Below are 52,690 nucleotides of genomic sequence, written 5' to 3'. Positions count from 1 at the left end.
GGTGGCGGGTGCGTTCGCGGCGAGCCACGGCCCATTCCCTCGTATCGGTGCGGCGCTGTGCGGCTTCAACCCTGCGTCTCGCCTGCGCCAGTTTTGCTTCCGCCTCCCGCGTTGCCGCCAGTGCTTCGGCCAGCCTTTCGGCCGCGTCCTTGAAAGAAGGCGGACCCCTTCGCGCGCCACGCCTCCTTTTCGTCGGCGCTGGCAGATTCGACGGCGGCGAGCAGCACCCCGGCCAGCACATCGAGATCGAGCGCATCGGCCCCGGTGGATGTGACCAGCTCGCCTAGCTGCTGGACCTTCTTCGCCTTGAGGGCGCGGGCCTTGTCGCCCAGCGCCTTCAACTCGGCGTCATAGTCGCGGACCTTACGCATATTCTCTCCCTCGCGCCCATGATCGGGAGTGGCAGCGTAGCACGGTCGCGGTGACAGGACAGCAGCTCCGGATAAAAAATGCGGCAAAGTCAATCATGCGAACGGCAGAGAGTGTGAGTGCGCGCTTATACGTCGTTGCCGACGTGCGCTAAGAAAGGCAGTATAGCGGCCGTCATGGCGATCTACCATTTCTCGGCCAAGGTCATCAGTCGCGCCAACGGATCGAGCGCCGTTGCCAGCGCGGCCTATCGTGCGGCGGAACGGCTGCACGACGACCGGCTAGGACGCGACCATGATTTCTCGAACAAGGCCGGCGTCGTCCATTCGGAAATCATGTTACCCGAAGGTACACCGGAGCGTTTAAACGATCGCGCGACCCTATGGAACGAGGTCGAGGCGGGCGAGAAACGCAAGGACGCGCAGCTCGCCCGCGAAGTCGAGTTCTCGATTCCGCGCGAGCTGGACCAGAAAGAGGGCATCCGGCTCGCCCGCGATTTTGTCGAAAAGCAGTTTGTCGAGCGCGGCATGGTCGCGGACATGAACGTGCATTGGGACTTGGGAAAGGACGGGCAATCCAAGCCACACGCGCATGTCATGCTGTCGATGCGCGAGGTAGGGCTGGAGGGCTTCGGCCAGAAGGTGCGCGAGTGGAACAGCACGGCGCTGTTGCAGGAGTGGCGCGAGGCGTGGGCCGATCATGTGAACGAGCGCCTCGCCGAACTGGATATAGACGCGCGCATAGATCATCGCAGCTATGAGGCGCAGGGGATCGAGCTTGAGCCGCAGCACAAGATCGGGCCGGCGGCGTCGCGTATGCCCGAACAGGGGCTTGAGGCCGAGCGGGTCGAGGACCATGCCCGGATCGCGCGGGAGAATGGCGAGAAGATCATCGCCAATCCGCAAATCGCGCTCGACGCGATCACGCGCCAACAGGCGACGTTCACGCGGCGCGACCTGGCGCAGTTCGCGTTCCGGCATAGCGACGGCAAGGACCAGTTCGATCAGGTGATGAGCGCGGTGCGGACCTCGCCCGAGCTGGTAGCGCTGGGGAAGGACGGACGCGGCGAGGACCGGTTCACGTCGCGCGAGATGATCGACACCGAGCAGCGGTTGGAGCGCGCCGGCTACGGCCTAGCGGATCGGGCCGGGCATGGTCTCCCGGCGGCGTCTAAAATGGGGGGGCGAGACACCGCCGAGAGGGTTGGCCTTGCGCTGGGAAGCCAGCAGAAGGACGCGCTCGCGCATATCACCGGCAAGAACGACTTGGCAATTGTCGTCGGCTATGCCGGCACCGGCAAATCGACCATGCTGGGCGTTGCGCGCGACGAATGGGAGCGGGCGGGCTATCAGGTGCGCGGTGCGGCCTTGTCGGGGATCGCGGCCGAGGGGCTTGAGGGCGGTTCCGGTATCGCCTCGCGCACGATCGCCAGCATGGAATATCAGTGGGAGCAGGGCCGCGAGCTGCTAGGTCCGCGCGACGTGCTGGTGATTGACGAGGCCGGCATGATCGGCACGCGCCAGATGGAGCGGGTGCTGTCCGAGGCCGAACGGGCAGGGGCCAAGGTGATCCTTGTCGGCGACGCCGAGCAGTTGCAGGCGATCGAGGCTGGCGCTGCGTTCCGATCGCTGGCCGAGCGCTACGGCGCGGCCGAGATCAGCGATGTTCGCCGGCAGCATGAGGACTGGCAGAAAGACGCCACGCGGGCGCTCGCAACAGGCCGCACCGGCGAGGCGATCCATGCCTATGCCGAGCATGGCATGGTCCACGCGGCCGAGACGCGCGAGGCTGCGCGGGAAAGCCTTGTGGAGGGCTGGGATCGCGCTCGCATCGCCGATCCCGACAAGACGCGGATCATCCTCACCCATACCAATGCCGAGGTGCGCGACCTGAACCTGGCTGCGCGCGATCGGCTGCGCGACGCCGGCGAGCTGGGCCAGGACGTGCGCGTGTCGGCCGAGCGGGGCGCGCGGGAGTTCGCGACCGGCGACCGCATCATGTTCCTCAAGAACGATCGCGGCCTTGGGGTGAAGAACGGCACGCTGGGCAAGGTCGAGCGCGTGTCGCCCGACAGCATGGCGGTGAAGTTGGACGATGGCCGTCAAGTCGCGTTCGACCTGAAAGATTATGCCCATGTCGATCATGGCTATGCGGCGACCATCCACAAATCGCAGGGCGTGACGGTCGATCGGGCGCATGTGCTGGCGACCCCCGGCATGGACCGCCATTCGGCCTATGTGGCGCTGTCCCGGCATCGCGACGGGGTGCAGCTCCATTACGGCCGCGATGACTTCGCCGACGATCGCCGGCTTGTCCGCACGCTGTCGCGCGAGCGGGCGAAGGATATGGCGTCCGACTATCCGATGTATCGGGATCGCGATGCCGAGGCGCAATCCTTCGCCGATCGGCGCGGGCTGTCGGGTGAGATCCGCGTTGCGGATGCACCCGAGCGGAAGGGCGTGGAGATCCTCGCGCCCCGCGCGGGAACTTCACGCCAGATGGGCGAGGATTCCCGCACGCCCGATATTGGCGGCGACCGCGGTGCCGGCGAGGCGAAGGCCGCGGCCGAGCGTCAGTCGCGGCGCGGTATGTTCGACGGCTTGAAGCTGTCGGCCGCGCCGGTGAAGGCGGCCGAGCCAGCACAGGGTGCGAAGGAAAAGCCGGCTCCCAAGCGGGGCATGTTTGACGGGCTGAAACTGCCCCAGCGCACGCCGACGCCGGAGCCGGCGAAGGAATTGCCCGCGCGGGCCGAGCAGGGCCAGGATCGCGATTTCCGGCGCGCGGTCGAGCGGGCCTCGCGTTCGGCGGAGGCGGTGTTGCAGGCGCGGGCGTCGGGCGGGCCGGTGCTGGAACATCAGAAGGTCGCGCTCGAGCGCGCGGTTCAGGCGCTCGACACGCTCCGGCCGCGAGCTTCGGACGATATGGCCGAGGCGATGAAGCGCGATTCCGGCTTGCTGCGCGAGGCGGCGGCGGGGCGCAGCGGCCCGATGATCGAGGCGATACGCCAAGAGGCGCGCGTGCGGGCCGATCCGAACTTGCGCGCCGATCGGTTCGTGGAACGCTGGCAACAGCTCTCCCAGGATCGCGACCGGCTTTATCGCGCCGGCGACATGGCGGGCCGCAAGACGCTCGGGCAGGAGATGGCGGGCATGGCGAAAAGCCTTGAGCGCGATCCCCAGGTGGAATCGATCCTGCGCGGTCGCACCCGCGAGCTGGGGCTTGAGATCGGAATGAGTCCGGGCCGCGAGCTTGGGCGCGAGCTGTCGCGGGGGTTGGGGATCAGTCACGATCGCGGATTGAGCCGATAGGGAGAGGATGATGGACGAGGATGAATATCGCGAACCCGATGCTGGTGACGATCCGGCGCTGGCGTTCGCGCGGGTCGAGGATCGGTTGGCGTCGGTGCATGGCGAGGTCGGGTTGCTGCGCGCCGCGATCGCGGGGCTGGCTGCTACGCGCGAGTCCATCGAGATACCCGATTACGAGCCGACGCTGGCCCGCACCGAAAAGGTGCTGGGGGTGCTGGTGCAGCAGATCGACCCCATCGCCAAAAGTCCTCTCCTGTCGATGACGCCTCACAACATGGCGGGCGAGATCGTATCGGCGGCGCTCCATGCCCGTCGCGAGGATCAACGGCTGATCGCCGAAGCCCGGACAGGACTGGACCAGGCCGCGCGCGAGGTCGGCAACCGGCTCGCATCCGCACGGCGCGGCGATGTGCAAAACCGCTGGCTGATCGGGACCGGGCTGGGGGGCGCGGCGCTGGGGATGCTGCTCTATGCGGCGCTCGCCGGCCCGGTCGCGCGGATGATGCCGGCGAGTTGGCACTGGCCCGAGCGGCGGGCGATGCACGCGCTTGGCGAACCGACGATGTGGGATGCGGGGCAACGGTTGATGCAGACCGCCGCGCCCGAGAGCTGGGCGTTGATCGTCGCGGCCTCGCCGCTCGTCGATGGCAACCGCGAGGCGGTGCAGAAATGCCGCGAGCAGGCTGACAAGGCGAAAAAGCCGGTGCGCTGCACGATCGAGGTCAGGCCCGATGGCGGAAGGTGATACCGGCATGAACTCTGCGAGAGAAAGACTGTGGCGTCGCCTCAAGATTATCGCACGAGAGCAACGCCTATACGTAACCGGCGGGTGCGCCGGTTATAATCGAGCAGATTTTCACCATAGCCGTAGAAGGACTGGGCGAAGAGATAGAGATCGGGACCACCGCCGAGGAGACGGGGCAACGGATAGGACAGGTCGGCATTGACAGCCCCTTTGCCCGAACCGAAGTTGAAACGGGTGGAGGTGGAGAGGCGCAGTCCATTATCCTCTCCGACCTCCATGAACAATCCGGCATGTCCGCGATAATGGACGATATCCGGATTGTCGGATTTGTTACCGACATACAGGGAAAGCCTGGGGGCGAATGTTAGCCTGTAATCGCCGGCGATCGGAAGGGTTGCCATTGGAGCGATGTAGATGCTGTTGATGCTGCGCGACTGGGGACCGTCCCGCCCGTTGGACTCATGACGAATACCCGCCTGCACGGTCATGGCGATGTCGCCGGTAAGGCCAACTGTCGGTGTGATGTAGATAAGTTCGGGCTGGAAATCGATGTTGCGGAACGGGGAGGATTTGCTTTCAAGGTCCCAGAACATTCTCTGGGTGTAGGCGAGGTACAGCCCGTCTCGCCAATTGGAAGACGTCTGGCTGTTCGCCGAGGCTCCGAACAGGCGATATTTGAAGCTCAGTTGAATGCGAGCTTCGCTGTCGGTGCCTGGCCCGTAAACGGCATAGATGGGTTCATACAGGTCGAGATTGTCCACAAAGGCGTTGCCGGCTTTTCTGTCGGTAGGTGGCGGTGGAAGAATCGGTGCATTCGGATTCGAGCGATTTTCGGCCTCATGCGTAGCGGTCTTCACAATGGGCGCAAGCACCACCTCCTGAGTTGACCAGGCAGGAATGGAGACCATGGCTCTGACGAGGGGTTCATTTGCGGGCAGGCGATAATGGGCCTGCCCAAATCCATGCGCGTCGATGGCAAGATGCGGCTCTGTATCGTTAGCGCGCGCCAACAGGAGCGTGCGTTCACGATTCTCCTGCCGGACTTTCGCTTCGATCCTGTCCGGCAGGGCGAGGATTTCTTGTCTGTCAGTCCGGTTCAGAAAGCGCAGTGCAACGACCTGTTCGCCACTGGCATCGGTTTCTACCTGGCCGGTCAGTAGAACTTCCATGTCGGGCGGTGAAGCCCACACGGTGCCGGGAAGAACAAGCCAGAATGCACCGAGGATCAGGCAGCTTCGTTGGTGAAGGCGGCCCATGTCAGGCCAGGCGCTCGCGCCGGCGCACCGAGGTGTCGAGGGTATCGGCAAGCCACAGCAGGCTACCGCGAACCGGTCCATAAATTCGCGCCTGATGCCGCCGATAGAGCAGCGCATGCCCAAGCTGCGCCATGCGCCCGTGCAGGAACCCACCCCGGAACAACCCGAAGCGGCCAAGCGTCCCATAAGCGTCATAACCGCCGAGCGACACCAATGACCCGAAGTCATGGTAGCGAAATGGCGGCACGGGCTTTCCTTCCAATATTGTAGGCAAAGTGCGGCCAAGATAAACGCTCTGCTGATAGGCTGCTTGGGCCGTGGTCGGCAATGGACTCTCGCGGTCCGGAAGCATGACACTCGCACAGTCGCCCAGCGCGAAGATATCGGGGTCATTGGGTGTCGCCAAATTCGGGTTTACGATGACCTGCCCGAGCCTGCTGTGGTCCAGGCGGCTCTGTTGCAAAAATCGTGAAGCTTGAGCATGCTTGGCGGAGATTGGACGGACGGAACGATGACGGATTTCAAGTGGCGCCATTTCCAGGGTGATGTGATCCTGTGGGCGGTGCGCTGGTATTGTCGCTATCCGATCAGCTATCGCGACCTTGAGGAAATGCTGGCGGAACGCGGCATTTCGGTCGACCATACGACGATCTATCGCTGGGTCCAGTGCTACGCCCCGGAGATGGAGAAGCGGCTGCGCTGGTTCTGGCGGCGTGGCTTTGATCCGAGCTGGCGCCTGGATGAAACCTACGTCAAGGTGCGGGGCAAGTGGACCTACCTGTACCGGGCAGTCGACAAGCGGGGCGACACGATCGATTTCTACCTGTCGCCGACCCGCAGCGCCAAGGCAGCGAAGCGGTTCCTGGGCAAGGCCCTGCGAGGCCTGAAGCACTGGGAAAAGCCTGCCACGCTCAATACCGACAAAGCGCCGAGCTATGGTGCAGCGATCACCGAATTGAAGCGCGAAGGAAAGCTGGACCGGGAGACGGCCCACCGGCAGGTGAAGTATCTCAATAACGTGATCGAGGCCGATCACGGAAAGCTCAAGATACTGATCAAGCCGGTGCGCGGTTTCAAATCGATCCCCACGGCCTATGCCACGATCAAGGGATTCGAAGTCATGCGAGCCCTGCGCAAAGGACAGGCTCGCCCCTGGTGCCTGCAGCCCGGCATCAGGGGCGAGGTGCGCCTTGTGGAGAGAGCTTTTGGCATTGGGCCCTCGGCGCTGACGGAGGCCATGGGCATGCTCAACCACCATTTCGCAGCAGCCGCCTGATCGGCGCAGAGCGACAGCCTACCTCTGACTGCCGCCAATCTTTGCAACAGAGCCCAACAACTTCAACCTGACCGCCTATTACGAGAAGGGGCCGGCCGGCGTCCGGCTGTCCTATGCATGGCGCGGCGGCTTCCTGCTGTCGCCCTCGTCCGCGCAGGCGATGGGCACCCGCTCGCTCGCCTATGGAACGCTGGACGGCAGCGCGAGCCTGAAGATCACCGACAATGCATCGCTTACCCTCGAAGGGGTTAACCTGCTCAATGCGGCGCAATTGACGCAGTTCACCAGCGGATTGCCGTCAGCCTATGTCGATGCCGGACGACGCATCCTTTTTGGGGCGCGCTTCTCGTTCTAACTCGGACCTATGAGCCTCGCAACCCTGACACGCTACGAGGCTCATCGTCGTGTGCCAGAAGCCCATCAGACCAGCTCTCCTCCTGAGGGCAAGCTTCCGGCATACGACTTAGGATCTTGGTTTTTATTTCAAAACTACATCGTTTCTTGAGAGACTAATCTACTCGCGTTGGGTCGATCACGTGTCCATGCGGGCCAAACCTTTTGCCACAGGCTCCGTAAATCGTTGATCAGCGTAGGTCTGAAAGACGCTCTTCCATATCGCTGAAGATTAATAACCGCAGCTGGCGGGGTGCCAAATGGCGGATTTAGGAGCGGACCAAGACTGCAGGGACGGCCGAACTGGGCGCGTCACCGACCGGCAGCTGTCAAACTTGCGAGGGACCGGTTTCGGCGCAAGCCGTCATTCCGGCGCCCGTGCTGGAATGACTTAAACTGGTCGGCAAAAGCCTCAAAGCCTTTCGTCCACATCCTCGGCGGCTAGCGTTCTTCAAATGGCCAATTTGGCCATAGGAGAAAGACCATGGAGATGCCTGAAACCGAACTCACCGCCGCCAAGCGTCCGGTCTGGAATGCCGGAAGGACCGTAGGTGCAAAGCGGGCTCTGAAGCCAAAGCAGATCTGGGAGATCCGCTTCTACCTTAATCAGCGCCGCCGCCTGCGAGATCGGGCGCTGTTCGATCTGGCGATCGATAGCAAGCTTCGCGGCTGCGACCTGGTGCAGATGAAGATCGGCGACATTGTCAGCGGCGGACAGATCCGGACGCGAGCAATCGTGATGCAGCAGAAAACGGGAAGACCCGTTCAGTTCGAGTTACTGCCGGACGCTCGGGCGAGCCTGTTGGCCTGGCTGGATCGGCGCGGGGGCACGGTAGATGATTATGTCTTTCCCAGCAGGGTTGATCATAATGGGCATCTCAGCACTCGCCAGTATGCGCGGCTTGTCGACGAATGGGTAACAGGTGTTGGTCTCATGCGAAATGAATATGGCACGCATTCACTTCGCCGAACGAAGGCATCGATAATCTATAGGGCCACCGGCAACCTTCGCGCCGTTCAGATCCTGCTCGGCCATAGCAAGATCGAAAATACGGTACGCTACCTCGGAATCGACGTGGAGGATGCTCTTGCCCTCGCCGAAAATACGGAGATCTGAACCCGATGGCGCCCGTTTCCGGTAGAGAGCCGGACACGGGCGCCTGGGACATATCCGCCATCCCCGCATACTTCGACGAACGGCAGGTTCATCCGAAAGCTGTCATTCCACACCGAGTTTGGCGACCGAGGGGGCTCGGTACTCGCATTGTCGTCTAGTCGGCCGTTTCACAACCAATGGATTTCCTGAAAAGGCTGACCATTGAGCCAGAGCTGATAAATCGGTCATTATCGAACCGGCGCACGAGGTCGTACTCAAGGCAATGACGGTTGTCGTGTTTTAAGCCCATGGCATGCACGCGGCGGTGACCGCAATCGGTACCGAGCTCCGCGTTAACCGGCAGGCGCACGGGATGCTTACGCAGGAGCGTCTCGGCTCGGGCCCAGTATTGACCGGCTTTTGTCAGTACCCTTGTGTGCATGCTGCGCGAGCCAAGCAGGTGCAACTCAACCATCCGTTCTTCATATGGAAGACGGGCCTGCGAGGATGGCTACACCATAAACAAGGTCTTTTCAGACATAGCTTTGAGCAAATTATACAGGACGCGTCCCTGTGCTTCCTTCAGGCGCCAGATGAAATCCGATCGGCGACCTGTACCCTTTTCAAAGTGAGGTTTGTAACTATGGGAACTTTTGTGTTCGAAGCACTTGATCGCCCCGGGATGGAAGCACGACGCCTGCAAGCGCGCGACCTTCATCGTGCTTATATCCGAAACACTCCGACGGGTATGCGGTGCGTTCTGGGTGGCCCGCTACGAGAAAGGGCTGACGGTCCGATGCACGGAACGCTATTGGTCTTCGAAGCCGACAACGCCGATGATGTGCGTACCTTCATGGCCAACGATCCGTATCAGCTGGCCGACCTGTTCGAGATGGTCACTGTTTGGGAATGGTCATTGGGTCTGGGGCATATCGTCGTCGGATAAAGTTCCCACGAAGGCAGGTACATGATGCCTGCCTTCGTGGTGAGATTGATGTTTCGTGGGCGCGTCAAACGGATGGGAGCGGGATGAAATCTGTCTCGTCGGGAACCCGTGCGAAGCGATCGTGTCGCCAGTCTTCTTTCGCCTGTTCAATACGGTCCGGTCGGGAGGAAACCAGGTTCCAGTAGACATGACGCTCCTCCGGGAAGGGCTCTCCGCCGATCAGCATGACTCCGGTCTGCCCCGAAGCCCGAATGATGACCTCGGCATGCGGCTTCAAGACCACGAGTTGCCCTGCCCCGAACGATCCGGTCTGCCCCACCACTTCAATTGCCCCGCTTACGACGTAGAATGCCCGCTCGATGTGCTCATCGTTGGCCTTGTAACGGGCGCCGTGCTGTAGCTGTATTTCGGCATAGACAAGGTCTGAGAACGTCTTCACCGGGGACTGAAGACCTTCAGACTGACCCGCTATCAGCGTGAAGCGGACGCCGCCCTCGTCCTCGATCGGGATTTCCTGCGCCTTGAAATGATCGAAAGACGGGGCGGTTTCCTCGTCTGCGGTCGGCAGCGCTATCCAGACCTGCAAACCGGACAACACGCTGTCGCTCTTACGGGTGTCGAGATCGGTGCGCTCTGAGTGAACGATGCCGCGCCCTGCCGTCATCCAGTTGATTTCGCCGGGGCGGATCGTTTGGTGAATGCCAAGGCTGTCGCGATGAACTATCTCACCTTCGAGCAGGTACGTGAGCGTGGAGAGACCGATGTGTGGGTGCGGTCGGACATCCAGACCTTGTCCGCCGCGAAACGCCACAGGCCCCATCTCGTCGAAAAAAATAAACGGCCCGACCATCTGGCGTTGCGGTGAGGGAAGCGCTCGGCGGACGAAGAAGCCATCTCCCAAATCGCGAGAATTCGGCACGACAACCGTGTCGACGCCTTCGGACGGGTGAGTGAGAGTGGACATAACGCATCTTCCTGAGATCTGATTGTACACGCCTCGGATCGACCGATCCCTCGAGCTGTGCGGGTCTTTTTTATCGCCACGCCAGCATCCTGTTTAGAAGGATAAATCCATAGCGTTCATTCGACAAAATCGAAAAGAGGCAGAACGATCGTCCGGATCCACGATAGCCCACATCGAGCGAAGTGCGAGCCGGACATTTCGACTTTCTCGAACAAAAGCTTCCAACTTATGCGGGTGCCTGAACAAGCCAATCACTGCCAAAACGGCATTACCAACTCATCACAGCTTGCAGGAGCGTAGATATGGCGAAGGTTCTTGTTCTCTACTACTCGACGTACGGACACATCGAGACGATGGCGCAGGCCGTTGCCGAAGGTGCGCGATCCGCAGGAGCAGAAGTCGACATCAAGCGCGTTCCTGAAACTGTGCCAGACGGTGTTGCCCGCGACAATCACTTTAAGCTCGACCAGACTGCGCCCATCGCAAGTGTTGCCGATCTCGAGAACTACGATGCCATCATCATCGGCACCGGCACCCGTTTCGGGCGCCTTTCCTCGCAGATGGCGGCATTCCTTGACCAGGCCGGCGGTCTGTGGGCACGCGGCGCACTGAATGGAAAGGTCGGCGCAGCGTTCACCTCGACCGCGACGCAGCATGGCGGCCAGGAAACAACTCTTTTCTCGCTGATCACCAACCTGCTGCACTTCGGCATGGTTGTCGTCGGGCTACCTTACAGCCACCAGGGCCAAATGTCGCTTGACGAGATCGTCGGCGGCGCTCCGTATGGCGCCACCACCATCGCCGGGGGCGACGGCAGCCGGCAACCCAGCAAAATCGAGCTGGATGGTGCACGCCACCAGGGCGAGATCGTCGCAAAGACTGCCGCGAAACTCTTCGCGTAATACGAAAAGCGCCGGTCAAGGGGGCCGGCGCACTTTTCCAACATCGGAGAATACAAAATGAACCGCGTCCTTACGATCGCGGCGAGCGTTGCTGCGTTCGCGATTTCCCTTCCGGCCGTCGGGCAGGCCAACCAGGACGCTACTGCGGTCCAAGCAGGTGACTATACCGTCGAGAGCACGCACACGCAGGTGCAGTTCTCGGTGAACCATTTCGGCATCAATGACTTCTACGGCACTTTCCCGGGCGCCAGCGGCAGCCTGTCGATCAACCCGAAGAATCTGGCGGCGGCCAGGCTGGACGTCACCGTCCCGGTCTCGTCGGTGTCCACTACCAACAAGACGCTCGATGAAGAGCTGGTAAGCGCCGACTGGTTCGATGCTGCCAAGTTCCCGACGATGCATTTCGTCTCGACCAAGGTCGTCAAGACCGGTCCAAAGACAGCAACCATTTCCGGCAACCTGACGCTGCATGGCGTGACCAAGCCGGTTACTCTCAACGCGAGCTTCAACGCCGCGGCGGTCAATCCTCTGAGCAAAGCCTATACACTCGGCTTCAAGGCCTCCGGCAGAATCAAGCGCACGGATTTCGGTGTCAGCAAGTACGCACCGCTCGTGAGCGATGAAACGACGATTACGATTACTTCGGCCTTTGAAAAGAAGGCAAATTAATTCTCTAGGTCGGCACTCTTCGCGCCCCCTCTCAGCTGAGCGTGTCGGCCCGTGTGATGCCCGTCTCTCCGGAGCGGGCATCACACTTTTTCAGGACATTATCATGCGTCAACGCACCCGCTATTCTGCGGTAGCGATGCTTCTGCATTGGAGCATTGCCGCCCTCATCATTGCGAACCTGTTCCTGGGTTGGCGCATGGGCTTCCTGAAGGGCCTTGCGCAGTTCGACATGTTCCAGCTCCACAAGTCCGTGGGTATTACCGTGCTGGTTCTCAGCATCGTTCGTCTGGTTTGGCGGATGCTCAATCCGGTCCCGCCGCTGCCGGCGGGAATGAAGGGCTGGGAAGTGGCAGCCGCCCATGTGACGCACTGGGCGTTTTACGGTTTGATGATCGGTCTGCCCCTGACGGGATGGGCTGTCGTGTCTGTCAGCCCTTGGAATATTCCAACACTGCTTTGGCACACGATCCCGTGGCCACACATCGGCCTTCTCCATGACCTTCCGATCAACGCCAAGCAGGCTGTCGAGAAGGTCGGCGGGAGCATTCACATGTATTTCGCCTTTGGCGGCACTGCCCTGATTGTGATGCACATCGGCGCCGCGTTGAAGCACCAGTTCATCTCCCGCGACGGCGTTTTGGGACGGATGGTCCCGGGCCTGCGGTCCACCCCCCATACTTCATCCGAGGCATAAGATCATGCGCGCCATCTTTCTCTATCCCATCGCCGCAACCGCACTGGCGGCATCGCTTCTCAACGCTCCCGCTGTGGCAGCCCCTGCGCCGACTTGGACGGTCAACAAGGCCCAATCGCGATTGGGCTTCCAGGCCAGCATGAACGGCCAGGCCATCAGCGGGGCATTCCGGCGCTTTGATGCGCGTATCGCGTTCGATCCCGCCAACCTTTCTGGCTCCAGCGTAGTTGCAGTGATCGATACAGGTTCGGCTGCCACCGGCGATGCCACGCGCGACGAATCGCTGCCAACGCCTGACTGGTTCAATACCAAGGTCTTTCCCCGCGCTACCTTCACCTCCAAGTCGTTCAAGAGCCTGGGCGGCAATCGCTATCAGGCAGCGGGCACGCTCAATATCCGCGGTGTTAATCGTCCGGTCGTCCTGCCATTCCAGCTGAACATCAATAGAGGGGAGGCCAGGATGCAGGGATCGCTCGTGATCGACCGCCGCTGGTTCGGGGTTGGACGGGGACAGTTCGCCTCCACTGACGCAGTGGCTGCCAATGTTCGCGTAAATGTGACTATTCAGGCCGCTCGCGCGAAATAGACGGTACGGCTCACCGAGCTACCGTTCCCCGACCACTGTGCGGCCTGACGGTGTGGCTCCAGCAAAGCTCGGTGAGTTTGATACATGCAGATATCCCCAACCTTTCAGTGGCCCTGCCGCTGGAAGGTTGGGGATATCTGCAGGTTGAAATACGGATGCACATTGCACCGCTATCTCGACACTCAGCATTCCATCGACGGCGCCTGGCAGGACGCTCCGACGGCCGCACGCTTCTCGTTGAGAACCCGGCGACCGGCGCCTAGATCTGGGCCCGGCTCATGCCGGCACGACCGATCTTGCCTGCGCACATGATGCAGCGCAGGTCCGGAGCCCGGTGCGACTATACGACGGCAGCGAGCGCAGGACATTGTCCGCCTGCTAACTCAGTAGCAGGGCAGGCCGCTGACCGAGGCCAAGCGTAAAGCGCTGGCCCTTCCCGAAATCATTGAATGCTAAAGAGGGCTAGGTCACTAAAGGGTATCCGTCATCCCAGACCCACGTGGCGGAAACGTGCCGGTCAAGCGTCTTAAGAGGGGGCGTTGCGCCCGGCGATCTTGGGGAAGTGCCAGGGCATGAGGGAATCGAGGTCCTTGTTGCTATGACCGTTGGCAAGCTTGGTGAGGGTGGCGGTGAGCCAGGCGAGCGGATCGACGTCCGAGAGTTTGCACGTTTCGAGAAGGCTGGCGAGCACCGCCCAATTGTCTGCCCCGGCATCGCTGCCGGCGAACAACGAGTTGCGGCGCGACAGGGCAATCGGGCGGATGCTTCTTTCGACCGTGTTGGTATCGAGCTCGACGCGGCCGTCGAGCAGGCAATAGGTGAGCTGCTGCCAGTGGTTGAGCATATAGTTGATCGCTTCGGCCATCTTGCCCTTGGCGCTGAACCGGCCGAGGTTCTTCGAGAGATAGTCGCGCAGGTTATCGAACAGCGGCTTCAGTATCAGCTGCCGCCCTTCGAACCGCGCCTCGGGCGAGGTGTCCCTGAGCGTCGCCTCGATCTTGTAGATCGCCGAGAAGCGACGGAGCACCTCGTCGGCAACGGGCTCCTTTTCGCGGAAATCGTAGAACTTGCGCCGCGCGTGAAGCAGGCAGAATGCGAGGGTGACGCCATTGCGGCGCTTGATCTCATTGTAGCCGGCATAGCCGTCCACCTGGAGCACCCCGGCGAAGTCGCCGAGATGGTCGATCGGATGCATGCCGCCGCGGCCGGCGGCGTACATGTAGACGACGGCGGGCGGCGCGAGTCCGCCCCATGGCCGATCGTCGCGGGCATAGGCCCACAGCTGGCCGCTCTTGGTCTTGCCGGTCCCGGGCGCCAGCACGGGCATGCGCGTCTCGTCGGCGAACAGCTTCACCGAACTTCGCAGCTCGGCGAGCAGATGCTGCCTGAGCGGAGTCAGCCACCATCCGACGCGCCCGACCCAGTCGGCGAGCGTTGCCCGGTCGAGATCGATCCCCTGGCGGGCGTAGATCTGGGCTTGCCGGTAAAGCGGAAGGTGATCGGCGTAGCGCGCGACGATGACCTGGGCGACGAGCGCGTCGGTGGGCAGGCCCTGATCGACGATGAAGCTTGGCGCCGGCGCCTGGGTGACGCCGCCCTCGTCGCAGCCGCGGCAGCCATAGCGCGGACGGCGGGTGACCAGCACGCGGAAGATGGTGGGCACGACGTCGAGGCGCTCGGTGACGTCCTCGCCGATGACATGAAGATCGTTGCCGCAGCAGGCACACTGCTTGTCTTCGATGTCGACGACCTGCTCGATACGCTCGAGATGGGCGGGCAGCGCTCCACGGTTGTTGCGGCGGCGGCGCTTTGTCTCGCCGGTCGCGTCAGCCTGGTCGATCAGCGCTTCGAGCCCGGCCTCGGCGCGCGACAAGGCAGCTTCGAGCTCTTCGAGCACGAGCTGGTACTGGTCGGGATCGAGCCGCTCGGCGCTCTGGCCGAAACGGTGGCGCTTGAACTGGTCGAGAATGTCGTTGAGGCGCTTGACCTCATCGCGGGCGGCCGCGAGCGCGTCCTCCATCTCGGCGGCCTTCGCCTCGGCGATGACGGCGGCGTGTTCGGCCGCTTTCGCGGTGGCGAGCGCGATGATCTCGCGCGCCTCAGCTTGGGCCGCAGCGCGGGCGAGCGCCTCGTTCTCGGCGTTGATGCGAACGATCTGCTGGTCGCGTTCGGCCGCCTCGGCGGTCAGCTTCGCGATGGTCGCGAGCAGCGCAACTGGGTCTTTGCAGGAGGCCGTCAGCGGGTCCATGGCAGGCATCGAATCACATGCGTAACGACGCGTCCAGCGCAGTTGACTCGGCCTGTCGCGACTATCTCACGCATCAGCGAAACCCTCGATTTTAGGCGGATTTACGCGCCTTGGCGCGCGGTGCCGACGCCAGTCCATGCCCGAGGTGAGTGCTGCCATCTGCGCCGCCGTGATCGAAAAACTGCCATCGACCGCCGGCGGCCAGGCGAATCCTTCGGCGGCCTCGGCGCGCTTGGTCATCAGCCAGATGCCGGTGCCGTCGAACCACAGAATCTTCAGCCTGTCCTTCCTCTTGGAACGAAAAATATAGGCGACTCCGCGCCACGGATCCTGGCTCAACTCGTGCTGGACCTTGGCCACCAGCGTGTCGATGCCGCAGCGGAAATCGATCGGCTTGGTGTAGATCAGCACCTTGGCGTCGCTGCCCGGCCCGATCATCGCGCCCTCAGCAGCGCTGCGATTACCGAGGCGACCAGCGTCGAACTTGCGCCGTGGGCGACCATCACTGGCACGCCGCGCACTTCCATTGCGACCTGCACCACCGCGTCCGGCAGCAGCCGCGCGTTCGCGGCCTCCGGTTCGAGCAGCACCGCCGGCACCGATGTCGGCTCGATGACCGCCGGCAGGAACATCGCCCTGTCCTCGCGCGCCGCGTCCTCCGCCATCTCGCGCAACTCGCGGCGCCAGGCATATATCTGGGCCGGAAGGACATCGAAACACGCGGCCACCTCCGCCATGCTGCACGCCGGATCGAGCGACAGCTCCACCACCGCGCGCTTCTCTTCCAGCGTCCAGCGCCGTCGGCGCCCGTTCTCCACGCCGCCACTGCCGTCGATCTCTTGCTCCACAGTCACCCCGCCGAATCAAATTACGCGATATGCACGCGGGACACTCAAAGCTCATGGCCATCTACGCCACGTGGGTCTGGGATGACGGATACACTAAAGGCGGACTGGAGGCGCTTGAAAGATCGCGCGGTTGTCATCGACAAAGTCGAAGGAGCGCGCCTGGCAAGCCCCGAGGCCTGCGAGGCGCGCTCCTGCACTCCTGCGATGGCGGTTACCTAGGCCGGTTTCGCTTCCCCGACGCGCACGAGACGGTCCACATCTTCATAGACAGGTACTGCGTCGAGGCGGCTGTCATCGCATGCACCATCGATGCACGTGCCGTCGTCAGGGCGAAACCGAGCGAAGTGCTGCACGCAAACGATCACGCCATCGACCATGAACTGATCCAGCTCGTGATTGAGCGGTAGCGAGAAGTGTGGGCACAGGTTCAGGTAGCCGCGCAGAACGCCTTCGTGGCGAATGACGAACATGCGGAACATATTGCGGCCACGTCCGAAATGAAACTCCCTTGCCCGACCTTCCTCGATCTCGACAGCGGGGCAAAGTTCGGTGCCAATGGCAGGTGCATGGGGGCGCAGCCGCCAGTAGTCGCGGATGGTCTCGGCCTCCATCCCTTCTTATGCTCCAGCCAAGCGGAAGTCATAATCGATGGCCAGCCTATCCCCGTCAGGCCGGGGGTGAACGACAAGGTCGGGTTTGACGCCGAACACTGCGTCGCTTTTCAGATAGTCATCGCCTGCAACGAAGATATGCGTGACGAGGCGGCGATAGCCCGGTGCGCTTATCATGAAGTGAATGTGGGCGGGCCGGTTCGGATGGCGGCCCAGCGCGCCGAGCATCCTGCCGACAGGCCCATCGGCAGGGATCGGATAGCTGACTGGCAGCACCGTCTGGAAGCTGTAGCTGCCATCCGGGGTCGAACGGAAGCTGGCCCTCAGATGGCCTTCTGGCTGGCCCTGGTCCTGCACGTCGTAGAGGCCGCAGGGCGCGGTCTGCCAGACTTCGATGAGGGCGCCTTCGATCGGATTTCCGTCCTGGTCGGCGATACTGCCCGAGACGAGCGTTGCATCCCCGTCTTCCGGGCGCAGCAGGATCGAGGCACCGGTTGCCAACTCACGTTGGATGCCGGAATAGAAAGGCCCAAACACGGTCGAAGGCGTGACCACGTCACCGTCGTTATGGTTGATCGCATCCACCAGCATGGACACGCCCAACGTATCCGAGAGCAGGATGAATTCCTGACGGCTGCCGGAGCAGATCTGCCCCGTCGCCGTCAGGAATTCTACCGCTGCCAGCCATTCCTCTTCAGTCAGACGCGTTTCGCGTACGGCCGCGTGGAGATGGCGGACAAGGACAGTCATGATTTCACGCAGGCGCGGGTTGGGAGCCGCAGCCATGGCATCGATGACGGCCTCGGTAAGCTCTGGGAAGATCGCACCTTTCATGATGCCGGACGCTCGCCGGCCCACGCACGGGCGATCAAATTTCGCAGATCGTCGCGTTCGAGCGACCTGGGATTCCAGTAGGCGTTCTCGACCGCCTGGTCCGCCGCCTTGTCGATGCCGTCTTCCGGCATGCCAAGTTCGCGCAACGATGCCGGCGCGTTGACCGCACGACCAAGAACGAATAGCGCCTGCGCCGGATCGTCATTCTTCAACGCCTTGCGCAGCACGTCAATGGAGTCCGGGATCGCGGGGGCGTTGTAGGCCAGCGCATGAGGCAGCACTACCGTGTGCGTTTCGGCGTGGGGCAGATCGAAAGTGCCGCCCAGCGTGTGGCAAAGTTTGTGATGCAGAGCCATGCCCACGGACCCAAGTACGGTGCCGCACAGCCATGCTCCGTAAAGCGCCTGGCTGCGGGCATCGACGTCGTCGGCCTTACGCGCGATTGTCGGCAGGGCCTCGGCCAGAGCCTCGATCCCTGCTGCGGCGAGCATCCGCATGACCGGGTTGGTATCCTTCGCGTAGAGGCCTTCCACCGCGTGCGCGATGGCGTTGATACCGCTGGTGCCCGACATTCCGACCGGCAGACCAAGCGTCAGGTCGACGTCGTAGATGACGAGTTCGGGCAGCACTTTGGGGCTCTTGAGCGTGGTCTTGCGCCCATTCTCCGTCTGGCCCAGGATCGGGGTCATTTCCGATCCGGCATACGTGGTGGGAACAGCTACCTGTGGCAGATCAGTGCGCAGCGCGATCGCCTTGGCCAGACCGATGGTGGAGCCGCCGCCGAAGGCGACCAGGCAATCCGCCTCGCTCGCCTCGATGTGCTTCAGCGCCGTGTCCGTCACTTCGACGGGAGTGTGCATGGTCGCCCCATCGAAGACACCGATGATGCTCTCCACCCCTCGGGTCAGCGCTTGCGCCTGCTCTGCCTGGTTGGGCGTGGAAAGCAGTAGCGCGCGCGTGCCTCCGACGGTTGCGATGGCCTCTTCCAGCCGGGAGATCGATCCCTGGCCAAAGAAGACGTGCGCGGTCTGACCGCAGTAAATGAAATCCTGCATGGTCTTCAGCGCTTGTAGAACGGCGGGAGATTGGCGTCGACGTTGACCCAGACCGATTTGGGCTGAGTGTACTCGCGCATCGCCTCGAAGCCCATTTCACGGCCATACCCAGACATGCCGACGCCGCCGAACGGCGAGGCGGGGTGGACGCGCTTGTAGCAGTTGATCCAGACCATGCCGGCGTGCAGCTTCTTCGCGAAGAGATGCGCGCGGGTAAGATCGTTGGTCCACAGGCCGGCGCCCAGGCCGTAGTCGGTGCCGTTGGCGATAGCGAGCGCCTCCTCATCATCCTTGAAGGTCAGGATGGTGACGAAGGGGCCGAAGACTTCTTCCTGCGCGACGCGATCGGTAGCCTTGGCGCGCACGATGGTCGGCTCCACGAAGCAACCCTTCGCGTATGCCTCGCCCTCGGGAACCTTTCCTCCGGCCAGGACCGCGCCGCCTTCTTCTTTGGCGACCTCGACGAAGGACAACACGCGCTGCTGGTGCAGTCGCGAGGTTAGCGGGCCCATCTCGGTCTCCGGGTCGAGCGGGTCGCCAATGCGGATCGACTTGGCCAGAGCGGTAAAGCGCTCGATGACCTCATCGGCAATGGATTCATGCACGATCATGCGCGAGCCTGCGATGCAGGCCTGGCCCTGGTTGTGGAAGATCGCGAAGGCCGAACCGCCAATAGCGGCGGGGATGTTGGCGTCCGCGAAGATGATGTTCGGACCCTTGCCGCCGAGTTCGAGCTGGATCTTCTTGAGGTTCGAAACCGAGGCCTCGACGATCCGGCGCCCCGTGGCGGTGGAGCCGGTGAAGGCGACCTTGCCAATGCGGGGGTGTTCGGCGATGCGCTGCCCCGCGGTGTGGCCATAGCCGGTGACGATGTTGATGACGCCGGCGGGAATACCGACTTCCATCATCAACTCGCCAATGCGCAGCGTGGACAGCGGAGTGATTTCCGAAGGCTTGATGACCATCGTGTTGCCGGCAGCCAGGGCCGGGCCCATCTTCCAGCTGGTGAACATCAGCGGGAAGTTCCAAGGCACGATGGCACCGACTACACCGATCGGCTCACGCTCGACATAGTTCAGGAACCCGGCATCGACCGGTACCACCGAACCTTCGAGCTTGTCGGCCATGCCGCCGAAATAACGGAAGCACAGCGCTGTGCGCGGAACGTCGAGCGAGAGGCAGTCGCGGATCGGATGGCCGGTGTCGGTCGCCTCCAGACGGGCGAGATCGGCGGTTTCCTCCTCGATGCGGTCGGCGAGCTTAAGCAGCAGGCGGCCGCGCTCGTGTGCGGGCAGCGCTCGCCATGCTGGCAGTGCCGCTTCTGCGGCCGCGACGGCCCGATCGACATCTTCCGCCGTGGCCTCTGCGATGTGGGCGATTATGCTGCCATCGTAGGGGTTCTCTACCGGGATCGTGGTGCCTGCCGAGCCATCCACCCATTCACCGCCGATCAGCAGCTTGGTCTGGATGGTCTTGAGAGTCTTCGGGTCGTCGAGGGCCATGGGGATCGCTCCTTTAGAAGAGGAAGAAGGCATTCAGCAGGCCGGTGAGCTGCTGGTCCTTGGAGTAGTTGTCGAACAGACGGCCAGGGCCATCGTGGATGTCGTAGCGGGCCTCGGCGCGGAGGCGGATGGCCGGGGTCAGTTGGTACTCGACATTGCCGGTGGCCGCGTAGACGTCACCGCGCACCCCGGCCCAGAGCGCATGAGCGCCCTGTTCGTCGGTGAACCATTCGGCGCGGCCATTGACGCTAACTTTGTCGCTCAGGCTATAGCGCGCGCCCAGGTTGGCGCCGTACCACCGTGCCTTGGGTGATCGCCCAAGGCACGAATGCGATGTCACCGGCCTCCTGCTGACCATAGCTGGCTTCCATCGCCACCTGAAACTTCGGGCTGAGGCTGTGACTGACGGTCAGGAAGCTGGAAAGGCGGCCAAGGTACTTGCCGGTGGAGCTGAGCGCGAAATAGGGGGAACCGCCTCGGCCCGGTGCGGGGCCGAAGTCGTTCTCGCCATTGCCATAGATAGCTTCGAGATCAACCCAGGTGCGCATGTCCGCGCTGCGCCAGCGCAGGCCACCGATGAAATCGAGATTCTTGTTGCGGTTGTCCCAGTCGTTCCAACCCAGCACGACACCATAATCGACTGAGAAATGGCCTGCTGGCCCACTCGCTACGCGTGTCTGCGCCAGCGCGCCGACGTGCTTGGCAGGACCGTGCTGGAAGCCATACGTGTGGGTGGCGAACCAGTTGGGCGGATTGAAAGCGTTTTCGAGCGGGGTCTGGAAACTGCCGATCATCACGCTCGTTCCTTTCAGGAACGGCAGGTAGATGTCGGCATAGGCCTGCGTTACCCCGAGCTTGAGATCCTTGTTGCGATCGAAGTGGAAATCGCCGTCGAGCCCAGACAGCTTGAGGAACTGCACGTCCTGCCCATAGATCGCGGTCACGTTGAAATCGACGGTGACGTGTTCGGGCGTGGGACCAGGAAATGGTCCGACACGGTTGTGAACGCCAGCCCCCGGCCCGAACGAGAACGGTGGGCAAGCCCGGCCGCTACATAGCATGACGCCCAGCTGGTTGAGATTGAGGCCGCGCTCGGTGTTGAAGAAAGCTGCGGGCGACACGTCCTTGCTGTCGTTGGTGGAGGTGACGGCCGAAGCCTCTCCCCATCCCAGCAGCATTATCTTATGGCTTTCCAGGCCGTCACCCAGCACGGCGCGCGCCAGAGCACCAGCCGGATTGGATGCTACAGCCGAGCCCGCATTTGGCGGGGACTCATCAGCGGCGGCAGGAGCGGGTGGGCCCACTTTCTGCGGCGCAGAGGCCTCTTGTGCGGTGGCAGGAAAAGCCATCAATACTCCAAGGCCCGCACCGATGAGCGCGAGCGAAACACCTTTCTTCATATCCATCCCCCCTCGGGAACGGCCCGGCTCAACTGGCCGGGTCCGTCCGTGTGTTTTCAAAAGTTCAGAAAGTGACCGGGACCACCGGTGCGGTGCCGTCGGCGATCATCTGCGGGATCTTTGGCGAACCATTTTCCCAGACCAGCAACATCGAGCGCTTGGTCGAATAGCCCTGGTGCCGGATATCGGCCGGCATGCAGCAGATATCACCGGCCCGGGCGGTGACGCGGGCGCGCGGCTTGCCGCTTTCCTTGTCCTTCACGTCCCAGACGATCTCGTCCGAAAGCTGCAGGAACCATTCGCATCGATCATTGCCATGCTCGACCGGCAGAATGAATTCCTCAGAGGTGGGGCAGAACAGACTGTCACCCACCACCGAGCAGACGCTGGGGTTCCAGGTTACGTCAGAACGCGACAGATAGCCGAACAGGTTGTACGCGCTCACTTCAGCTTCGAAGCCTGGCTCGGCCTCGACCACCGGCTGCTCTTGCGGAACGTCGGCAAACTGGCGATTGACGGGAAAGCCATTGGCGTCGGTGCGGACCGGGGTATCGCCCGGCAGACCGACCATGCGCCGCGCAGTAACGCGCTGACGACTGATCGCTTCATCGTTGTTGCCGTTCTTGATGCCCCAGGGCAGGCCAGTTTCCATCGGCGCGGCAAAGGGATCGTAGCCTTCGACGGTCCAGTCCGAGAGAATGTCCTTGAACACGGCCATCAGGGCGCTCGACTTGAAGCGTTCTTCATGGTCGCGACCGGCGTTGCGATACGCATCGTTGAAGCGGCCAGCGAACATCGTCACTTCACCGTAGTGATTGATGGTGCCGAAGACGTGGTCGAAGTTCACGACACCGTAGAAGAAGCCCCAGGCCACGTCGCGCATCATCGCACGCAGGAAGGCGTCGATCGGGATGATGTGCGATCCGCCGGGCCAGGTCAGACGCGCGAAGTATTCGTCACGCGTGAACGTGAAACCACCGGCGCGAAACGAGCGGTAGCCCGTCTCATTGTTGATAGCCAGATGCTCGGTATCGGTGCGTGCTTTGCTATCACCGAAATCGATGATCTCAAGTGCTTCGGACATAGCCATGATTGGTCTCTCCAACTTTCTCGTGATTGGGAAGGACAGAGGGGCTCAGGCCGCCTCGGTCTGGCAGATCTCGCCCCACTTCTGGACTGTCACTGCGCCCTCGATGGACTGGAACAGCATCGCTGCAGGCTGCTCGGCGTAGAAACGGTAAGCCGCGCCGACCGGCAGCAGTGCCATGTGCCCGCGCCGAAGAACGATACGGCCCATCTTGCGACCTTCGGGAAGTGCCTCACCGATCGCTACGGCGCCTTCGCTATCGGGATCGACATAAGCGTCGGAATTGTCGAGCTTGAGCAGATGGACTTCGATCTGCCCGTCCATGGCGAGTACGAATTCGTCGTGAGCGCAGCTGAACCAGCCCGACGTGCCTTCCGCACGAGCGGATTCGATAACGTATTCAAAATTCTTGCCTACGGCGACCCTCTCGTAGGGCGCGGCATTGGCAGCGACTTCAAAGACGTTGGAGAAAACGTAGTTGCGGGGATCGTCATCGATGATCTCGACACCGCCCTTGCGATAGTCGGTCAAAGCGCCGAATTTGGTGACCACGTCGGCCATCTATCTCTTCCTCTCGTGAATTGTCGGAAACCCTAGGTTCCTTCGATACGACGATAGGTAGGTGAGCAACCGGGTCACGCCCTGCACAAAGGTAGCGTTGTTCTGCACGTTTCAGGAGCGCTGCGACGAACCGGTCGGACGTTCAGGTACTGCGCAGCGCCGCCGGTATTAGACGGCGCCATGACGCGATCGAGCCGGCTGCCGTCACGAGCCGGCAGGTCCTGGCTAAAGCCTAGACTGGAATGCGCAAGGAGACGCTCAGAGGCGCAGCGCGCGCCGGTATGCGGCCGGGGTTGTGCCCTGCTGGCGGCCAAACAGGCGGGTCAGATGTTCCTGATGGCTGAAGCCGCAGCGATATGCGATTTCTGCGATCGGCAGATCGCCGGCCAGCAGATGGCGTGCGCGTGATACTCTCATCTCGATGAGGTACTGGTGCGGTGCCTTGCCCGTGGATCGCTTGAACTGACGGGCGAAATGAATCGGGCTGAGGCCCACTGCTTCGGCCAGATCGTCGATGCTCAGCGACTCTTCCATGCGCTCCTCGATCACGTCGTGAACCGCTTCAAGCTGCCGCTGGTTCAGGCCGGTGATCCGGGGCAACTCTGCCTGAAGACCGCAAGAATGGTGCCGCACGATCTGGGCCGCCAGCAGTCGAGCAACGCCGTCGGCAAAGAAATCGGATTGGTTATCGGCCATCATGCCGCAGACCATGCGGCCCATCTGCTCGATCAGCGGATCGCGCTCGCCGAACCGGGGAAGAAACTCGACCTTCTCCGGATCGCCCTTGCACAATTCCTGCGCGGCCGCCCGAATAAGGCTCCGACGGATGTAGAGGTGTATGGTTTCCAGAGGCGCCGTCAGCGATACCCCGAAATCCTGATTGGGAGGAAGCACGAACAGGCCGCCTGGAGCTATCCTTTGCTTCTCCTGTTCGCCGCTGAGATTGCGTTCGACACGCACTGGACCAGACAAGTGCACGATAATCAGATGGTCGTCGCGGCCTTCGAAGCGATCGCTGTAGGGCCGTTCGAATTGATGCGAGGCGTAAAGAGAGCGCCAGCCCAGCGTATCGCTCGACTGCACAATCTGATGCTCAGGGCGCATCAGAATTCCATGTGTTTCCGTGACCTTGAAGGCGTCTGCGGAACCAGCTCGCATTGAAAACTCTCCCAGACGCCTGCTTCGGCGTTTCTTCGTCTTACCACTAGATCGGGCAGGATTGCACGACTCAGTTGACGGCCTATAGCACCCTTTATAAATTGAACGATAAACATACTCAATACACGATAATCGTTCAACGGAGGCGATGTATGCCGAGAAAGATATTCGACGACCCCAGAGCGGCGCTGGAAGGTCTGCTGTTCGATGGCATGACAATCATGTCAGGAGGCTTTGGGCTATCGGGTAACCCGGAAAGCCTGATTCCGGAGATCAGGAGCGCGGGGGTTAAGGGTCTCACAGTCATATCCAACAACGCCGGCGCCGATGGCTTTGGCTTGTGGGCGCTGCTGGAAAGCCGCCAGGTGCGTAAGATGATCTCATCGTACGTCGGAGAGAACAAACTGTTCGAGCAGCAGTATCTTTCGGGCGAGCTTGAGCTGGAGCTCAATCCTCAAGGTACGCTTGCAGAGCGCATCCGCGCGGGCGGTGCCGGAATTCCGGCGTTCTACACTGCAACCGGCGTCGGCACCGTCGTGGCGGAGGGCAAGCCAGTCGAGGAATTTGACGGCAAGGCTTACGTGCGTGAAACCTGGCTGCGCGCTGATCTGGCGATCATCAAAGCCTGGCGCGCGGACCCGTCCGGCAACCTTATGTTCCGCAAGACCGCGCGCAATTTCAATCCGAACATGGCGACCGCTGCGAAAGTGACGGTGGTTGAAGTGGAGGAGATCGTCGAGCCCGGCACGTTCGATCCCGATACGATCCACACGCCCGGCATCTACGTCGATCGGATCGTTCTATCCACCATCAACGAAAAGCGCATCGAAAAGCTGACGACGCGCGAGCGGGAGAGCGCATGATGACGCAGAACACGAGTGGCTGGAGCCGTGAACAGATGGCCGAGCGCGCTGCGCGAGAGCTTGAGGATGGTTACTACGTCAATCTAGGCATCGGCATACCCACTCTGGTCGCCAACTATGTGCCCCATGACATCGAAGTCACCTTGCAGTCGGAGAACGGCATGTTGGGCATGGGCCCCTTCCCTTATGCCGACGAAGTTGATCCGGACCTCATCAATGCCGGCAAACAGACCATCACGCAATTGCCCACCTCCAGCTTCTTTTCCTCCGCAGACAGCTTCGCGATGATCCGGGGAGGCCATATCGATCTTACCGTTCTTGGCGCCATGGAAGTCTCTGCCAGCGGTGACATCGCCAACTGGACGATCCCGGGCAAGATGGTGAAGGGAATGGGAGGCGCAATGGACCTGGTCGCCGGCGTCAAGCGTGTGGTCGTGGTGATGGAGCACTGCAACAAGCACGGTGCTCCCAAGATCCTGGAGGAGTGCTCGCTGCCGCTTACCGGCCAGAACGTAGTGGACCTGATCGTCACCGACTTGTGCGTGTTGGCCTGCGACAAAGTAGCAGGCGGCCTGACGCTGGTGGAACTGGCGCCAGGCATTACCGCGGAGCAGGTCGTCTCCAGCACCGCAGCAGCCGTCGATATCTCGGCCTTTGAAGCGGAGGCGGCCTAATGGCACACGCTTTCCTATGCGACGCGGTCCGCACACCGATCGGACGGTTCGGCGGGGCACTTGCTCCGGTGCGAGCGGACGATCTGGCGGCAATTCCGATCAAGGCCTTGCTGGAGCGCAATTCCGGGCTTGATCCTGCCGCCATCGAGGAGGTGTTTTTGGGCTCGGCCAACCAGGCGGGCGAGGACAACCGCAATGTCGCGCGTATGGCGGCGTTGCTGTCGGGCTTGCCCACCAACGTGCCCGGCACCACGCTCAACCGCCTCTGCGCCAGCGGTGCCGACGCGGTGGGCACCGCGGCACGCGCCGTCGTCTCAGGCCAGATCGACCTGGCCATCGCGGGCGGAGTCGAAAGCATGACCCGCGCGCCGCTCGTCATGGGCAAGGCCGAGAAGGCCTGGTCCCGTACACCAAGTATTGAGGATACGACGATTGGCTGGCGCTTTGTCAATCCGGCCATGAAGGCGCTCTACGGCGTTGATTCCATGCCGGAAACAGGCGAGAACGTAGCACGAGACTATGGCGTCAGCCGCGCCGATCAGGACTTCTTTGCCCTCCGCAGCCAGCAGCGCGCGGCGGTGTCACAGGCAAACGGCTTCTTCGCGGAAGAGATCGTTCCGGTCACGATCACCGGTCGGAAGGGCAATGTTATCGTCGATCGCGATGAGCATCCGCGTCCCGAAACTACCGCGGAAGCGCTGGCGAAGCTTAAGCCGATTGTACATACCGATGGGACTGTCACGGCAGGCAATGCCTCAGGCGTGAATGACGGTGCGGCTGCGATGCTCATCGCTAGTGAGGCGGCGTTGAAGGCGCACGGCCTAACGCCGCGCGCACGGGTACTCGGCATGGCGACCGCTGGCGTCGAACCGCGTGTGATGGGTATCGGCCCGGTTCCCGCCAGCAGGAAGCTACTTGCTCGGTTAGGCCTGACGATTGACGACTTCGATCTTATCGAGATCAACGAGGCGTTCGCCAGCCAGGTCATCGCTTCGATGCGCGAACTTGGCGTTGATCCTGGGGATGAGCGTCTGAACCCGAACGGCGGCGCGATCGCACTAGGCCATCCATTAGGTATGTCCGGCGCGCGCCTTGCCCTGACGGCTGCGCATTCGCTGCAGCAATCGGGCGGGAAACGCGCCCTGGTGACAATGTGCATCGGCGTCGGTCAGGGGCTGGCGCTGGCGCTCGAACGTGCCTGATGATCTGGACATCGACTGATTCGCGCTCCATGTCCGCCGATGTCCCAAAAGCGGGGACAGGAGCACGAATGAGCGAACCACATCCCGACTTCATGCAGTCCCTTGCCCGGGGACTGCAGGTACTCGAAGCGTTCCGGGAGTTGGGCGCGGGGCAATCGATCGCTAGTTTGTCGACGCATACCGACCTACCGCGCGGCGTGATTGCGCGATGCCTATATACGCTATCAGAGCTTGGCTACGTCGGAAGGAGAGAACGGCTCTATCACGTTCTTCCCGGCGTCTTGCGTCTCGCCGATGCATTTCTTTCAGATCGATCCCTCTCGGCATTGGCGCAACCGGTGCTGGAGGGGTTGCGCGACGAGCTTGATGAATCCTGTTCTCTCGCCGTCCTCGACGGCGCGGAGATCCTTTACGTCGCGCGTGCGTCACGAAGCCGGATCATGTCTATCGGCCTGCATGTGGGCTCAAGGCTTCCAGCGTGGGTTACATCGATGGGCCGCGTGCTTCTGGCATCGCTCGCGCCGGCTGAACGCGATACCCTGCTGCCGCAAGAACCTCTTCCACGTCTGACCCCCCTAACGCTCGTGGACCGAGCTGCACTGGAGAAGGTCTTGGAAGGCGTCGTCGGCAACGGTTATGCCATCGTCGACCAGGAGCTGGAAATCGGCCTGCGTTCAATCGCAGTGCCGGTATGCAACGAAGCGGGCTGCACGATTGGCGCCCTGAACGTCGGTACCAATGCGCTGGAGCGCAGCCTCCAGGACCTGGAAAAGACCATACTGCCTGCACTGACCAGAGCAGCATCGTCACTGGGCCGCCAGGCTCACCTTTCGGGGTAACGGGCAGGCCGAAGAACGTCTGGGCTACCTCACGTGCCAATCATGCGGATCTTTGCGCTATAGCGCAGAGGCAGCGCACTCGCCCATACAGTCGCAATCACGCCTCCGCCTCGACGAATGATCGTGACGTACCATACCCGTGAACCTGCGATCGTCTCAAGACGTGCAATTGCCAGGACTTCGCTGCCCAGGGCGTGAGCCCGGATCAGATGAGGTGGCGTTGTTCGCGTAGCCCATAGGATCGGTGTCCTCGTGCTCGATCTCGACTAACGGTATGGCCTGACGGTCCTGACGGTCGCTGGGGCAGTCAGGGTGGGGACCGGAAACCAGTAAGCCAAACTATCGCCTGAAAAACCCAATCGACGGCCCGCCAATCGTTCACGAGAAAGGGGAGCGGAGACATCCACTCCCCTGAAATGCGCGGCGACTGACAGGATGCGAGCGTAGCGACAATCAAGATGAGAATCGGTTGTTGGGGTGTCGGTGAAGGGCGGAGGGCGTAGCCCGAAGCCCGTAGCCGAGACCCCAACAACCGATGGCCCTTTAATGGAGGAGCCGCAGATCGTCGGGGCCGACCCAATATTCATTGGCATATCCAGATTGGAGGGAGATGCCGTGAGTGCCGGGTTGCCAAGTCAACGATCATCAAATGAGGCTTTTCATGAAATTGCGACAGACCAACCCGGTCCCGGTGGCTGCGGCGAAGGCCGGGTTCAGCACCGCGACGGGCTACCGGATCGCGAGCGATCCGGTGCTTCCTTCACACCGTAAAGCGCCCCGCGGCCGACGGCGACCTGATCCGTTGGAATCGATCTTCGAGAGCGAGATCGTACCAATGCTGAAGGCGGCACCTGGCTTGCGGGCGGTGGCGATCTTCGAGGAGATGCGCCGTCGCCATCCCGATCTCGATTTTGGGGTTCGCCGCACGATGGAGCGTCGTATCCGTGCCTGGCGGGCCGTTCATGGCCCGGAACAGGAAGTGATCTTCCGCCAGACTCATGAGCCGGGGCGAATGGGCCTTTCGGACTTCACCGACATGAGGAGCCTCAAAGTCACGATCGCGGGTGCGCCCCTCGATCACCTGCTTTACCACTTCCGCCTGGTGTGGTCAGGCTTCGAACATGCCCATGTCATCCTGGGCGGCGAGAGCTATGTCGCATTGGCTGAGGGGCTGCAGAACGCGCTTTGGATGCTGGGCGGCGCGCCGGGCGAACACCGCAGCGACAGTCTGTCGGCCGCGTTTCGCAACCTTGATGCCGATGCCCGTGCGGACTTGACCACACGCTACGACGCCTTGTGCGAACATTATGGCATGACGCCGACCCGCAACAACCGCGGCATCGCACATGAGAATGGCAGCGTCGAAAGCTCCCACGGCCATCTCAAGGCGGCGGTGGAGGATGCGCTGGCGATGCGTGGATCGACCGACTTCGAGGACCTCGCGGCCTATCGCAGGTTCATCGACGAGATCGTTGCCCGAAAGAACCGGCGCAGTGCCGCCCGCATCGACACCGAAAGGGCAACGCTCAAACCGCTACCTGATCGTCGCACCAGCGACTACGAGGAACATATCCTTCCCGTCACCTCGTCCAGCACCTTCGTTCTGCGCAAGGTGTTCTACACGGTGCCGTCACGGTTGATCGGGCATCGACTGCGTGTGCGCCTCTACGATGATCGGCTCGATCTGTTCCTGGGCGGCAGTTATCTCATGACCCGGCCACGCGGTCGCCCGAAAAGCGCTACCGAACATGGCTATGTGGTGGATTACCGTCACGTGATCCATAGCCTCAGGCGTAAGCCGATGGCCCTGCTGCAGCTGACCTATCGCGACCAGTTGTTCCCGCGCGAGGCGTACAGGCTCATGTTCGAACGGCTGCTCGAAGCCATGTCCGAGCGTGACGCTTGCCGTAAGATGGTCGAGTTGCTGTCCATGGCCCATGAACGGGCCTGCGAGGCCGAGCTTGCCGATCTTCTCGCCCAGGACCTTGACGAAGGCCGGCTGCCTGACATCGCCGCGTTGCGAACGCGCTTCTCGCCCGATCCGGCCGCGCTGCCCGAGGTGGTGGTCGAGCTTGGCCCCCTGACCGACTACGATGCCCTGCTGCTGGGAGAGGCCGCATGACCAAGGCCCATAACGTCGATGCCCAGCGCCTGAGCTTCATCCTCAACGAGTTGAGGCTTCCTGCCATCAAGGTGATCTGGCCCGAGTTTACCGAACGTGCCGACAAGGAGGGCTGGCCCGCCACCCGACTGCTCGCTGCACTTACCGAGCATGAAATGGCCGAACGTGACCGGCGTAGGATCGAACGTCATCTGAGCGACGCACGATTACCACCGGGCAAAACGCTCGACAGCTTCGCCTTCGACGCCGTGCCGATGGTCTCGCGGGCGCAGGTCACGGCCATGACCTCGGGCGACGGATGGCTGGAAAAGGGCGCCAATCTCATCCTGTTCGGCCCGCCGGGCGGAGGAAAGAGCCACTTGGCGGCAGCCATCGGCCTGCAACTTGTCCAGAATGGTTGGCGCGTGCTGTTCACCCGCACGTCCGAGCTGGTCCAGAAGCTTCAGCTCGCGCGCCGCGAACTGGCGCTCGAATCCGCCATCGCCAAGCTCGACAAATACCACCTGCTCATCCTGGACGACCTCGCCTATGTCGCCAAGGATCAGGCTGAAACCTCCGTGCTCTTCGAGTTGATCAGCGCACGCTATGAGCGCCGATCCATGCTCATCACGGCCAACCAGCCCTTCGGCGAATGGAACCGGGTCTTCCCGGATCCCGCCATGACGCTCGCGGCCGTCGACCGTCTCGTTCATCACGCCACCATCTTCGAGATGAATGTCGAGAGCTATCGTCGCAGGGCCGCCCTCCAGCGACAGACAGGGGCTGGAAGGACCCCAAAATACGCGACAATCAAATCCATCGAGAAAATGTCGATCAGCGACAATCAGAGCGAAGAATCGCCCTTGCCAGCGACAATCTAACCCGGCACCATGAACCCGCCGCGACAATCTGTTCTCATCCTGATAGTCGCTGACCTCTCACCCAGATCGTCGCGCTATACCTGAAACGGGTATCTGGAAAGTTGATGGATTAATCCGTGATCGCCAGCTTCCTCGGGGCGGTCTCCTTCAGGAAGAACATCAGCAGCACGCCGATCGCCAGTCCGCCAAGGGCCAGGTAGAGCATCGACTGGATGCCGTACGTCGCGATCAGGTAACCGGCTACGACGAGAGCAAGGCCACCACCGAAGACTTCGCCGACGCCGATGATGAGGCCGGCAGCGGTCGAGACCATGCCTGGAGGCGCAGATTCCGCAGCGATTGGGCCAGAAATCAGCGAGAGAAGGCCGAAACTGCAGACGGTAGCGCCGAACAGGGTGCCGAACAGGGGCAGAATTGACGCCCCGGTGTTGATGAACGCGAAGACGAAGATCGCGCCGCCGAGGAAGCCGAGGATCGCCATCGGGCGACGGCCGTAGATGTCCGAGAGCGTGGGAAGAATCCACTGACCGGCAAAGCCGCCGAAGCCGATAGCAGAAGCGGCCGAAGCAGCGGCCCATGCGTCGAGATGCAGGTGTTCGGTCAGGTAGAGCGGTGCGAACGCAGCCAGGGTGAAGATCCCGCACATGGCGCACAGCAGACCCAGCATACCGATGCGGACGTTACGCACTTTGAGTACCTGACCGATCGAGGCGCTGGGCTCGCTGGGCCGATGGGACACGCTGTCCGACTGCGTCGCAGCTGGCGTGCGATCACGAATGCACATCCAGATCAACGCGCTCAGAATAAGGCCAGGCACGGTGACGAGCAGGAACACCCCGCGCCACGTCGTGAAGCTCAGTAGCCATGCGGCAATGAAAGGCCCGAACCCGAGCCCGAACAGGGCGAACATGCTCTGTTGCAGACCTTGGTTGAAGCCGATGCGCGAGGGTTTGGAAGCTTCGGCGACCGCAGCAAAGCTGGTGGGGCAGAAGGCGCCTTCGGCCACGCCCATGACCCCGCGGATCAGCAGCAGGCTCATGAAGCCGCCAGCAAGACCAGACACACCCGATGCCAAAGAAAAGAAGATCAATGATGGGATCAGGACCTTGCGACGGCCGATCCGATCGGAGAGGCTGCCAAGAAACATCGCAGCGGCTCTGTTGCAAACTGATCCGATTTTCGGTGATCTGTCTTGCCGAGAGTGAGGGTGGCGCGATGTCAGGGTTCAAAGGGCGGCATTTTGAGGGTGAGATCGTGCTTTGGGCGGTGCGATGGTACTGCCGGTATGGCATCAGCTACCGGGATCTTGAGCAGATGATGGGCGAACGTGGCGTGAATGTTGACCATTCCACGATCTACCGCTGGGTTCAGAGATACGCCCCGGAGATCGAGAAGCGGCTGCGCTGGCAATGGCGCCGCCCTGCCTCGACGAGTTGGCGGGTCGATGAGACCTATATCAAGGTTCGTGGTGCCTGGACGTATCTGTATCGCGCGGTCGACAAGGACGGGAACACGATCGATTTTTATCTCTCGCCAACGCGGAATACGAAGGCTGCGAAGCGTTTCCTGGGCAAGGCGCTGGGCGGGTTGAAGGACTGGGAGAAACCCGAGATCATCAATACCGATAAGGCGCCGACCTACACCGCCGCCATTGCTGAACTGAAAGCGGAAGGCAAATGTCCCAAGGATACCCAGCATCGCCAGGTGAAGTATCTGAACAACGTCGTTGAGGCTGACCATGGCAAGCTGAAGCAGCTGATCCGGCCGGTGCGGGGTTTCAAGACACTGAAGACGGCGTATGCGACGATCAAAGGCTTCGAGGTGATGCGGGCCCTGCGCAAGGGACAGGCAGCTGCCTTCAATCTCACCCGCGACATTTGCGGCGAGGCGCGGCTGGTCGAGCGTGCCTTCGGCCTCGGCGCTTGCGCCCTCACCGAAGCCATTCAACTCATCGGCAAACGGATGGAACTTGAAGCAGCCTAATGGGCACCGCTCGAACAGCCATGAGACGAACTGCGCCCGTCATCACAGTTTGCAACAGAGCCATCTAGGCGGCGAGCGCGGGCGCGCAGGTCCAGCGGTCGCCCTGCCAATGAAACCCTACCCGCTGCGCGTTGCCGATCGCGGGCGGCTCGCCCTTGCGCCAGAAAGCGCGCATCTTGGCCCGATCGTCCAGATGGGCGTCGGCGACGATCGCGCGCGCGGCCTGGATGAACTGCCCATGCCCGAACACATAGGCCAGCGATCCCGCAGGCATGGCGGCGAGGCGCGTTAGCGCCGCCTCGCAGCGCCGTAACAGGGTGCTGAAACTCTCCGCCCCTTCCCCGTCGCAGTAGTCAGGATCGGCCTCGCGCCAATAGCGTTCTAGGTGCGGCATCCGTTCGGCGCTGCGCGTGCCGTTCCAGCGCGCAGGTTGCAAATAGGTGAACTCTTCGATCGGCCACACTTCCACCGGCACGCCTGGAAAGCGCGCGATCGTCGGCGCGGCCGTCTGCCGGGTGCGGGTATAGGGCGAGGTGACGATGAGCGCGGGCGCTTGCGTCCAGCTCGCCGCGACCGCGCGCGCCTGTTCGTGGCCGCGCTCCGTCAGCGCGATCGTCGCGAGATCGTGGCAGGGCACGCCGGCGTTGCCGGTGTTTTCGCCGTGGCGGATGAAGATCGCTCTCATGTCCGGTTAGGCGGCCCGGTATAGCCCATTGCTGGCTTCCCAGCCCCGGCACGCCAGCAAGATTGGTTTCGGCACCTTCTTTTCGCCGTTGGAGTAGTAGGCGACCATGCGGCGCGAGACGCCAAGCGCATCGGCCGCCTTCGACAGCGACAGCGCATGGCGCAGCCGCCATTCGAGGAAGGCGCGCACATCGCCATGCCCGGTTGCCGACAGCGTTTCGAGCCACAGCATGTCCGCGCCCAGCTCCGCACCCGAAGGCCAGGCCAGGCTATGACCCCAATCGCCCACTTCGACCTTGGCGAACTCGCCCGGATCGCGCAGCGCGGCAAAGGCGCGATCGGCGAGGACCGCGCCAAGATCGAGATCAGCCGCCGTCCCTTCCGACCAGGACAGATGCAGCGATGACGGCCCGGTCGCGCGCACGGCGGTAATGGTGCGGGCCTTGTCGGTGATGTTCATCCGTTCAACTCCTGCCACGTCTGCATGAGCAAAGCCTGATTAGGCCGCGCCCATTCCAATGCGTCCTTCAAGACCGCCGCCGACACGGTGCCCACGATCACGTCAAACGATGCAATCGCCACCGAGCAGCGGAAATCCGGGCCTTCGATGTGGAAATGCGGCACGCCATGATCGCGGCCATAGACGGCAATTTTCCAGCGGGGACCGCGAAACATCGTGACCATGCTTCAATGTAGTGCAAAGGTTGCACTAGTGCAAGGCTGATAGCCAAAATGATCTAAGCGCCTGGCGCTGGCACCGTGGCCCTACTCGTTGCGCTCCCCAAGCCCGCAAGCGGTCCTGGCCCAAGGTTCCGGCCCACATGGCGGGCGAGATCGCGTGCGCGGATCTCGCGGCACCCTCGCCGATTACCGGCGATGTAGGCGATCGGGCGTCCAGCCTTCAATTCGTCGCCGGGTTCCGGCGGCCGATCAGGCACCTTGTCGAGAATGCGGTCGAGATCACCCACCGCACGACCTTTGGAGCGCCGCGCGAAAAACTCGGCCGCCGTTTCGGGTCGATCAATCGTCATCATGGAGATCAGACATAAGCGCCTCAACGCTGGTGAAGCGCACGCCCTTGCCAGCTTCCAGTTCTTCGATCGCATCGCGCGTAGCAGCGCGGCCCATCAACTCGGCCTCCAACTTCGCCTTATGGGCCTCATTACGCGCGCGGCGCTCGGGACTCCAATCTTTCATAAGATCGGAAAAGGGGCGATGGCCGGCCATTCTATCAATCCTTCTAGGTGAGAATCTGGATGCCGCGCCGCTTCACCAGCGTCAGCAAGGCGAGCGCCGCGCCAGTCGGCCGCATCGTGCCGGCCTCCCAGCGCTGGACCGTGCGCTTGTGCGCCCACAGCAAGCGCGCAAACCCGGCCTGGCTCAAACCGCTCTCCTGGCGCACCGCCGGATTTCGGCCGCCTCCATCGGTGGATAAAGGATTTCGCCGTTTCGATCAGTCCCCGTCATGGTCGTTCATCCCGGCCATGCCGGCTGCTGCGCCGGCTTCGGCGATGGCGTCGTTGATTTCCTCGATCGTGAACCGCGCGCCGTTGCCCTTCACTATCCCGCGCAGGTCATCCCACGAGCTTTTGCGCGGTGCCGGCGGCGCGATGCCCGCCGCCGTCGCGGCGGTCATCAGGTCATCCAGCGAGAATCTGTTAAACTTCCCGCGCAGGAGGTCGTTGAGGCGGGGCGGCGTCAGCCCGAGCCGCTTGGCGGCCTCGCCCAGCGGCACGTCCCACGACTTCACCCGCGCGGTGATGCCCCGCATCAGGTCCGCGCGCGTCCTCAACTCCGTCGCCTCCTCCGGCGTGTCGGCGATTGCGTCAAAGACGCAGGCGAAGGTTTCGACCTTCATGTCGTCGGCGTTCATTGCCCTGCCTTCCAAACGTTCGGCCGTCGAGCCGATTACTCGAACAGTTCCGAATGGGTTCCCGCGCGCACGAAGTTCACCAGATTGCCCTCAATCGTGTAGATCAGCAGGAAATCGCCGCCGATATGGCACTCGCGATGATCGCTCCAATCGCCCTTGAGGGCGTGGTCCAGCCATTCCGGGCCAAGCGGCGCATCGTTGGCGATGAGCAGCATCATCGCTTCCTTGAGCTGGTTCATGTTGTAGCGGCCGCTGCGCGACAGCCGCTCCCAATCCTTGACGAACCGCTTTTCGTAGGATGCCTCTCTTGGGAACGAAGCCCGCTTACTGCTGGCGGGCTTCTTGGTCGAGGGCATCGAACAGTTCCTTGGGATCGGTGAAGCGCGCACGACGCGCCTTCATGGTCGCGCGGGACGATTCGATCGCGGCGCGCGTCTCGGCGTTGGGCACCTTCAGCTCGAACGGCAAGGCATGGTCCTTGGCGACCCGCGTAAGCGTCATGCGGACCACATCGGAAACCGTCAGCCCCAGCTCGGCTAGGACGGCGGCGGCTTCATCCTTCAATGTTTCGTCGATGCGCGCACGCACGAACGCGGTAGCAGCCATTGGAATCTCCCTAGTCAGACGAACGATGTAGCTCATTTGAGCAACAATTTCAATCTAGGCGAGGAGACTGCGCCTGCCGCTGCGCGGCACCGTGGCTCTACTCGCTTCGCTCCCCAAGCCCGCAAGCGGTCTTGGCCGAAGGTGACGACCCACATGGCGGGGCCGAGATCGCAAGCGGATCTCGGGCATGGTGCCGGCGTGCGCCGGCATGATGTTCGTTCGCATGGGGAAAGGCGGTCCCGGCCGCCTCTCCCCAGCAACGGCAATCAGCGGGACCGGGTTGGCGCGAAGCGCCCGCCCGCACCACTCCCGCAGATTCCCGCTGCCCCCCTCTCTCGCCGGCTGCTCCGCGCGAACTCGGGAGCGATGGCCGCAGCCATCGCCCCGCAGGGCGATTTGAAGGGAGTAGAAGGTATGGAACAGGACAACCGGGAAAGCTGGCTCAATCGGGTGGCGGCGGGCATGGCCCCCTTGTTCGCGGCGTTGGACGCTCCCCTGCCCGCGCGTATCCGCGTGGCGATCGGCTTCACCAGCTCGGGCCGGAAGGGCAAGGCGATCGGCGAGTGCTGGGATAACCGGCTGAGCGCGGACGGGCATTTTGAAATCTTCATCCGGCCCGACCTCGCGCACGCGCCTGACGCCATGCCGGCGCAGATCGCGGCCATCCTCGCGCATGAGCTGGTCCATGCCGCCGTCGGCATCCCGGCAGGGCATGGGAAAGCGTTTAAACGGATCGCGCTGGGGCTGGGGCTCGTCGGGCCGATGCGCGCCACCACCCCCGGCGAGGCGTTTCTTGCGGCCGTCGCGCCGATCTTGGACGCCGTTGGCCCCCTCCCCCATGCCCGTCTCGACACCGATGGGGAGTCGACCGCGCCGAAGAAGCAGAAAACCCGGATGCTCAAATGCGAGTGCGCGACGTGCGGCTATACCGTGAGGACCGCGCGCAAATGGCTTGAGCTGGCCGGAGCGCCGCTTTGCCCGATCGAGGATCACGGCCGCATGGAGCATGAGCCGCTGGACGACGGCAGCGAGGATGAGGGCGGCGACGACGGCTAGACCGCCCTCCCCTCCCCGCAATTCGGGGTTTCATTGACGCTGCGCGCCAGTTCGGGGTTTCGTTGACGCAACCGGAGCAAGCCAGTATGACCACATGCAAACATGCGATCATGTAAGGATATTCACATGCCAACAATCGCGATCATCAGCCAGAAGGGCGGCGCGGGGAAAACCACCCTCGCCTTGCACCTGGCCGCCGCCGCCGAGGATTCCGGGCATACCGCCCTTGTGATCGACGTCGACCCGCAGGCGACGGCGAGCCAGTGGGCGGCATGGCGACAGGATGCGCCCCCGGTCGTGATCGACAGCGCGCCCCCTCGCCTTGCCGCCAAGATCGAGCAGGCGACGGGCCAGGGCGCGGCGTTCATCGTAATCGACACCCCGCCCCACGCCGACAGCGCCGCCAGCGCCGCCGTCGAGGCGGCCGACCTAGTGTTGATCCCTTGCCGCCCCAGCGCGTTCGATTTGGCGGCGATCAAGACGACCGCCAGCCTTGTGAAGATGCGCGGCAAGCCTGCTTTCGTGATCTTCACGGCGGGAAGCCCGACCGCGCCGCGCATGTATGACGAAGCCGCGCAGCTCGTGCAGGATTATGGGCTTGACGCCTGCCCCCACCATATCGCGGATCGCGCCGCCTTTCGCCACGCGGCGGCCGAGGGCAAGACGGCGATGGAGATCGAGCCGAGCGGCAAGGCGGCCGATGAGGTGCGCCAGCTTTACAAGTGGACATGCGAGCATGTAAACATGCAAGCATCTAGGAAGCGGAGGGCCAACGCATGAGCCGGAAGGGATCATTGCTCGCATTGCGGGATCGCGATGCAGCGCCAGCGCCGGCGATGGTCGAGCCGGAGGGGAGGGCGGCCGCGCCGATCGCCCGTGGCACTGGCGCAGGCTCCGGCAGCGGATCGAGCAGCAACCCGGTTGCGCCGAGCCGTCAGGGCAAGAAGGCCATGACGGGCTATTTCAGCCCGGAAATGTCCTTCGCCATGCACATGACCGCCCGCAAGCACGGCATGAGCCTACAGGACGCGATGGCCGAGGCGTTCAACGACTGGCTTCGCAAGATGGGGGAAAGCCCTGTAGGCAAGTGAGCATGTCCACATGCAAACATGCGGGTAAGTAAACATGGCCGCTTGCCCGCATAGAGCAGGGGATCAGCGTAGTGGTTTGCGTTCGTGCCGTTTCTTGCAGAAGCCGAGGAAGGCCCCGGCAGGGCTTTTGAGTTCGGGCTTGCCCATGTCGTGCCACCACGACACCCATTCGTCATAGAGCGCATACACGTCATAGCCTGGCGCGGCCGTCTTGGCGTCGTGCATGGTTTCCGGGTCGATATAGGGCGCATCGTCGCCGGCGCTGGCGACCGGATCGGGCTTGGATTTGAGGCCCGAGCGGTTGCGGAACAAGATCACGTCATCATCCATCGTCACCGCATAGTCGGGGAAATGGCCGTGATCGGCGTCATGCTCGCAGACCTTCTTGACCAAGGCCCGGAACACTCGGAGCGGGCTGTTCGAGCCGCATTTCTTCTGTAGCAACTCTAGGCCGATCTTCCATTCGTCCTTCACGCCGCAATGCTTGCGCGCCAGTTCATACATGCGCCGCTCGAACGGCTTGCGGAGCCGGAAATAGTCGCGGTGGAGCGTCAGGACGTTCTTGCTGATGACCGAGCGATAGACCCAATCCGACAGGGTGATTTCGAGATCGAGCATCCGGCCATCGAACGTCTTGCGCGTGATCTTGGCCTCTTCGATCAGGCCGAAAATCCGCGTTTCTTCGACACCGCCCGTTTGAATATTGGTCCGCACCGTGGTCCCGCGCAGGCGGGTGAGGGCGTCGGCCATCAGTCGATAGCCTTCGCCGCTGGTTTGCCGGTTGGTGGCGACGAGCATGTCATAGGCTTGCAGGCGCACCGTGCGGCTAGGTTGCTCGCCCTGGTTCATCTTCGCGACGAGCTGCGAAATGCAGTAGATCAATATGTCCTTGTCGTGGATCGTCGCCAGCCCCTTGCCCGAGGGGATAATCTCGATGACGTTGCCGTTATGCTCGTAGCGCCGCGTCCGGTTGTCGGGCTTGGTCGAGAGCGAAAACACCGGATGCTCCATTGAGGCCATGTCATCCTTGGGGATGGCGTCCAGCACGTCGCAGATGAACAAGTCCTGGTTGGGATGGCGCACCGGCAGCAGCGGCGTGCGATCGTCGCCGTCCACGGCCGAGACCGGCGCGGCGATCGGCGCGTCAAACAGGGAAGGGGAGGGGTCTATCGTCATTTCACTAACGCTAGGGCTACTATCGTCATTTCACATACGCAAGCGGATTATCGTCATTTCAGATTCACCGCCGCGCTATCGTCATTTCGATTACGCTTGAGCGCGGCAGGGAAGGCCTGGCGCTATCGTCATAGTGGATTCGCCTTTTCGTCACTCTGGATTCGCTTTTTCGTCAGAGCGGATTCACCGCGCGGCAAATTTCTGCCAAAAAAGCGAGGATTTCTGCGCCTTTCCGGGCAGGCCGAATTTCCGTAACACATCACTAAACCCATATTTTAACACTAGGCTGACCTGTGGATAACTTCAGCGGAAGATTATGACGAGAGGCTGGATCATCGTGGTTTCACCCACCAGCGTCCCGCCAGATCGGACAGCTTGTCCCGAAAATCGGGACAACGGCAGCGCGACTCACCAGCGCCGCGCTTCAGGCACAATCAGAAAGAAGAAAAACACCGCCTCTTGGGGCTTCGCCCCGCCGGCTCGCGGCCTTCGGCCGCCCCGGATCGCTTTAGCGATCCTCCCACCCGGCATCCCCATGATGAGCCGGCTTCGCCGGCACGCTTTTTGTTAGAAAGGGGATCGTTTAAACGCTGCGCCTCCATCGCAGCCACAGCGCCAGCGGCACCGTCGCAATTGGCTTTCCAGAAAAGCCAGGCGGATAGGACAGCGATCAATCCGAGAGGGCAGGGCAGGCGGAAATGTCGCCACAGGCGCGATTTCCGGGCCGCTGGGCCTCATTTCAGACGTTCGGCAAGGTCGGGGAGGGTTCGGCCGGCATGGCGCTCTACGGGCTTCCCAGGCGGCTGATTTTTTGGAAAGCTAGATCCTCGCGGGGTCAGAGGATCTAGCGCGTAGAATTTGAGCCGGTCCTAATGGCGCGTCCGCTTCTGTGGCGGCGGCGCTGCCATAAGCCCATCAAAGGCGGAGTCATCGCCCAATGCGTAGCGGCGCAGCGGATCATCCTCCGTCATGCGACCGGCCTGCACCTCGCGCCCGGTCACATACCGCAGCCGGTCCCGGTCCAGCACGCCATCGACAAGGCATTCCGCGCGCAGGAACATCCATATCTGGCCCTGGCGGTGTTGGGCGAAGGCTTCAACATTGCCGTTCGTCTCTTGGAGATGCACGGCCACCAGGTCGCAAACGAGATTGAATATCCGCATGAGGCCAAGCCGGCTTTCCTCATCGGTAATCGCCGCGTGCAGCTCCAACACTTCATCGCGGATCGCGGGGAGAGGGGCGGAACCGCTCTCTCCATAGGCCATGAGCCGGTCCCAAAGATCAATGACGCGCTGATCCAGGGGGCGTTTGCGGGAGGGGGCGGAATCCTACGCCAAGCTCGCCCAGATAGCCGGCGCGAGATCTTACTTGTTGCTGCCTTCTACGGTCGCGCCAGAAAGGCGACGGCTCAGTTCTATCCGGCGATGGCTACGCATTTTGAAGGTGTCTGGCCCAACGCGCCGATACTCAATGAAGCCGAGAGAACGCCAAAATCGCTCTGCCGCTTCATTCGCTTCCAGCACGGCCAACCGAATCTCTGTGGCACCTCTCGCAGCGGCCCAGCTTTCGACCGTCGAGTAAATTGAGCGTCCGACGCCACGACCACGCTGTGCGGCATCTACGATCATGAAGCCGAGATACCATGTGCCATCACGCGGATAATCGCGGAGGATGGCCGCGATTGCATATAGGCCGCCAGGCCCCTTCCATCCCAGGACAGCTTGATTGTGGGCGCTCTTTTCGGGCGGCACATCGGAGAAAAGCTCGCGAGCATCGTCCAGCGTGGGCGCGGCCCCGTCCTGCAACAGGAAATAGTCGCTGCAACGGTTGTACAGGTCTGCAACGTCTGCGGCGTCCGCTTGGGTAAGTTTGATCGGGGCTCCCGTCATCATCATCGCGTTTTGGCCCAGTCGGCCCGAAGCTGCGATTTTGGTCATCTTGGAGAACACGTCGGGAACGGGCTGGTTGTTGTTGACGATCGCCCATGCGAGGAACGACGTTCCGCTCCGATAAGGGAGCGGCGTTATGAGCCTTGGCGTTTCGAGTGGGGATCTGATCGGCTCCTGGAGCCTGAGTTTTTCGGACATCGCGTTCGTGACCGGCAAAGCGGAGACGGCACGACTGGGATTGGCGGTTCAGCTTAGATTTTTCGCCGGGCATGGCTTCTTTGTGCCGGATCATGCGTCGATACCCTCCGACGGTGTCTTGTATCTGGCGGAGCAACTTGGTCTCGATGCCAAATCCGTGAACCACTATGATTTTTCCGGGCGCACCGCCCGCCGGCATTGCGCGGAGATTTTGCGGCATCTCGGGTTCCGCCGTATGACGCAGACGGATCGCAGGGCGTTGTCGAGGTGGATTTCCGACGATCTTTGTGCGGGCGGGCAGCCGATCAATGCCATGCTCGAGCATGTTTTCCTGTGGTGCCGCGACCGCCGTATCTATGGGCCGTCGCGCAAGGAGCTGGAACGCCTCGTCCGTTCGCAACGACACCTCTATCTGGAGGCCCTGTTGGCCCGAGTCCGCGATCGGCTTGCGCCGGATGCGGTCGCCTTGCTGGAAGCCTCGCTCGCCGATCCCGATGGCCCGACCGGCTTCAACACGATGAAGGGGGATGCAGGTCAGGCGACGCTCGAAAACATTCTTGGCGTGACCGCCAAACTCGCCTTTATCCAACGGCTTGCTCTTCCCCGAGATTTCCTATCGGTCACGGGCAAGGCATGGGTCGATCAGATCGTTCGCCGGGTTGCCGGCGAGAAAGCCTCGGAGATGCGCCGGCATGTACCGGCGCGCCAGCTCGGGCTCTATGCCGTTTATCTGATGGCGCGGGAAGCTCAGCTTACGGATGCGATGGTCGACCTGCTGATCGAGACGGTCCATAAGATCGGATCGCGCTCGAAACGCAAGGTGGTGGGCGATATCGCGAAAGACATCGAGCGGGTCTATGGCAAGGAGCGACTCCTGGTCGAGATTGCCAGCGCTTCGATCGACGATCCATCCGGGCGCATCTGCGATGTCATTTTCCCAATCGCCGGCAAGGACAAACTGGCGGCGATCATCAAGGAAAGCCAGGCAAAGGGCGCCTTGGATCGGCGGATCTACAAGGTGATGCGGAGGTCATGGGCCAATCATTATCGCCGTATGCTGCCAAGCCTGCTTTCGGCACTGGAGTTCCGGTCGAACAACGCCGTGTGGCGTCCGGTGCTGGCGGCCCTGGACTGGATCAGAAGCAAAGTGGATGATGGATGCCGCTACGTGCCGCCGCACGCAGTGCCGGTCGACGAGGTCATTCCGGCGAGATGGCGCAGTTCCGTCATTGATGAAGAGGGGCGCGTAAACCGGATCAGTTATGAGCTTTGTGTCCTCGCGCAACTGCGCGATCGCATCCGTTCTAAGGAAATCTGGGTTGTCGGGGCGGACCGATACCGCAATCCCGATGACGATCTTCCCAAGGACTTCGATGCGCGGCGAGAAGCATATTACACAGGATTGAACCTGACGGCGGATGCGCGTGCATTTTCAAGCGCCATCCGGGAAGAGCTTGCTCAGGAACTGTTGCTCCTCAATGCCAATATTCCCCGGAACGACAAGGTTCGGCTGCTGTGGCGCGGCGAGAACCGTATATCTCTCACCCCGTTCAAACCCTTGCCCGAACCCAGGGGTCTCGCCTCGATCAAGACCGAGATCGGCCAACGCTGGCCGATGACCGGGCTGCTCGACGTACTGAAGGAGGCTGCCCTTGATACGGGACTTCTCGAAGCGTTCGAAACATCGGCCTCGCGTGTTGCACTGCCGAAAACCGCGCTGGATCAACGTCTCCTGCTATGCCTCTACGGCCTGGGAACGAATGCCGGGCTCAAGCGGATCGCCGGCGCCACCCCCGATGTCAGCTATGAAGAGCTGCTGCATGTCCATCGCCGCTTCGTTCATGCCGCGGCGCTCAAGGAGGCGTGTGCCAGGGTTGCGAATGCGACCCTGGCAATCCGCAATGCTGCAGTCTGGGGGGACGCCGGCACGGCCTGTGCGTCAGATTCCACAAAGTTCGGAGCCTGGGATCGCAACCTGATGACGGAATGGCATGCGCGTTATGGTGGACGGGGCGTCATGATCTACTGGCATGTCGAACGACGCGCGACATGCGTCTATTCCCAGCTCAAGCGCTGCTCTTCCTCCGAGGTCGCCTCCATGATCGAGGGCGTGCTGCGCCATTGCACCGACATGGAAATCCAGCGACAATATGTTGATAGTCATGGCCAAAGCGCGGTTGGCTTTGCATTTTGCCGGCTTCTCGGATTTGAGCTTGCACCCCGCCTGAAAGCGATCGCTCGCCAGAAGCTGGCTCTTCCCGATGTCGGCATGCGAACGCGGCTTCCCCACTTGCAGCCGATCCTCTCCAGTCCGATCAACTGGGATGAGATCGAGCAGCAATATGACGAGATGGTCAAATATGCAGCCGCGATGCAGACAAAAACCGCCGACCCGGAGGCGATCCTGCGCCGGTTTAGCCGCTCCGAGGTGATGCACCCGACCTACAAGGCGTTGAGTGAGCTGGGCCGCGCGGTCAAGACGATCTTCCTGTGCCGGTATCTGCGCGAGGAGTCCTTCCGCCGCGAAATTCATGAAGGCCTGAATGTCGTTGAAAACTGGAACAGTGCCAATGGGTTCGTTTTCTTCGGCAAGGGCGGCGAGATCGCCACTAACCGCATCGATGAGCAGCAGCTCTCGGTCCTGGCGCTACATTTGCTGCAAGCGTCGCTTGTCTATGTGAACACCCGAATGCTTCAGAGCGTGCTGGTGGAACCGAAATGGACGGGCCGGATGACGCCGGATGATTATCGCGGCCTCACACCGCTGATTTACAGCCACGTCAATCCTTATGGCCGCTTCGACCTCGATCTGAATAGCCGGATCGATTTTGGGCGGCTTGCTGCCTGACCGGGGCCTTTCCGCTCGCACCATTTGGGTGCACCCGAACGTGACGATCGGAAGTGACATATACGACATGTCACAAAAGGGTGGTTCCGTCACCAATGTTACTGTACGAGGGCAAAGCCACCCTAATGTGACGGATTTGCCCATGACCCGCGTCGGCTACGCCCGCGTCAGCACCATCGACCAGGATCTCGACATCCAGGTTGCCCGGTTGAAGGCAGCGGGCTGTGAAATCCTCCGCTCCGAAACAGGCTCGGGCGCATCGCGCACTGGACGCACGGAGCTTGAGACGATCATGCAGTTCCTGCGCGCCGATGACGAACTCGTCGTCCTGCGTCTCGATCGGCTCGGTCGCTCCACACGCGATGTTCTCAATCTGGTTCATGAACTCGACCAGAAGGGAGCCTCATTGCGGGTGCTTGAGCCGGAGGTGACGACGGCCGGAAGCATGGGGCGGATGGTGATCACCATTCTGGGCATGGTCGCGGACATGGAACTGACGTTCATCAAGGACCGGCAGCGCGCCGGGATCGAGGCGGCGCGCGCCGAAGGCGTCTACAAAGGCCGGAAGAAAAACATCGATGACGATGAAATCCGACGCCGGATCACCGCCGGCGCGAGCAAGGCCAGCGTCGCGCGCGACCTCAAGATCTCAAGAATGACCGTCTATCGGGCGCTTGACGTCATTCCTTCAAGGATCGGGCTGCCGGAAAAGCCGCCTTCTGTCACCATCGCCCTGCATCTGACCATCGAGAACTTCAACAAGCATGGTCGTGGCAGAAAGCCCGCTCGCGAGCGCATTGAGGCGATGCTGGAGCGGGATTACCAGATGCAAAAGACCGGGAACTGCGATTACACGCTGACCGTCGCCTATGATCAGGGTGCCGATGGCGTCAGCCTCGATGATGAGATCGCATCTCTCCAGACAGAGATGTTCAACATCGCAGAGAGCTACAGGTGCTCGATCGAGACCGATGTTTACGAGATTGGAGGACAAGAGCGAGCCTGGTAGATCGCCATGTTCAATCTTTGTTCTTCAACATGGCCAAAATCGCAGCTTCGGGCCGACTGGGCCGTTTTGGCAGCAAGCACGCGCTGACCGTAATCCCGGAGTTCCCCGTTGGGACCGACATAGCGGTAGAGAGTGACGCGCTCGATCCCGAGTTCCTTGCAGAGGTCGGAAACGGACGTGTCGCGTTGGGCCATAGCAGCCTGAGCGAGCCGCACCTGGGCCTTGGAGAGGGCGAACTTGCGGCCACCCTTGCGTCCCCGCGCGCGGGCAGCGGCCAGGCCAGCCATGGTGCGCTCGCGGATCATATCCCGCTCAAACTCCGCCAGTGTGGCAAAAATGCCGAACACCATCCGGCCCGATGGCGTCGTGGTGTCGATCTGCGCGCCCTTGCCGGTGAGCACCCGCAGACCGATACCGCGATCCGACAGATTCTGCACCGTGCTGACCAGGTGGGTGAGCGTTCGGCCGAGCCGGTCGAGCTTCCAAACGATGAGGACATCGCCGTCGCGCAACGATTTCAGGCAGGCGGCAAGACCGGGGCGATCATCACGGCTACCGGATGCACGATCATCATAGATATTGCCTGGCTCGACACCGGCAGCGCGAAGGGCATCGTGCTGCAGGTCGAGCGACTGCGAGCCGTCGGCTTTGGACACGCGGGCGTAGCCGATCAGCATGGATCACAAACGAAGGTTTGAGGCGGTGACGAACATGAGCACATAAGATTAGGCTATTGTGTATCTTAACCAGCATCTCAATCAAGCTATCTCAAACCGTAGCTCGGAAAGAATAAGGAGCATGTATGCCGCGTCGCGTGACCCTGACCGATCGACAGCGCGAGGCGCTGCTTCACTTGCCGGTCGATCAAGGTGAGCTGCTGCGGCACTATACCCTCAGCGATGAGGATCTCGGGCATATCCGCCAGCGCCGGCGCGCCCACAATCGTTTTGGCTTCGCGCTGCAACTGTGCGTCCTGCGCTACCCGGGCCGGGTGCTCGCTCCTGGCGAGTTGATCCCGGCGCAGGTATCGGATTTCATCGCGGCCCAGCTCGGCCTGACCAGCGACGATCTACTCCTCTATGCCGCGCGCGAGGAGACCCGGCACGAGCATCTGGCGGACCTTCGCCGAATCTACGGCTATCGCTCCTTTTCGGGGCGGGGCGCACGGGATTTGCGCGAATGGATCGCTCGGGAAGCCGAGGCGGCGACATCGAATGAGGATCTTGCCCGTCGCTTCGTTGCGGAGTGTCGCCGCACCCGCACGATCCTTCCCGGCTCCTCGACGATCGAGCGCCTTTGCGCCGATGCGCTGGTTGAGGCCGAGCGCCGGATCGAGGATCTTATCGCCCATCGCATCACGCCAACCCTGAGCGAGAATTTGGCTCACCTGTTGGAGGATACGGTGGATGGTCGCGTCACGCGCTTCGTATGGCTGCGACAGTTCGAGGTTGGCGCAAATTCAGCAGCCGCTAACCGGCTGATGGATCGACTGGAATATCTTCAAAGGTTCGATCTTCCGGCGGATTTGCTGGACGGCGTGCCGGCGCATCGTGTGACCCGGCTTCGCCGGCAGGGCGAGCGCTATTACGCCGACGGCATGCGTGATCTGCCCGAAGACAGGCGGCTTGCGATCCTCGCTGTCTGCACCCTGGAATGGCGGTCATCGCTGGCCGATGTCATCGTGGAGACCCACGATCGCATCGTAGGCCGTCTCTATCGGGCCTCCGAACGCCTTTGCAACACCAGGATCGCCGACGAAAAGGCGGCCGTTCGGGACACGCTGAAGTCCTTTGCCGAAATCGGTGGTGCTTTGCTTGGAGCGCAGGACGATGGCACGGCCCTGGACGGGATAATCGCCACCGGGCCTGGCTGGGAACGGTTCAGAACCCTTGTCGCCACGGCCTCCGCGCTGACCAACGTGCTCGCGGCCGACCCGCTCAGCCGTGTGCTGGACGGCTATCACCGTTTCCGCCTCTACGCGCCCAGGATGCTGCGCCTGCTCGACATGCAGGCGGCGCCGATCGCCACGCCTCTTCTGGCGGCCGTTGCGATGCTGCGTAACGGGATCAAGGTCGATCCGCCGGTGGATTTTCTACGTCCCAACTCGAAATGGCATCGTCATCTTCGCGCTGAGCCCAGCGGCGACCACCGGCTTTGGGAAATCGCGGTGCTGTTCCACATCCGCGACGCCTTCCGGTCCGGTGACATATGGTTGGCGGGATCGCGCCGCTATGGCGACCTCAAGCAGCTTCTGGTCCCGCCACAGGCGATAGAGCAGACCGCGCGGCTCGCCGTGCCGCTGCGACCCGGCGAATGGCTGGCCGAGCGCAGGGCTCGACTGGATACACGGCTGAAGGAGTTTGGCCGCGCGGCGCGAACCGGCACGATCCCAGGCGGCATCATCGAGAACGGCAAGCTGCACATCGACAAGCTGAGGGCCGACACGCCCGAAGGGGCCGAGGATCTCGTGCTCGATCTCTATCAACAGCTCCCGCCCGCGAGGATCACCGATCTGTTGCTGGAAGTCGATGAGCGAACCGGATTTTCCGAGGCGTTCACGCATCTGCGCACCGGCGCGCCCTGCAGCGACCGGATCGGCCTGATGAACGTGTTGCTGGCGGAAGGCGTCAATCTCGGTTTGCGCAAGATGGCGGCGGCGACCAACACGCACAGCTTCTGGGAATTGCTGCGGATCGCGCGCTGGCATGTCGAAGGCAGCGCCTATGATCGGGCGCTCGCCATGATCGTGGAGGCCCACGCCGCCCTGCCCATGGCCGCCTTCTGGGGACAAGGGCAATCGGCATCCAGCGACGGGCAGTTCTTCCTTGCTACCGAGCAGGGCGAGGCGATGAATCTGATCAACGCGAAATATGGCAACGTCCCGGGCCTCAAGGGATACAGCCATGTGTCCGATCAATATGCGCCGTTCGCAACCCAGGTGATCCCGGCAACGGTCAGCGAGGCTCCCTATATCCTGGACGGGCTGCTCATGAATGACGCGGGCCGCCGCGTTCGCCAGCATTTTGCCGACACGGGCGGCTTCACCGATCATGTGTTCGCCGCCTGCGCCTTGCTCGGCTACAGGTTCGCCCCCCGTATCCGCGATCTCCCTCAGAAAAGACTCTATGCCTTCACGCCCAACGCGACGCCGGCCAATGTGCGAGCGCTGGTCGGAGGTAAGATCAATGAACCGCTCATCGAGCGCAACTGGCCCGACATCCTGCGCATCATGGCGACGATCGCAGCGGGGATCGTCGCCCCCAGCCAGATTCTTCGCAAGCTCGCCTCTTACCCGCGCCAGAATGAGCTGGCCCTCGCATTGCGAGAGGTGGGCCGCATCGAGCGAACCCTGTTCATGATCGACTGGATTCTTGATGCCGGCCTCCAGCGCCAGGCTCAGATCGGCCTCAACAAGGGTGAGGCCCACCACGCCCTAAAGCGCGCCATCAGCTTCCACCGCCGAGGTGAAATCCGGGATCGATCCGGCGAAGGCCAGCACTATCGCATCGCCGGAATGAACCTGCTCGCCGCCATCATCATATTCTGGAACACCATGAAGCTCGGCGAGGTCGTCAATACCCGGGCCGCCAGCGGTACCCATATCGCGCCTGATCTACTCGCCCACGTCTCGCCGTTGGGATGGGAACACATCAATCTAACCGGGGAATATCGCTGGCCCAAATCCTTAGCGTAGGATTCCGCCCCCTCCCGCAAACGCCCCCATCCATATCCTATCCTTCCGCCCTTGGCGGCGGTTCTGACACTATACAACAATCGGCCTATCCCCTTGCTCGATAGTCCGGTTCACGGTTTGTCGAATCTCCCGGCGAACTCGCGATCGGCATAGTAAGCGAGCTTGGTCGCGACGATCGGGCGTTGCCCCGCGAGGAACAACAATTCCAGATTGGCCGGCATGGTGCGGACCTCATCGGGCGTGAGTAGGGGCCGCGCGACATGCTGCGACCCGAACGATATGCCGGTTTCCTCCGCGTCGATCGCGCGGCTCATGGTCTCGAACACGACCGTCTCCTGGCCGAGCAGATCGGAGACGAGCTTGGCGCTGTCGTGATCGTTGACCCCGAATATCTGCAAGACGCCGGCGTTCGACAGGAAGGTGCCGGCGCGGCGCTCGTAGAGCGCGCGGAGCTGGTGAACGTCCTGCAGGATCGGCCAGAGCTGGATGCCGTAGCCCGCCATCAGGCCCATCGCCCGCTCGACGGGTTCGAGACGGCCCAGCGCGGCAAATTCATCGAGCAGGAACAGGACGGGGCGGGCAGGGGAGGCCGGCGCGCGCGCGAGATCGGTCAGAGCTTGCGCCAGCATGAGGCGCAGCCAGCGCGCATAGGTGGCGAGCCGATCGGGCGGCAGCACCAGATAGACGGTTGTGGGCTGCGCCTTCACATCGGCGAAGGTGAAATCCGAGCGCCCCAGCACCGCCGTCATGCGCGGGGAATCGAGGAAATGAGTATGGCGCTGCGCGGCCGACAGCACGCCGGCGGCTTCGCGATCGGACTTGCCCAGGTGGCGGTTGGCAGCGCGCGCGATCAGGCCCCGCGCCTGCGTGCTGGCCGACATTTCCCGGAGCATCTTCTGGAAATTGTCGGGCGCGAAGGTGAGGCAGTCGCGCACGGCTTCCAGCGTGCGGTCCTCGCCTTGCGCTTGGCCGTCACAGGCCACCCACAGGAGGATGCCGGCGATCAGCGCCTTGGCTTCCTCGTTCCAATGCGCCTCGCCGGCTTCGCCGGGAGCGTCATAGACCAGCGCGTCGGCCAGCGTCATCGCGTCGTCGGCGAGATCGAGGCCGGCAGGGTCAAGACGATCGAGCGGGTTGAACGCGGCCCCCGAAGAACCAATTGGGGCCAGGCCGGTGACGCCGAACGGGTCGAGGACATGGACCGGGCCGAATTTGGCGCGATGGCAGGCGGTGATGCGGGCGTTCTCGCCCTTGGGGTCGATGCAGACGACCGGGCCGGGATAGTCGAGCAGGTTAGGGATGATCGTGCCCACGCCCTTGCCGGTGCGCGTCGGCGCGATCGTCAGCAGATGGGCGGGGCCGGCATAGCGCAGCAGCTTGCCCGACTTGCGATCACGGCCGATGAGCAGGCCGTCGCCATTTTGGGCGAGGGGGCGCGTCTCGCGATCGGTGGCGAAGCGGGCCGAGCCGTGGGTGTCATCGCCGGCAGGGCCGCCATATTTCAGGATCAGCGGTTGGAACAGCGCGCGCAGCGTGACGAGGATGATGACCAGGTCCGTCAGCATCATCACGATTTGGTAGATATTGGAATCGCGCGGCAGGCCGAGCAGTTTGCCAAGGATGAGCGGCACCCCAATTCCCAGCACCAAGGCGGTGATGAGAAACAGGACCAGGACGCCGAACAGGTGGCGGATGAGCGCGACCGGGCTGACGACAAGGGCCGTGATCGCCCATATCGGCTGCGCGCGCGCGATGCGGGCAAGGTTGCGGATCGCGCGGCCGAGCTGGCGGAACCATTCCATCATCAGGACTCCCTCCCATTATCATTTTTCCAGATATCCAGCGCGGCTCATGGCCGATCGCGGGCCTCCCATGCGGCTTCGAGTTCTGCGAGGCTGGCGAAATAGTCCTGCGCCGGCGCGCTTGCGGGCAGGCTGTTGGCATGAGCGAGCGCGGCGGCGATGTATTCGCTTTCGGAGAGTTCGCCGGCGACGAACCGGACGCCCAGCGCCGCCATTCCCGGCGAGAGAGCGAAGCCCGACAGCTCGATATTGGTCCGCGCGAAATCGATCGCCTTCTGGCGTCGGGCGCGTTCGTCGTCCGATATGGGATGCTCATTCATCGGCGGGGCTTTTCTCGGGGGTGTCGTCGCCGGCGAGGTGTTCGGCGCAGATCGCGCCGGCGATCGTGTGGAGATGCTTCACGCGGTCAACGAGCCAGGCCAGTTCGTCGGCGGTGATTTCATAGGCATGGGAATAGCGGGCCTCGACATAGGCGCGCTGCAACTGCGCGAAATGGCGGCGGGCGGCGCGGGTATCGCGCGGCCAGGCTTCGATCAGCCGGGGATCGAGATTTTCGGCGAGCGAGCGCAGGATGCCGAGACGGTGCGATTTGGGCGCGTAGAGCGTCAGGACGAGCAGCACGGCGTTATAGACCCGCTCGACGGCCTGGTGGAGCATGAACGCGGCATCGCGCGGCACGCCATCGGCAATGCTGTCCCGGGCGAGCTTGAGCGCGTGCGCGGCGAGCGGGAACCAGTGGTCGCGATGGCGCAGGGCTTCGGCGTGGCGTTCCTGCGCGTCGAGCTGGCGCGGCACGGCGAGGGCTTGCCCTGGCGCTTCGTAGAGGGCGATGCCGTCGCGGGCTATGTCGGCGAAGAAGGGACGGCCGCGCGCGAGCTGGTCGTTCACGTCCATCAGCGAATGCACGATGAAATTGACGGGTGTGGCGAGGTGCCTGGTGACGGTCAGCTCGCGCACCAGATGATCGTCGGCGACCGCCCACCATGTTTGCAGATCGGTGAAGGTGTCGGCGTTGACGACGACGAGCAGGTCATAATCGGAAATGTAACCGCTGGCGCGATCCTCGACCCAATCGCCGCGTGCGTAGGAGCCGAACAGGATCAGCTTGAGGATGCGGCCGCCCTTGCGCTTGTCCGAGAGCTTGGTTTTGACGGCATCCTCAAATTCATCGAACAGGACGCGGGCGACCCGTTCCAGCTCGCGGCGCTTGACGGCGGGCAGATGGTCGAGGCCGGTCCGCATCGTCATCCGATCGTCGCCGGCGAGATCGCCAGCGTCGGGTCGGCGTCGGGATGATCGAGGAGCTTGAGGACGATCGCGGTGGCGAGGGGAGGGGGCACGGATTCCTCGCGGAGCATGTCGAACAGGGCGTGTTCAGCCAAGTCGAGGTCCATGCCTTCGATCGCGAGATTGGCGCGTGCGTCGGCATCGTCCTCGCGCCATAGCGCGACTTCGGCCGGGGTGCCGCGCGTGAAATCGAGCGCGCGGACCTGGGCGCGGATCGCTTCGACATCGAGCCTGTTCATGGTGCGTCTCTCCCTTCCGCTTCCGCGTCGAACGCGCGCTTGCCGCGCCGCTTCCAGAGCATGAGCCGGTCGCGGTCCTCGCGCGCCTTGGCGGCCAGTTCGAGCAGCGCGCCGTAGAGGGTGGCGCGATCGTCGTCGGCCAGCTCGACCAAGCCGGCTTTCTGGACCAGGCCGCCCAGCTCTATGA

58 protein-coding genes and 1 pseudogene are annotated in these 52,690 nt (G+C 62.4%); 24 read left to right on the top strand and 35 right to left on the bottom strand.

What is annotated here, in order from left to right:
* Positions 1-65 precede the first annotated feature (65 nt).
* Positions 66-371: a conjugal transfer protein TraD gene (locus SCLO_RS22510; RefSeq protein WP_007686162.1), complete on the bottom strand. Its 306-nt coding sequence runs from the start codon at positions 369-371 to the stop codon at positions 66-68.
* 174 nt (positions 372-545) lie between these two features.
* On the opposite strand from SCLO_RS22510, the gene traA reads away from it, so the two are divergent.
* Positions 546-3,677 (top strand): Ti-type conjugative transfer relaxase TraA, encoded by a 3,132-nt coding sequence (gene traA, locus SCLO_RS22505; protein WP_007686163.1) that lies wholly within the window; start codon positions 546-548, stop codon positions 3,675-3,677.
* Between the two features lie 7 nt (positions 3,678-3,684).
* Positions 3,685-4,422, top strand: coding sequence for a DUF6118 family protein (locus tag SCLO_RS22500; protein ID WP_007686165.1), 738 nt, complete (start codon positions 3,685-3,687; stop codon positions 4,420-4,422).
* Between the two features lie 47 nt (positions 4,423-4,469).
* Here SCLO_RS22500 and SCLO_RS24150 read toward each other — a convergent pair whose 3' ends face one another.
* Both SCLO_RS24150 and SCLO_RS22485 read right to left on the bottom strand, forming a co-directional pair.
* Positions 4,470-5,678 (bottom strand): phospholipase A, encoded by a 1,209-nt coding sequence (locus SCLO_RS24150; protein ID WP_231923484.1) that lies wholly within the window; start codon positions 5,676-5,678, stop codon positions 4,470-4,472.
* 1 nt (position 5,679) lies between these two features.
* Positions 5,680-6,213 carry an FAD-dependent oxidoreductase gene (locus SCLO_RS22485; RefSeq protein WP_231923483.1) on the bottom strand — a complete coding sequence of 178 codons (534 nt, stop codon included), beginning with the start codon at positions 6,211-6,213 and terminating at the stop codon, positions 5,680-5,682.
* Between SCLO_RS22485 and SCLO_RS22480 the strand changes: the two genes are divergently transcribed.
* The 3 genes from SCLO_RS22480 (at position 6,190) to SCLO_RS22470 (ending at position 8,464) form a co-directional block, all read left to right on the top strand.
* Entirely contained in the window at positions 6,190-6,954 is a 765-nt protein-coding gene (locus SCLO_RS22480; RefSeq protein WP_001389365.1) for an IS6-like element IS6100 family transposase, read from the top strand. The two genes, SCLO_RS22485 and SCLO_RS22480, sit on opposite strands and share 24 nt — an antisense overlap.
* Before the next feature lie 160 nt (positions 6,955-7,114).
* Positions 7,115-7,309: a hypothetical protein gene (locus SCLO_RS24485; protein WP_407695344.1), complete on the top strand. Its 195-nt coding sequence runs from the start codon at positions 7,115-7,117 to the stop codon at positions 7,307-7,309.
* 522 nt (positions 7,310-7,831) lie between these two features.
* Complete coding sequence (locus SCLO_RS22470) at positions 7,832-8,464, top strand: tyrosine-type recombinase/integrase (RefSeq protein WP_066522348.1); 633 nt, start codon at positions 7,832-7,834, stop codon at positions 8,462-8,464.
* Between the two features lie 154 nt (positions 8,465-8,618).
* On the opposite strand, the gene SCLO_RS23125 is transcribed toward SCLO_RS22470, so the two are convergent.
* Complete coding sequence (locus tag SCLO_RS23125) at positions 8,619-8,918, bottom strand: hypothetical protein (RefSeq protein ID WP_123905560.1); 300 nt, start codon at positions 8,916-8,918, stop codon at positions 8,619-8,621.
* Between the two features lie 168 nt (positions 8,919-9,086).
* On the opposite strand from SCLO_RS23125, the gene SCLO_RS22465 reads away from it, so the two are divergent.
* On the top strand, positions 9,087-9,389 hold the full coding sequence (locus SCLO_RS22465; RefSeq protein WP_066522351.1) for a YciI family protein: 303 nt from the start codon (positions 9,087-9,089) through the stop codon (positions 9,387-9,389).
* 64 nt (positions 9,390-9,453) lie between these two features.
* Here SCLO_RS22465 and SCLO_RS22460 read toward each other — a convergent pair whose 3' ends face one another.
* Complete coding sequence (locus tag SCLO_RS22460) at positions 9,454-10,353, bottom strand: pirin family protein (RefSeq protein ID WP_066522347.1); 900 nt, start codon at positions 10,351-10,353, stop codon at positions 9,454-9,456.
* Between the two features lie 302 nt (positions 10,354-10,655).
* Between SCLO_RS22460 and wrbA the strand changes: the two genes are divergently transcribed.
* The 4 genes from wrbA (at position 10,656) to SCLO_RS22440 (ending at position 13,204) form a co-directional block, all read left to right on the top strand.
* A complete protein-coding gene (wrbA, locus tag SCLO_RS22455) occupies positions 10,656-11,255 on the top strand; it encodes an NAD(P)H:quinone oxidoreductase (protein WP_066522345.1) in 600 nt (199 codons plus the stop codon).
* A gap of 57 nt (positions 11,256-11,312) precedes the next feature.
* A complete protein-coding gene (locus SCLO_RS22450) occupies positions 11,313-11,924 on the top strand; it encodes a YceI family protein (protein ID WP_096362282.1) in 612 nt (203 codons plus the stop codon).
* 103 nt (positions 11,925-12,027) lie between these two features.
* The gene (locus tag SCLO_RS22445; RefSeq protein ID WP_066522461.1) at positions 12,028-12,618 is read left to right on the top strand and encodes a cytochrome b; all 591 of its coding nucleotides are present in this window, start codon (positions 12,028-12,030) and stop codon (positions 12,616-12,618) included.
* Positions 12,619-12,622: 4 nt separating this feature from the next.
* Positions 12,623-13,204 carry a YceI family protein gene (locus SCLO_RS22440; protein ID WP_066522462.1) on the top strand — a complete coding sequence of 194 codons (582 nt, stop codon included), beginning with the start codon at positions 12,623-12,625 and terminating at the stop codon, positions 13,202-13,204.
* A 526-nt stretch (positions 13,205-13,730) separates the two neighbouring features.
* Here the strand turns inward: SCLO_RS22440 and tnpC are convergent.
* From tnpC to SCLO_RS22380, 12 genes are all read right to left on the bottom strand, one after another.
* Positions 13,731-15,224 carry an IS66 family transposase gene (gene tnpC, locus SCLO_RS22435; protein ID WP_066522435.1) on the bottom strand — a complete coding sequence of 498 codons (1,494 nt, stop codon included), beginning with the start codon at positions 15,222-15,224 and terminating at the stop codon, positions 13,731-13,733.
* 294 nt (positions 15,225-15,518) lie between these two features.
* A complete protein-coding gene (tnpB, locus tag SCLO_RS22430; RefSeq protein ID WP_062346440.1) occupies positions 15,519-15,890 on the bottom strand; it encodes an IS66 family insertion sequence element accessory protein TnpB in 372 nt (123 codons plus the stop codon).
* On the bottom strand, positions 15,887-16,306 hold the full coding sequence (locus SCLO_RS22425; RefSeq protein ID WP_082734689.1) for a transposase: 420 nt from the start codon (positions 16,304-16,306) through the stop codon (positions 15,887-15,889). Before SCLO_RS22425 ends, tnpB begins: the two co-directional genes overlap by 4 nt.
* A 209-nt stretch (positions 16,307-16,515) precedes the next feature.
* Complete coding sequence (locus SCLO_RS22420; RefSeq protein ID WP_066521108.1) at positions 16,516-16,911, bottom strand: Rieske (2Fe-2S) protein; 396 nt, start codon at positions 16,909-16,911, stop codon at positions 16,516-16,518.
* A gap of 6 nt (positions 16,912-16,917) precedes the next feature.
* A complete protein-coding gene (locus SCLO_RS22415) occupies positions 16,918-17,745 on the bottom strand; it encodes a dioxygenase family protein (protein ID WP_066521113.1) in 828 nt (275 codons plus the stop codon).
* The gene (locus tag SCLO_RS22410) at positions 17,742-18,800 is read right to left on the bottom strand and encodes a maleylacetate reductase (RefSeq protein WP_066521105.1); all 1,059 of its coding nucleotides are present in this window, start codon (positions 18,798-18,800) and stop codon (positions 17,742-17,744) included. Before SCLO_RS22410 ends, SCLO_RS22415 begins: the two co-directional genes overlap by 4 nt.
* A 5-nt stretch (positions 18,801-18,805) precedes the next feature.
* Positions 18,806-20,269: an aldehyde dehydrogenase family protein gene (locus SCLO_RS22405; RefSeq protein WP_066521111.1), complete on the bottom strand. Its 1,464-nt coding sequence runs from the start codon at positions 20,267-20,269 to the stop codon at positions 18,806-18,808.
* Positions 20,270-20,315: 46 nt separating this feature from the next.
* On the bottom strand, positions 20,316-20,660 hold the full coding sequence (locus SCLO_RS24255; RefSeq protein ID WP_083949188.1) for an outer membrane beta-barrel protein: 345 nt from the start codon (positions 20,658-20,660) through the stop codon (positions 20,316-20,318).
* Positions 20,569-21,702, bottom strand: coding sequence for an outer membrane beta-barrel protein (locus SCLO_RS24250; RefSeq protein ID WP_162849118.1), 1,134 nt, complete (start codon positions 21,700-21,702; stop codon positions 20,569-20,571). The genes SCLO_RS24255 and SCLO_RS24250 overlap by 92 nt, the downstream gene beginning before the upstream one ends.
* Before the next feature lie 64 nt (positions 21,703-21,766).
* Positions 21,767-22,792, bottom strand: coding sequence for a hydroxyquinol 1,2-dioxygenase (locus tag SCLO_RS22390; protein ID WP_066521100.1), 1,026 nt, complete (start codon positions 22,790-22,792; stop codon positions 21,767-21,769).
* 45 nt (positions 22,793-22,837) lie between these two features.
* On the bottom strand, positions 22,838-23,350 hold the full coding sequence (locus tag SCLO_RS22385) for a cupin domain-containing protein (protein WP_066521091.1): 513 nt from the start codon (positions 23,348-23,350) through the stop codon (positions 22,838-22,840).
* A 258-nt stretch (positions 23,351-23,608) separates the two neighbouring features.
* Positions 23,609-24,454, bottom strand: coding sequence for a helix-turn-helix domain-containing protein (locus SCLO_RS22380; RefSeq protein ID WP_231923482.1), 846 nt, complete (start codon positions 24,452-24,454; stop codon positions 23,609-23,611).
* A 206-nt stretch (positions 24,455-24,660) separates the two neighbouring features.
* On the opposite strand from SCLO_RS22380, the gene SCLO_RS22375 reads away from it, so the two are divergent.
* The 6 genes from SCLO_RS22375 (at position 24,661) to istB (ending at position 31,068) form a co-directional block, all read left to right on the top strand.
* The gene (locus tag SCLO_RS22375; RefSeq protein WP_066521087.1) at positions 24,661-25,371 is read left to right on the top strand and encodes a CoA transferase subunit A; all 711 of its coding nucleotides are present in this window, start codon (positions 24,661-24,663) and stop codon (positions 25,369-25,371) included.
* Complete coding sequence (locus SCLO_RS22370) at positions 25,368-26,045, top strand: 3-oxoacid CoA-transferase subunit B (RefSeq protein WP_217998389.1); 678 nt, start codon at positions 25,368-25,370, stop codon at positions 26,043-26,045. The genes SCLO_RS22375 and SCLO_RS22370 overlap by 4 nt, the downstream gene beginning before the upstream one ends.
* Positions 26,045-27,247: a 3-oxoadipyl-CoA thiolase gene (pcaF, locus tag SCLO_RS22365; protein WP_066521085.1), complete on the top strand. Its 1,203-nt coding sequence runs from the start codon at positions 26,045-26,047 to the stop codon at positions 27,245-27,247. The genes SCLO_RS22370 and pcaF overlap by 1 nt, the downstream gene beginning before the upstream one ends.
* A 68-nt stretch (positions 27,248-27,315) precedes the next feature.
* Positions 27,316-28,086 (top strand): IclR family transcriptional regulator domain-containing protein, encoded by a 771-nt coding sequence (locus SCLO_RS22360; protein ID WP_066521082.1) that lies wholly within the window; start codon positions 27,316-27,318, stop codon positions 28,084-28,086.
* A gap of 619 nt (positions 28,087-28,705) precedes the next feature.
* The gene (istA, locus tag SCLO_RS22355) at positions 28,706-30,208 is read left to right on the top strand and encodes an IS21 family transposase (RefSeq protein ID WP_011950689.1); all 1,503 of its coding nucleotides are present in this window, start codon (positions 28,706-28,708) and stop codon (positions 30,206-30,208) included.
* Positions 30,205-31,068, top strand: coding sequence for an IS21-like element helper ATPase IstB (gene istB, locus SCLO_RS22350; protein WP_004211466.1), 864 nt, complete (start codon positions 30,205-30,207; stop codon positions 31,066-31,068). Before istA ends, istB begins: the two co-directional genes overlap by 4 nt.
* Before the next feature lie 109 nt (positions 31,069-31,177).
* Here istB and SCLO_RS22345 read toward each other — a convergent pair whose 3' ends face one another.
* Positions 31,178-32,215 carry an MFS transporter gene (locus SCLO_RS22345; RefSeq protein ID WP_066521073.1) on the bottom strand — a complete coding sequence of 346 codons (1,038 nt, stop codon included), beginning with the start codon at positions 32,213-32,215 and terminating at the stop codon, positions 31,178-31,180.
* 68 nt (positions 32,216-32,283) lie between these two features.
* Between SCLO_RS22345 and SCLO_RS22340 the strand changes: the two genes are divergently transcribed.
* On the top strand, positions 32,284-33,051 hold the full coding sequence (locus SCLO_RS22340; RefSeq protein WP_066521070.1) for an IS6 family transposase: 768 nt from the start codon (positions 32,284-32,286) through the stop codon (positions 33,049-33,051).
* Between the two features lie 64 nt (positions 33,052-33,115).
* Here the strand turns inward: SCLO_RS22340 and SCLO_RS22335 are convergent, their stop codons facing one another.
* The 3 genes from SCLO_RS22335 to SCLO_RS22325 are packed head-to-tail and all read right to left on the bottom strand — an operon-like array spanning position 33,116 to position 34,419.
* A complete protein-coding gene (locus SCLO_RS22335) occupies positions 33,116-33,736 on the bottom strand; it encodes a histidine phosphatase family protein (protein WP_008831329.1) in 621 nt (206 codons plus the stop codon).
* A 6-nt stretch (positions 33,737-33,742) separates the two neighbouring features.
* A complete protein-coding gene (locus SCLO_RS22330) occupies positions 33,743-34,195 on the bottom strand; it encodes a DUF2442 domain-containing protein (protein ID WP_008831328.1) in 453 nt (150 codons plus the stop codon).
* Positions 34,192-34,419 carry a DUF4160 domain-containing protein gene (locus SCLO_RS22325; protein ID WP_020817904.1) on the bottom strand — a complete coding sequence of 76 codons (228 nt, stop codon included), beginning with the start codon at positions 34,417-34,419 and terminating at the stop codon, positions 34,192-34,194. The genes SCLO_RS22330 and SCLO_RS22325 overlap by 4 nt, the downstream gene beginning before the upstream one ends.
* Before the next feature lie 137 nt (positions 34,420-34,556).
* Here SCLO_RS22325 and SCLO_RS24140 point away from each other — a divergent pair, with 137 nt between their 5' ends.
* Positions 34,557-34,784 (top strand): hypothetical protein, encoded by a 228-nt coding sequence (locus SCLO_RS24140; RefSeq protein WP_008831326.1) that lies wholly within the window; start codon positions 34,557-34,559, stop codon positions 34,782-34,784.
* Here SCLO_RS24140 and SCLO_RS22315 read toward each other — a convergent pair.
* Genes SCLO_RS22315 through SCLO_RS22295 form a run of 5 tightly spaced genes read right to left on the bottom strand, consistent with a single transcriptional unit; the run spans position 34,756 to position 36,214 of the window.
* Positions 34,756-34,962, bottom strand: a complete 207-nt coding sequence (locus tag SCLO_RS22315) for a hypothetical protein (protein WP_008831325.1) — start codon at positions 34,960-34,962, stop codon at positions 34,756-34,758. The two genes, SCLO_RS24140 and SCLO_RS22315, sit on opposite strands and share 29 nt — an antisense overlap.
* A 13-nt stretch (positions 34,963-34,975) precedes the next feature.
* On the bottom strand, positions 34,976-35,137 hold the full coding sequence (locus SCLO_RS22310; RefSeq protein WP_015449421.1) for a helix-turn-helix domain-containing protein: 162 nt from the start codon (positions 35,135-35,137) through the stop codon (positions 34,976-34,978).
* A gap of 51 nt (positions 35,138-35,188) precedes the next feature.
* Positions 35,189-35,608 (bottom strand): helix-turn-helix domain-containing protein, encoded by a 420-nt coding sequence (locus tag SCLO_RS22305; RefSeq protein WP_007685989.1) that lies wholly within the window; start codon positions 35,606-35,608, stop codon positions 35,189-35,191.
* 35 nt (positions 35,609-35,643) lie between these two features.
* Positions 35,644-35,964, bottom strand: coding sequence for a type II toxin-antitoxin system YafQ family toxin (locus SCLO_RS22300; RefSeq protein ID WP_007685988.1), 321 nt, complete (start codon positions 35,962-35,964; stop codon positions 35,644-35,646).
* A complete protein-coding gene (locus SCLO_RS22295; RefSeq protein ID WP_007685985.1) occupies positions 35,933-36,214 on the bottom strand; it encodes a type II toxin-antitoxin system RelB/DinJ family antitoxin in 282 nt (93 codons plus the stop codon). The genes SCLO_RS22300 and SCLO_RS22295 overlap by 32 nt, the downstream gene beginning before the upstream one ends.
* 414 nt (positions 36,215-36,628) lie before the next feature.
* Between SCLO_RS22295 and SCLO_RS22285 the strand changes: the two genes are divergently transcribed.
* The 3 genes from SCLO_RS22285 (at position 36,629) to SCLO_RS22275 (ending at position 38,361) form a co-directional block, all read left to right on the top strand.
* Positions 36,629-37,270, top strand: a complete 642-nt coding sequence (locus SCLO_RS22285) for a SprT-like domain-containing protein (protein ID WP_008831324.1) — start codon at positions 36,629-36,631, stop codon at positions 37,268-37,270.
* Between the two features lie 126 nt (positions 37,271-37,396).
* Positions 37,397-38,050 (top strand): ParA family partition ATPase, encoded by a 654-nt coding sequence (gene parA, locus SCLO_RS22280; protein ID WP_007686145.1) that lies wholly within the window; start codon positions 37,397-37,399, stop codon positions 38,048-38,050.
* On the top strand, positions 38,047-38,361 hold the full coding sequence (locus tag SCLO_RS22275) for a ribbon-helix-helix domain-containing protein (RefSeq protein ID WP_007686146.1): 315 nt from the start codon (positions 38,047-38,049) through the stop codon (positions 38,359-38,361). The genes parA and SCLO_RS22275 overlap by 4 nt, the downstream gene beginning before the upstream one ends.
* Positions 38,362-38,424: 63 nt before the next feature.
* On the opposite strand, the gene SCLO_RS22270 is transcribed toward SCLO_RS22275, so the two are convergent.
* The 3 genes from SCLO_RS22270 to SCLO_RS22260 all read right to left on the bottom strand — a co-directional run bounded on the left by SCLO_RS22270 (position 38,425) and on the right by SCLO_RS22260 (position 41,624).
* The gene (locus tag SCLO_RS22270) at positions 38,425-39,537 is read right to left on the bottom strand and encodes a replication initiator protein A (RefSeq protein WP_007686147.1); all 1,113 of its coding nucleotides are present in this window, start codon (positions 39,535-39,537) and stop codon (positions 38,425-38,427) included.
* Positions 39,538-40,406: 869 nt separating this feature from the next.
* The gene (locus tag SCLO_RS22265; protein WP_051886961.1) at positions 40,407-40,802 is read right to left on the bottom strand and encodes a hypothetical protein; all 396 of its coding nucleotides are present in this window, start codon (positions 40,800-40,802) and stop codon (positions 40,407-40,409) included.
* A gap of 99 nt (positions 40,803-40,901) precedes the next feature.
* Positions 40,902-41,624 carry a GNAT family N-acetyltransferase gene (locus SCLO_RS22260; protein WP_231923481.1) on the bottom strand — a complete coding sequence of 241 codons (723 nt, stop codon included), beginning with the start codon at positions 41,622-41,624 and terminating at the stop codon, positions 40,902-40,904.
* On the opposite strand from SCLO_RS22260, the gene SCLO_RS22255 reads away from it, so the two are divergent.
* Positions 41,563-44,472 carry a Tn3 family transposase gene (locus tag SCLO_RS22255; RefSeq protein WP_006961814.1) on the top strand — a complete coding sequence of 970 codons (2,910 nt, stop codon included), beginning with the start codon at positions 41,563-41,565 and terminating at the stop codon, positions 44,470-44,472. The genes SCLO_RS22260 and SCLO_RS22255 overlap by 62 nt on opposite strands.
* Positions 44,473-44,614: 142 nt before the next feature.
* The gene (locus SCLO_RS22250; RefSeq protein ID WP_006961816.1) at positions 44,615-45,481 is read left to right on the top strand and encodes a recombinase family protein; all 867 of its coding nucleotides are present in this window, start codon (positions 44,615-44,617) and stop codon (positions 45,479-45,481) included.
* Positions 45,482-45,555: 74 nt separating this feature from the next.
* On the opposite strand, the pseudogene SCLO_RS22245 reads toward SCLO_RS22250, so the two are convergent.
* Positions 45,556-46,158 (bottom strand): annotated as a pseudogene (locus tag SCLO_RS22245) (recombinase family protein); the annotation flags it as partial.
* A gap of 125 nt (positions 46,159-46,283) precedes the next feature.
* Between SCLO_RS22245 and SCLO_RS22240 the strand changes: the two are divergent.
* Positions 46,284-49,175, top strand: coding sequence for a Tn3 family transposase (locus SCLO_RS22240; RefSeq protein WP_016746447.1), 2,892 nt, complete (start codon positions 46,284-46,286; stop codon positions 49,173-49,175).
* A 110-nt stretch (positions 49,176-49,285) separates the two neighbouring features.
* Here the strand turns inward: SCLO_RS22240 and SCLO_RS22235 are convergent, their stop codons facing one another.
* From SCLO_RS22235 to SCLO_RS22215, 5 genes are read right to left on the bottom strand one after another with little or no spacing between them, the layout of a single operon-like run.
* Complete coding sequence (locus SCLO_RS22235; protein ID WP_054590670.1) at positions 49,286-50,977, bottom strand: type IV secretory system conjugative DNA transfer family protein; 1,692 nt, start codon at positions 50,975-50,977, stop codon at positions 49,286-49,288.
* Between the two features lie 47 nt (positions 50,978-51,024).
* On the bottom strand, positions 51,025-51,297 hold the full coding sequence (locus SCLO_RS22230) for an antitoxin VbhA family protein (protein ID WP_007686155.1): 273 nt from the start codon (positions 51,295-51,297) through the stop codon (positions 51,025-51,027).
* Entirely contained in the window at positions 51,290-52,225 is a 936-nt protein-coding gene (locus tag SCLO_RS22225; RefSeq protein ID WP_007686157.1) for a HEPN domain-containing protein, read from the bottom strand. Before SCLO_RS22225 ends, SCLO_RS22230 begins: the two co-directional genes overlap by 8 nt.
* Positions 52,222-52,503: a hypothetical protein gene (locus SCLO_RS22220; protein ID WP_007686159.1), complete on the bottom strand. Its 282-nt coding sequence runs from the start codon at positions 52,501-52,503 to the stop codon at positions 52,222-52,224. Before SCLO_RS22220 ends, SCLO_RS22225 begins: the two co-directional genes overlap by 4 nt.
* Positions 52,500-52,688, bottom strand: a complete 189-nt coding sequence (locus tag SCLO_RS22215; RefSeq protein ID WP_096362280.1) for a conjugal transfer protein TraD — start codon at positions 52,686-52,688, stop codon at positions 52,500-52,502. The genes SCLO_RS22220 and SCLO_RS22215 overlap by 4 nt, the downstream gene beginning before the upstream one ends.
* Positions 52,689-52,690 lie beyond the last annotated feature (2 nt).

The sequence above is a fragment of the Sphingobium cloacae genome, assembly GCF_002355855.1.
Classification (GTDB): domain Bacteria; phylum Pseudomonadota; class Alphaproteobacteria; order Sphingomonadales; family Sphingomonadaceae; genus Sphingobium; species Sphingobium cloacae.
The sequence above is the reverse complement of the archived record's forward strand: the minus strand, read 5'-3'. Positions and strand labels throughout refer to the sequence as shown.

Coding starts and splice junctions, on each gene's coding strand:
- SCLO_RS22510 (WP_007686162.1), bottom strand. CDS start 371: ATGCGTAAGGTCCGCGACTATGACGCCGAGTTGAAGGCGCTGGGCGAC.
- traA (WP_007686163.1), top strand. CDS start 546: ATGGCGATCTACCATTTCTCGGCCAAGGTCATCAGTCGCGCCAACGGA.
- SCLO_RS22500 (WP_007686165.1), top strand. CDS start 3,685: ATGATGGACGAGGATGAATATCGCGAACCCGATGCTGGTGACGATCCG.
- SCLO_RS24150 (WP_231923484.1), bottom strand. CDS start 5,678: ATGGGCCGCCTTCACCAACGAAGCTGCCTGATCCTCGGTGCATTCTGG.
- SCLO_RS22480 (WP_001389365.1), top strand. CDS start 6,190: ATGACGGATTTCAAGTGGCGCCATTTCCAGGGTGATGTGATCCTGTGG.
- SCLO_RS22485 (WP_231923483.1), bottom strand. CDS start 6,213: ATGGCGCCACTTGAAATCCGTCATCGTTCCGTCCGTCCAATCTCCGCC.
- SCLO_RS24485 (WP_407695344.1), top strand. CDS start 7,115: ATGGGCACCCGCTCGCTCGCCTATGGAACGCTGGACGGCAGCGCGAGC.
- SCLO_RS22470 (WP_066522348.1), top strand. CDS start 7,832: ATGGAGATGCCTGAAACCGAACTCACCGCCGCCAAGCGTCCGGTCTGG.
- SCLO_RS23125 (WP_123905560.1), bottom strand. CDS start 8,918: ATGGTTGAGTTGCACCTGCTTGGCTCGCGCAGCATGCACACAAGGGTA.
- SCLO_RS22465 (WP_066522351.1), top strand. CDS start 9,087: ATGGGAACTTTTGTGTTCGAAGCACTTGATCGCCCCGGGATGGAAGCA.
- SCLO_RS22460 (WP_066522347.1), bottom strand. CDS start 10,353: ATGTCCACTCTCACTCACCCGTCCGAAGGCGTCGACACGGTTGTCGTG.
- wrbA (WP_066522345.1), top strand. CDS start 10,656: ATGGCGAAGGTTCTTGTTCTCTACTACTCGACGTACGGACACATCGAG.
- SCLO_RS22450 (WP_096362282.1), top strand. CDS start 11,313: ATGAACCGCGTCCTTACGATCGCGGCGAGCGTTGCTGCGTTCGCGATT.
- SCLO_RS22445 (WP_066522461.1), top strand. CDS start 12,028: ATGCGTCAACGCACCCGCTATTCTGCGGTAGCGATGCTTCTGCATTGG.
- SCLO_RS22440 (WP_066522462.1), top strand. CDS start 12,623: ATGCGCGCCATCTTTCTCTATCCCATCGCCGCAACCGCACTGGCGGCA.
- tnpC (WP_066522435.1), bottom strand. CDS start 15,224: ATGGAGGACGCGCTCGCGGCCGCCCGCGATGAGGTCAAGCGCCTCAAC.
- tnpB (WP_062346440.1), bottom strand. CDS start 15,890: ATGATCGGGCCGGGCAGCGACGCCAAGGTGCTGATCTACACCAAGCCG.
- SCLO_RS22420 (WP_066521108.1), bottom strand. CDS start 16,911: ATGGAGGCCGAGACCATCCGCGACTACTGGCGGCTGCGCCCCCATGCA.
- SCLO_RS22415 (WP_066521113.1), bottom strand. CDS start 17,745: ATGAAAGGTGCGATCTTCCCAGAGCTTACCGAGGCCGTCATCGATGCC.
- SCLO_RS22410 (WP_066521105.1), bottom strand. CDS start 18,800: ATGCAGGATTTCATTTACTGCGGTCAGACCGCGCACGTCTTCTTTGGC.
- SCLO_RS24255 (WP_083949188.1), bottom strand. CDS start 20,660: ATGGTCAGCAGGAGGCCGGTGACATCGCATTCGTGCCTTGGGCGATCA.
- SCLO_RS24250 (WP_162849118.1), bottom strand. CDS start 21,702: ATGAAGAAAGGTGTTTCGCTCGCGCTCATCGGTGCGGGCCTTGGAGTA.
- SCLO_RS22390 (WP_066521100.1), bottom strand. CDS start 22,792: ATGGCTATGTCCGAAGCACTTGAGATCATCGATTTCGGTGATAGCAAA.
- SCLO_RS22385 (WP_066521091.1), bottom strand. CDS start 23,350: ATGGCCGACGTGGTCACCAAATTCGGCGCTTTGACCGACTATCGCAAG.
- SCLO_RS22380 (WP_231923482.1), bottom strand. CDS start 24,454: ATGCGCCCTGAGCATCAGATTGTGCAGTCGAGCGATACGCTGGGCTGG.
- SCLO_RS22375 (WP_066521087.1), top strand. CDS start 24,661: ATGCCGAGAAAGATATTCGACGACCCCAGAGCGGCGCTGGAAGGTCTG.
- SCLO_RS22370 (WP_217998389.1), top strand. CDS start 25,368: ATGATGACGCAGAACACGAGTGGCTGGAGCCGTGAACAGATGGCCGAG.
- pcaF (WP_066521085.1), top strand. CDS start 26,045: ATGGCACACGCTTTCCTATGCGACGCGGTCCGCACACCGATCGGACGG.
- SCLO_RS22360 (WP_066521082.1), top strand. CDS start 27,316: ATGAGCGAACCACATCCCGACTTCATGCAGTCCCTTGCCCGGGGACTG.
- istB (WP_004211466.1), top strand. CDS start 30,205: ATGACCAAGGCCCATAACGTCGATGCCCAGCGCCTGAGCTTCATCCTC.
- SCLO_RS22345 (WP_066521073.1), bottom strand. CDS start 32,215: ATGTTTCTTGGCAGCCTCTCCGATCGGATCGGCCGTCGCAAGGTCCTG.
- SCLO_RS22340 (WP_066521070.1), top strand. CDS start 32,284: ATGTCAGGGTTCAAAGGGCGGCATTTTGAGGGTGAGATCGTGCTTTGG.
- SCLO_RS22335 (WP_008831329.1), bottom strand. CDS start 33,736: ATGAGAGCGATCTTCATCCGCCACGGCGAAAACACCGGCAACGCCGGC.
- SCLO_RS22330 (WP_008831328.1), bottom strand. CDS start 34,195: ATGAACATCACCGACAAGGCCCGCACCATTACCGCCGTGCGCGCGACC.
- SCLO_RS22325 (WP_020817904.1), bottom strand. CDS start 34,419: ATGGTCACGATGTTTCGCGGTCCCCGCTGGAAAATTGCCGTCTATGGC.
- SCLO_RS24140 (WP_008831326.1), top strand. CDS start 34,557: ATGGCGGGCGAGATCGCGTGCGCGGATCTCGCGGCACCCTCGCCGATT.
- SCLO_RS22315 (WP_008831325.1), bottom strand. CDS start 34,962: ATGGCCGGCCATCGCCCCTTTTCCGATCTTATGAAAGATTGGAGTCCC.
- SCLO_RS22305 (WP_007685989.1), bottom strand. CDS start 35,608: ATGAACGCCGACGACATGAAGGTCGAAACCTTCGCCTGCGTCTTTGAC.
- SCLO_RS22300 (WP_007685988.1), bottom strand. CDS start 35,964: ATGCCCTCGACCAAGAAGCCCGCCAGCAGTAAGCGGGCTTCGTTCCCA.
- SCLO_RS22295 (WP_007685985.1), bottom strand. CDS start 36,214: ATGGCTGCTACCGCGTTCGTGCGTGCGCGCATCGACGAAACATTGAAG.
- SCLO_RS22285 (WP_008831324.1), top strand. CDS start 36,629: ATGGAACAGGACAACCGGGAAAGCTGGCTCAATCGGGTGGCGGCGGGC.
- parA (WP_007686145.1), top strand. CDS start 37,397: ATGCCAACAATCGCGATCATCAGCCAGAAGGGCGGCGCGGGGAAAACC.
- SCLO_RS22275 (WP_007686146.1), top strand. CDS start 38,047: ATGAGCCGGAAGGGATCATTGCTCGCATTGCGGGATCGCGATGCAGCG.
- SCLO_RS22270 (WP_007686147.1), bottom strand. CDS start 39,537: ATGACGATAGACCCCTCCCCTTCCCTGTTTGACGCGCCGATCGCCGCG.
- SCLO_RS22265 (WP_051886961.1), bottom strand. CDS start 40,802: ATGGCCTATGGAGAGAGCGGTTCCGCCCCTCTCCCCGCGATCCGCGAT.
- SCLO_RS22255 (WP_006961814.1), top strand. CDS start 41,563: ATGAGCCTTGGCGTTTCGAGTGGGGATCTGATCGGCTCCTGGAGCCTG.
- SCLO_RS22260 (WP_231923481.1), bottom strand. CDS start 41,624: ATGTCCGAAAAACTCAGGCTCCAGGAGCCGATCAGATCCCCACTCGAA.
- SCLO_RS22250 (WP_006961816.1), top strand. CDS start 44,615: ATGACCCGCGTCGGCTACGCCCGCGTCAGCACCATCGACCAGGATCTC.
- SCLO_RS22240 (WP_016746447.1), top strand. CDS start 46,284: ATGCCGCGTCGCGTGACCCTGACCGATCGACAGCGCGAGGCGCTGCTT.
- SCLO_RS22235 (WP_054590670.1), bottom strand. CDS start 50,977: ATGGAATGGTTCCGCCAGCTCGGCCGCGCGATCCGCAACCTTGCCCGC.
- SCLO_RS22230 (WP_007686155.1), bottom strand. CDS start 51,297: ATGAATGAGCATCCCATATCGGACGACGAACGCGCCCGACGCCAGAAG.
- SCLO_RS22225 (WP_007686157.1), bottom strand. CDS start 52,225: ATGACGATGCGGACCGGCCTCGACCATCTGCCCGCCGTCAAGCGCCGC.
- SCLO_RS22220 (WP_007686159.1), bottom strand. CDS start 52,503: ATGAACAGGCTCGATGTCGAAGCGATCCGCGCCCAGGTCCGCGCGCTC.